This is a genomic window from Cryobacterium breve (genome assembly GCF_027594785.1).
In the GTDB taxonomy this organism is placed as follows: Bacteria; Actinomycetota; Actinomycetes; order Actinomycetales; family Microbacteriaceae; genus Cryobacterium; species Cryobacterium breve_A.
Genome location: NZ_CP075584.1, coordinates 1,496,665 through 1,551,261, shown reverse-complemented (window position 1 = coordinate 1,551,261; position 54,597 = coordinate 1,496,665). Strand labels below are relative to the sequence as shown.

Below are 54,597 nucleotides of genomic sequence, written 5' to 3'. Positions count from 1 at the left end.
GGGAATTCCAGGTCGTAGCAAATGAGGACTCCGAGTCGCCCGAGTGGGGTGTCTACGACAGGTGGGACGGCCGAGCCGGGCGTGAAGATGAGCTTCTCCCGATCCCACAGGTGAGTCTTGCGATAGCTTGCCAGGACGCCTGCGCCGTCGACGACCGCGAGGCTGTTGTAGACGAGACCGTCGGCGCCAAGTTCGACGAAGCCGCCGACGACGACGCCATCTATGTCGGCCACTGCGAGTGCCCACTGAGCGAAGAGGGGATCATCCGTCGTGACGGCGACGGAGCGGGCCTCCTCCGGCGTGGAGAACATGTAGCCGGTGGTGACCAGCTCTGGCAGCACGACGAGCCGGGCGCCGGCCGCCACCGATTCACGCACCGCGGCAACGGACCGTTCGATGTTGCCGGTCAGGTCGGGGATGATCGGGGCCAGCTGTCGGCACGCGATGCGGATCATGTTTGCTCCTTGGCTGGTTGCCGACGTGCGTTGTGTCGCCTGTCGGCGCTGCGGTGATCATAGGCAAGAAGTCCGGGCCGGTGACCAGGGCGGTCACGGGCCCGGACCGCTTACCCGATCAGGCCTTAGTCGACGAGGGCGCCCGGGAGGTCTTCCTGCTCCTGGGAGGCGAGCTCGAGGGCGTCGGCCTGCTCCTCGGCTAGGAGCTGTTCGGCCGCGACGTCCAGGTTCCTTGTGAAGAGCCAGTAGAGAAGCGCACCGATCGGCAGCCCTACGAAGAGCGCGACGTCTACGCCGCCCATCGACTGCGAAGCGAATCCGACATAGAAGCCCGAGATGTCGAAGAACGGGGTCATGCACGCAAACGCGACGAGGTAGGCAGTGATGCCCGCCCAGCCCCAACGACCGTAGATACCGTTGGGCTTGAAGATCTCCGTGATCGCATAGTGGCCCTTGCGCACGATGAAGTAGTCGGTGAGGTTGATCGCCGTCCACGGGATGAAGAAATACAAGACGAGCAGGAGGAAGTCAGCGAAGAAGACCGCGAAGTTGCTCGATGCGTAGAGAGACAGGACGCCGGAGATGCTTGCGGTGATCGCGACGGTGACGATCCGCACGGTGACGGTCGGTCGTACCTTGCGGATGCTGTCGATCGAGGAGATGAGGGTGAGAGACCCCCGTACATGTTCAGCACGATGACCGCGATCAGGCCGAAAGCGATCACGAGCAGCGCGATCGTACCGAAGCCGGGGAAGAGGCTGTCGGCCACACCCTGGATCGCGGTGATCGGATCGCCGGCATCGAAGTCGGCGACGGCTGCGGCGAGGTACGCACCGAGGAAGATCAGCCAGGCACCGCCGATAGCGCTGCCCCAGAAGGTCCAGCGGAAGGTGCTGCGGTTGGGCGTTTCGGCGGGCAGGTAGCGCGAGTAGTCGGAGACGTAGATGGCCCAGGAGATCTGGTACCCGGCGACGACGCCCAGCTGAGAGAAGAACGCGACTGGATTAAAATCGCCGAGATTAAAGGCCCCGTCGGGCAGGTGCAGGTTGACGAGCGCCGAAAACGTCAGCAGCGCGAGCACGACCACCGTGACGTAGGTGAGGTAGCGCTCCATCTTGTGGATGAGGTCATAGCCGAAGAGGGCGACGGCAGCGCCGACGAGGGTGACTGCCCAGAACCAGAACGGAGAAACCACCGGGTCGGAATGCAACGCCCCGCTGATCGCGTTGCCTGCGAGGACCGTGTTGAAGACGTTGAAACCTGCGTACTGGAGGAAGGCGAAGAGCCACACGAGGAGGGCGCCCACGTAGCCGAACTGCGGCCGCGACTGGATCATTTGCGGCAGACCGAGCTTCGGGCCCTGCGATGAATGGGCCGCCATGAACACGGTGCCGATGACCAGCCCGATGGTGATCGCGATGAGCGACCAGACCAAGTTTCCGCCGGCCGCGAAACTCACGACGCCGATCGCGAGGGTCGCGATCTGAGCGTTGCACATGAACCAGAGCGGCCCGATGTGCCAGACCTTGCCGTGACGCTCGTTTTTGGGCACGTAGTCGATGGAACGGACTTCCAGACCACGGGTCTTGGTTGGGCTTTCTTCGGTCACAAATCTCTCCTTTGAAATTTCGGGACGCTTGGTGCCGTCAGGTGAGAAAATTACAGGCTACCTTGGTCAATCGGTGATGCCTCAACGGCAGAGGTGATGCCTTAATGGCAGATTGGGGATTCCTTGTGCCAGTTCGGCAGCCGTTTGACCGCCTCGCGGGATCATTTTCGTCGTGTTTTCATCGGGTTCCGTTCACGGTCGCAGGATTGGGGTTCGTGAACATCGAAGCCGATCAGTGACATGTACGTCCCCGACGCCCACCGGTTTCTGTCTTCGATGCGATGAACCTCATTTCCTTTGGCTCCCAACTCGGCCTCAGCAATTGAGCGACAGCAAATTGGCCCTGATCGAGTTCGCAACCAAAGAGCCAGAATGTGTCGACCCGCGAGCAGCCGCACGCATGGACTTTAGTCGTTGGCCAAGCCGCAGTTGAATCGCGGCGTCGACAAGCGGCGCGACCAGCCACGATCTGTCGTCACCAAGCAGAAACGTCGGGGTAGCCAAGATCCGGCCCGGCCGCGCTCAGGCTTCCCGTGCGGTCGTCGCCTGCGACGCTGGGGCCACATGCACAAGGTACCCCTCCCTGTGCCGGCGAGGAAGCAGGGCGTGCTCGGGCATCGCCTCGAGGTAGGAGTCTTCTTCCCCGGTGACGATGAGACCGCAGGAGCCTGTTGGCTGATTCGCTCAGGCAGTGCAGCCACTTCTCGTTGATGCTTGGTGCATGGCCACCACTGAAACGGAAGTAGAGCGGGATCGCGGGGCTCAGCCACGTCGAGCCGTGGCCGCCGGGTTCCCCGCAATTGGGCCAGGAGAGCACGAAACTTTCACCCCGGCGAAGCTTCTGCACGATCACAATCTGCAGGTGCGCAAGAATCCGATCGTCGAAATCGATGATGATTCCCGTGTACATCAGGTATCCCATGGTGAGCCGCTCTTACTGGGTCTGAGGTACCGCGCATCCGTGTCGCCTCGAAGCATATTGCACAGTTATACGCGTGAAGATTACTCACTACAAGCAATTCAGTGAGCATCTAAGGAACCTACGGATCAAGGTGCTCCCGGATCCGGGATGCGCGCGGGGCACCGCGAGACGCGACCATCTGACCACCCAGCCACACGGCGCAACCGGACCCAGGAACACCACCGGAAGCAAGGCAGGCAGTACGTCCACGCCCACCACAAGAAAGCTCAGATCACCTCCGAGCGGCCACGCTCACCCAAGCCGACCGGTGGATAAGGGCTCCGTGGCCGTCTGATGCTCCTCGAGGCGCTGTGAGCGCGTTCGGTTCCAACTCGTCGATGATCACTCCTGTTTTGATGTGGCTTAGGTCGTGGACGCCGCGTAGATCCGCTCGATGGAGGTGGCCAGCATGGTGTTGAAGTCTGCGTCCGATTGCTGAACAGTAAGGCCCTCGAGCAGAGCCCGGCTGAAGCTTGCGCTCAAACCGTGGTTCTCGGCCAGCAATCGGCAGGCCTCACTCTGGCTGTAGCCACCGGAAAGCGCCAACACCCGCAATATCAGCGGATGCTCGATCAGGTCGGCGTAGAAGTCGGGTACCGTCGGGATCGACAGCTTGACGATCACGGGCTGGTCGGTGGGCAGCCCGTCGAGGGCTGCCAGAACGTCGGCTTTGAGGAGGTTTTCGGCCTCGGCCTTGTCGAGGGCATGTATGTCGACTTCGGGTTCCAAGATCGGCACCAGGCCATGGGAAAGAATCTGCGCGGCGACGGCAAACTGTTGGTCGACGATCGCCTGGATGCCGGCGGGGCTCGCTGCCTTGATCACGGAACGCATCTTCGTGCCGAACATCGTGCGTTCAACGGCACGTATGAGGAGGGGTTCCAGCTTAGTGAGGGGCCTCATCAACTGGACGCCGTCCTCCTCTGCTGCCAGGCCCTGGTCGACCTTGACGATCGGCACGATACCTCGGGTAGTGAGGTAATCACCCGTCAACTGGCCCTCAATGGTGCGGTCCATGGTCTGATCGAAGAGGATCGCCGCGAGGATTCGGTCGGGCGTGAAGCTTTCAGCCGTCATTACACGGGCACGCATCTGATGCATCAGGTCGAACATCTGCTCATCGGTGCCGTACGAGGCCGGATCGATGCCGTAGAGCTTCAGGGCGCCACCCGTGCTACCGCCGCTTTGGTCGAGGGCTGCGACGAAGCCGACTCCGGTGCTCATCCTTGCTGCTTGTTCGGTATTCAAAGTCCCTCCCAAGGTCGTGGACTCTATTTCAGTCTAGTGAGCAGTGATCGTCACCTGGGCGTCGGCGCAGGGGCTGGCCGGTAGTCGACTCAGACTCCCAGGGCAGTGCGAGGGTGTCGAGTACGCCCGAGTTGGATCTCACGATCTTCCCCGATTGGGGAACGTTAGGCGGTCCGCCGTCACGCTCACAGTTCGCTGAAGTGCCGGTGGCGTCTTGGGAGTTGATGCAGCGTTTTCGGTTACGTGGACGGTCGACATCCGCCGTTTCTCTTCAAGTCCCTTTCAAGAACCCCCTGACGTTATGCCAGAGCGGCGGCCCCGGCCGTTGCACCAGCCGTTTCAGTCCCGGCGGACCGGGGCAGCCGCAGACGAACGATGACGGCCTTCGAGACTGGCGTGTTGCTGCCATCCGCGACGTGATCGAGCGGCACGAGGACGTTTGCCTCCGGATAGTAGGCAGCGGCGCAACCGCGCGGTGTGGGGTAGGAGACCACGCGGTAATCGCGTAGTACCCGCTCCTTACCGTCCTTGTTCACCCCATAGACGTCCACCAGTTGACCGTCGGCCATACCTAGTTCGGTGATGTCCTCGGCGTTGACCATGATGACGTGACGGCCTTTCTTGATTCCCCGGTATCGATCGTTGAAACCGTAGATGGTCGTATTGAACTGGTCATGCGAGCGCAGGGTCTGCAGGATCAGTGTCCCGGTAGGGCGTTCCACCGCCTCGAGGTCGTTCGCCGTCAGCACTGCCTTGCCGGTCGGCGTGTGGAAGGTGCGTGAGTCCCGCGGGCCGTTCTCCAGAATGAAGCCGCCGTCCTGCCGGATCCGCTCGTTGTAGTTCTCACACCCTGCCACCACCCGGGAAATATGGTCGCGGATCAAGTCGTAGTTCTTTTCAAAGCCGTCCCAGTCGGCGTTGATCTTGTTCCCGAGAGTCGCCTTGGCCAGCCGCGAGATAATCGACACTTCGGACAGCAGCGTGTGGGCTACCGGTTCGACCCGGCCCCAGGATGCGTGCACTGCGCACACAGTGTCCTCGACGGAGACAAACTGCCTCCCGGTCTCCTGGATGTCGATCTCAGTTCGACCCATGGTGGGCAGGATGAGAGCTTCCTTCCCGGTGGAGATGTGGGACCGGTTGAGCTTGATGGAGATCTGGACAGTGAAGTCGGTCTGTTCCATCGCCGCTTCCGCTGCGTCTGTGTCGGAGATCGCCGCCACGAGGTTTCCCCCGAGGGCCAGGAAGAACTTGGTCTTTCCTTCCTGCATCCGGCGGATCGTTTCGACGGCGTCGGCACCATGCTCCCGCGGAGGTTCAAAGTCGAACTCCTTTCCCAGGGCGTTCATGAATGCCGGCGGCATCTGCTCCCAGATGCCCATGGTGCGGTCACCTTGCACGTTGCTGTGGCCGCGGATGGGGGAGGCGCCGGCTCCGGGCTTGCCGATGTTGCCCCGCAGTAGCAGGAGGTTGATGATCTCCTTGATGGTGTCGACCCCCTTCTTCTGCTGCGTGACGCCCATGGCCCACGTGATGATGACCTTGTCCGCTTTCAGGTACCGCTCGGCGAGCTCGTCGATCTCCTCGATCCGCAAACCGGTCGCTTCGAGCACCTCCTGCTCGTCGAGCCTGAGCCAGGTGCTCCTTCAGGCTCCTCAAGGCCTTCGCAGTGCTCCGCCAGGAACTTGTGGTCAAGAACAGTGCCGGGGTTCCTGGCCTCGGCGTCGAGCACGCGTTTGGAAACCGCCTGCAGCAACGCCATGTCCCCGCCCAGCCGGATCTGCAGAAACTGGTCGGCCAGCTCGGTGCCCTTTCCTGCCACGCCGCGAACCTTTTGCGGGTTCTTGTACCGCTTGAGCCCCGCCTCGGGCAGTGGGTTGACAGCGACCAAGGAGCCGCCGTTGCGCTTGCACGCCTCCAGCTCGTTGAGCATACGAGGATGATTCGTGCCGGGGTTCTGCCCCATCAAGATGATCAGGTCCGCCGCCGCGAAATCGTCGAAGGTGACCGTTGCCTTGCCGACGCCGATAGTCTGGCCCATGGCCCGGCCCGAGGACTCGTGGCACATATTCGAACAGTCCGGCAGGTTATTGGTGCCATAGCCGCGCACGAACAACTGGTACAGGAACGCCGCCTCATTGGATGTACGGCCGCTGGTGTAGAAGGTCGCTTGATCCGGAGAGCCCAAGGCGTTGAGCCTCGTGGCGACCAGTTCGATGGCCTCTTCCCAGGTGATGGGGTGGTAGTAATCCTCGTCGGAGGGCTTGTAGACGGGCTCGGTGAGCCGGCCCTGCATGCCCAGCCAGTACTCGCTGCGTGTCCGCAGGTCGCTCACGGAATGCTCAGCCCAGAAGTCAGAGCCGATGACGATGGGAGTCGCCTCCCAGGTGACGGCCTTGGCGCCCTCCTCGCAAAATTCAAACGCTTTGCGGTGGTGCGGGTCAGGCCAGGCGCAACTGGGGCAGTCGAAGCCGTCTTTCTGGTTCATGGCGAGCACCGTCTCGCGGGTCCGGTTGACACCCATGTGCTCGATCGCCGGCACCATGGAATGCGTTACGCCCGGGATTCCCGCGGCCCAGTCCTTGGGCTTGCTGACCTCGAGTTCGCTCTCATCGGCTTCCTCGACCTTCGGATTCTTGCTCGCCATGGCCATGCCCCTCAGATCCAGTATCGCCGCGGGCACCCCAGATGGGGGCCGCACCCTTGGACCAACAGTAAACGCCTCACGAGGGTTACCGGAAGAAAAACGCGGTCTCGGGCCGGGCAGCCTTGCCGTGGAAGTCGTAAAGCACGTCGGCGGTCGGTGCCATGCGCGACCTCGCCGGTGGCCTTGTCTTTTGAATGCTGATGGCCATGATGGGAATGCTGACCACGATTGCATCGATGGTCGGCTCGACCTCCCCCTGGGTCGGCTGCGGAGAGGAGCTGTTCGCGGCCTCAACCGGAGACCGACGCCCCCTGGTCACCACTCGCACGAGAGGCCAACCCGTTGATATCGACACCCGCAGAACCGTTCCCCCGCATTGCCGTGCGCGACATCGGAGTTCACGCATGAGCGCACTCCCCATCGCCGACCACGCGCTCCTGTCGGACCGGCATTCCACCGCACTGGTGACCCGGAACGGTTCCGTCGTCTGGCTTTGCTTTCCCCGATTCGACAGCGAGTCCGTCTTCGCCGAAATCCTGGACGATGATGCCGGACACTGGTCGATCCACCCTGCCGAAACAGCAACGTCCACGCGGCAGTACGTGGACGAAACGATGGTCCTGCGCACCACCTTCCACACGGCGACCGGGGACCTTGAACTCCTCGACGCGATGGAAGTGGGAGACTCACCCGATCCACACCGCCTGGGCGAGCACGCCCCGCACACCCTGCTACGCGGCGTGCACTGCACCCATGGACGAGTCGTGGTCGAGATGACATATCGGCCTCGTCCGGAATACGGTCTTGTGGTGCCCATCTTCAGCGAGATCGTTTCCGGGTCCGTGGCCACGGGAGGGTCCGGGCGGCTCACCCTTTCGATGCCGGAGACGATCGCCGACGGCAACGGGGAGATCCGGGTCCAGTTCATTCTTGAGGCCGGGGAGGACCGATATTTCGCCCTACAGCGCACCCGACTGGGTGAACCCCTTCCCCGGCGTACACCCAAGGTGAGATCAAGGCCGCGCTGGAGGCGACGATCGCGAGCTGGCAGGGCTGGGCCGCACTCCATCAGAACTACGACGGTCCCTGGCGCGACCTGGTACGTCACTCGGGACGCGTATTGCAGTCGCTGAGCTATCAACCAACCGGCGCGATCATTGCCGCAGCCACCACATCCCTGCCCGAGGAAATCGGCGGTGATCGGAACTGGGACTACCGGTACTCCTGGGTCCGCGATGCCAGCTTCACGATGAAGGCACTGTGGGTGGCCGCCTGCCCCGACGAGGCCCAGGAATTCTTCGGCTTCATGACCGCGGCCGCTGCGCACTCTCGCCCCGACCGTCATCTGCAGATCATGTTCGGCATCGGCGGGGAACACGATTTGTCCGAACGCCTCCTGCCGCAGTTGTCCGGGTGGCGCCACAGTGGGCCGGTCCGGGTCGGTAACGGAGCCTGGGACCAACCGCAACTGGACGTGTACGGCGAGCTGCTCGATGCCGCCTTCCAGCTTCGAGAACAGCTTGGCGAGATTGAGCCCGCCACACGCCAGTTCCTGATTGCACTTGCCGATGCTGCCGCGCGCCAGTGGGAACAACCGGACAACGGCATTTGGGAAGTCCGCGGCGAGCCGCAGCACTTTCTCTATTCGAAGCTGATGTGCTGGGTCGCGCTCGACCGCGCGATCACCATGGCTGAGCAGTTGCACGCCGCCCACCGCGTTGACGAGTGGTCGTCGACGGCCGCCAAAATTCGCGCCGCCATCCTCACGCGAGGGTGGAACGACGAGGCTGGTGCGTTCACGCAGTCCTTCAATTCGCCCGATCTAGACGCCGCGGCGCTGATGATGTCTATCGTCGGCTTCCTGCCTGCCGCCGATCCGAGGATGGTGTCCACCGTGGACGCCATCATTCTCCGGCTCACCGACGCACGAGGACTCGTCTACCGCTACAAAACCGAATCCGGTGTCGATGGAATCACCGGCAACGAAGGCACCTTCCTGCTGTGCACCTTCTGGCTGGCCCATGTCCTGGCCGATGCGGGCCGTACCGTTGAAGCTCGAACGGTGTTCGAGAACGCCGTGCGCCACGTCAACGACGTTGGCCTGCTTGCCGAGGAAATCGATTCCGTCACCGGCGAACAACTCGGCAATTTTCCACAGGCCTTCAGCCACGTCGGACTCGTGAATGCAGCCTGGGCAATCCATCAAGCCGAACAACTCTGAGAATCTTCGTTGATTCAGGCTGGATGGTCAGTTTTCGCGGTTTGTGTGTACAGGGTCGTCTGCGAGGCGGGTTGCAAGCTCGCCCAGGGAGGTGATGGTGTAGTCCGGCGCCGCGAAATAGTCGGGGTAGATCTCCGTGGTGCGGTTCAGCCACGCGGTGCGGAGGCCCGCCTGGGCTGCTCCGTGGATGTCCCAGGGGTGCACGGCGACCAGGAGCATGTCGGCAGGTTGGACCCCACAGACATCAGCGGCATAGTCGTAGGCGGCCCGCACTGGCTTCCACGCGGGTGCGTCCTCAACCGTCAGCAGGTCTTCGAAGTCGCTCCGGAGTCCCGCCCCGGCCAGCAAATCCTCCGCCACCTGCGCGGACCCGTTGGACAAGGTAACGAGGCGCATTTCCATGCTCTTCAGAGCCCGGATACCCTCCGCGATGTCCGGGTGCACGCTCAATGTTCCGAAGCCGTCCATGATGTGATTCACGGCATCGTCGAGGCTGCGGGACAGGGCGGAGTCACGGAGGAATCCGCGCAGGATCGCGGAGCCGATGACGGCGAATTTCGCCGAGCCACCGGCGGCAGCGAGGGCGAACCCGTCCCTGAGTAGCGTGGCGAACCAGATCCGGGCCAGGTGCGCCGGGGCGCCGACCTCCACGAACCGGGCTTTCAGGGGGGACATGTCCGAGAGGGTTTCGTTGACGTCGAAAACGATCACCGACGGGGTGCTGTATGTCATGGTCGGGGCCCTTTGAGGTTGGCGCAGGCTGAGGAAAATCGGGGGCAGAGCCGTCGAGCGAATCAACGGATTCGCTACCGAGTCTCCCTTTAAGAACCGTCGGTCGAGCCTCGTATTCCCTCGATCGCTGCGGACGCAGCGGCCCGTTTGAGCAGGAAGACGAGGTCCGCGTCCCTGGCCAGGAGATGGTCGCCTCGCCCAATCCCTCCAGGGGCACACTATTTCCGGTCGACACGAACCTGGAAGCGCCGATGATGGCGACCGCGGCTCAGGTGATGCGCCAGCCGCGGTCGACGGCGATACTCGTGCCCGACATGCCGCGGTTGTGGAGCAGGAAGCGCGCAGCATCCACGATGTCCTGCATCGTGGCGAGCTTGCCGCCGGGGGTACGGGCCTCGTAGCCCTTGAGCACGCTCTCGGGTTTGCCGGCCCAGAACGGGCTGTCACCGATGATGCCGGGATGCAGTGCATTGACCCGGATCGGTGCGAGTTCGAGCGCCATCGCCACCATCAGTCCCTCGACCCCGCCGTTGATCGTTGAGACGGTCACCGAACCGGGGTAGGGCAGGTCCTTGGCTCGCCCGCCGAAGAGCACGATCCCGGTGTCGGGGGAGGGGTCGAGCCGATCGAGCAGGGTGTGGACGACCTCCGTGTAGCCGACGAGCTTGAGGGTGACGAGCCGCGTCGCTCTGGCGATGTCGTAGTCCCGGATGGTGTTGGCATCCCGCTCGATCGCGGCAAGCACGAGTCCGTTCACGGTTCCGATCCCCGCCAGCTGGGCCGCGATGCCCTCCGGTTCGGAGATATCGAGCGCGACGCCGGTCGCCGAGTCCCCGATCGACGCGGCGACCTCCCTGGCCCTGGTCGCGTCCCGCCCGGTGAGCACGACCCGATCACCGTGCGCGACGACGTCCTTCGCGATCTCCAAACCGATGCCGGAGGTTCCGCCGACGACGACGATGGTCTTCTCGCTCAACTCGTTCTCCCTTGCTTGATGTGTTCCAAACCCGACCGCTCAGCTGACGCCGCGACGCGTGACCTCAGCTATGGCGCCGTGGCCCGCGGCGCGGAGAGCGGTCACAGTGCCGCGCCGGGCCCGACGGGCAACTGCGCGGCGGCCCGCTCGGCGATCATGCGCCCGAGCAGTCGCTCGTAGACGGCGGCATGAGCCTCGGAGTCGAGGTACGCGGAGAGCCCGGCCTCGTCGTCGACGATCGCCGCGACGCCGAAGTCGGCGCCGCCCGGCCGCAGCCGGAGACTTTCGCCGCACTCGTATGAGCGCAACTCCTGAATGCCCGCCGCCATGTCGCGCAACAGGGTGGTGAGTTCGGCGACATCCTCCTCGGTCACGTCGTCCCGCCAGCGGAAGGTCGCGATGTGCAGGATCACTTGGTGTCGTCGTCCTGGTAGTGGTACGGGTTGTCGATCGGCTCGTTCGGGGCGAGCGCGGGGTGCATCCCCTCGAGCCACGCCTGCTCGCCGAGCTGGGAGCGCACGAACTCGACCGATTTGGCGACGGCATCCCGCGCCGGGGCGATGTCGAGGCCGATGCGCTTGCCCTCGTACTTGAGCACCCGACCGTTGACGACGACGGTGTGGATGTCGGCGGTGCCCGCCTGGTACACGACGTGGACGTTCGGGTTGAGAATGGGCGTCATCGCAGGTGACTGGTCGTTCTTGACGAGCAGGAGGTCCGCCTTCTTGCCGGGCGTGATCGAACCGATCTTGTCCTCCATGCCGAGGGACTTCGCGCCGCCCATCGTCGCCATCCAGACGACGTCCTCGGCGCGCAGGCGGTTCGCGTTGACGGTCTCACCCCTGGCTTGGGCCTCGAGGTGCTCGCGCGAGCGGTCGGCGCTGAGCGTCGCGCGCATGGCGGAGAAGTAGTCGGCGCTCCACCAGACGCTCGTGTCCATCGACAACGACGCCGAAATGCCGTACTTGCGGAGCCTGCCACGTCGAGGGGTAGCCCTGGCCGGCGCTCTGCTCGCTCTCGGTGGCGACCGAGACCGTTCCGCCCGTGGCGGCGATCTTCTGGTAGCTCTCGCGCGAGAGTGTTGTGCCGTGCACGTAGCAGACCTGGTCGGTCATGAATCCGCCGCTGTACATATGGTCGATGGCGTTGTCCGTCGTCGCGCCCCACACGCCGGCGTGGGTGGTCACGCGCAGGCCGTTCTCCCGGGCGAACTCGAATGCCGCCTTCTCGGGGAAGTTTTCCGAGTCGGGCACGTCAAAGGCGATCTGCAATCCGTGCATGTCGGTCGGGGAGTGCGATGCGACCCAGGAACGGAACTCGGGCGCCGCGGTCCACTCCCACGGCGCTCCGAGGTAATTGCCGTAGCCGAGTACGAATCGGCCGGGGATCTCTTCGAAGGCCTTCATCGCCGCGTCGGCGTACTCGGGGGTGCGGAGCGCGTGCGACCAGTCGAGTGTCGTCGTGACACCGGTGTCGACCGATTCGAGAGCGCTCAGGAGGTTGCCCGCGTAGATGTCCTCGGGCCGGAAGACTTCGCCGTGTTGCAGGTAGTAAAAGACGAAGTACTGGCTGAGCGCCCAGTCGCCGCCGTAGCCGCGCAGCGCCGTCTGCCACATGTGACGGTGGGTGTCGATCATGCCGGGCATGAGGATGCCGCCGCTCGCGTCGATCTCGAGCGTGCCCTCGGGCACCTGTAGTTTCGTCCCCACGGCCTCGATGGTCTCGCCGACAACCAGGACATCGGCGTTCTCGAGCACTCCGGGAGTGTCGACGGTGATGACGATCGCATTGCGGAATACGAATGGTCGGCCCGTGACGAAGTCCTCGGGATGGGGCGCGGCGGCATTGATGCTCATGGCTCTCCTCGTTGAGAATGTCCAGCGACGCTGCACACTCTCTCGCTCAATCGGTCAATTCGCAAGGCCGCGCGTTAACTCCTAGGAAACTAGGCAACATGTTCTTTCAGGCGGTAGCCTCCCTACACCTGAAGTGTGAGGAGAGCCGGTATGACCCCACGGATCGCAGTGCTGGGATCCGGCGCAAACGGATCGTCGATCGGGGCGGACCTCACGCTCGCCGGCGTCGACGTGACGCTCGTGGAACAATGGCCCGCGCACGTCGAGGCGATGCGGGCGACGGGCCTCACCATCCGGATGCCCGACGAGCAACTGCACGTGCGGCCGCGCACGCTGCATCTGTGCGAGGTCGCCACTCTGCGCGAGAAATTCGACATCGTGCTGCTGCTGATGAAGGCCTACGACTCGCGGTGGGCGACACAACTCATCGCGCCCCACCTCGCGGACGACGGGCTTGTCGTCGGCGTGCAGAACGGCATGACGACGAAGACGATCGCCGAGGTCGTCGGCGCGCACCGCACCATGGGCGCCGTCATCGAGATCTCCTCGACGATGAACGATCCCGGCCTCGTGCTGCGGCATTCTGGTCCCGCGCGCTCCTGGTTCGCGGTCGGGGCCCTCGAGGGCGGGCCGGTCGGGCGGGAGGAGGAGGTCGCCGCTCTGCTACGGCACTCCGGCGGCGTTGAGATCGTCCACGACATTCTCGCCACCAAATGGATGAAACTCGTCAGCAACTGCACGACGCTCGTGACGACCGCGAGCCTCGGGCTGCCGATGCTCGACGCCCTCGCCGTGCCGGGCATGCGGACGATCATGCTGCGTTCCGGTCAGGAGGCATTGGATGTCGGCGCCGCCCTTGATCATCCGATCCTGCCGATCTTCGGCCTCCAGCCCGCGGATCTCGAGCGCTCCGACGAGGTCGTGGAGACGCTCCTCGACACTCTCTACCGGGACTTCGTGCTTCCGGGCGCGACCACGACGGTGCTGCAGGACTGGAGCAAGTCACGTCACAGCGAGGTGGACGATATCAACGGCACGGTCGTTGCCGAGGCGGCGCGGCTCGGTCTCTCGGCGCCCGTCAATTCGGCGATCGTCGAGGTGGCCCATCGCATCGAGCGCGGAGAACTGCGACCCTCGCTGGAGGTCGTCGAGGTGCTGCGTCGCCACATCGGTGACTGAATCGACTTGATTCATAGTACTTAACGGTATGTACAGTAGGAACGTACAGAAGCGGAGGAACCCAATGGCGGGTAAGAGAATCGCATTCGTGGGCACCGGAGCGCAGGGGGCCGGCATCGCCGCAGACCTCACGCGAGCCGGGCTTGACGTCACCTGGATCGAGCAGTGGCCGGCCCACGTAGACGCCATGCGCGAGCGCGGCATCGAAATACGTCTGCCCCTCAAGACCGAGGTCACCAAGGTACGCGCCCTGCACTTATGCGAGGTGGCGACCCTGCGTGAGAGATTCGACATCGTCTTCGTCGTCGTCAAGGCCTACGACACGCGCTGGGCCGTCGAGCTCATCAAGCACGTGCTCGCACCCGACGCACTCGTCGTGGGACTTCAAAACGGGATGTCCCTCAACGACGTCGCCGACATCGTCGGCCCCGAGCGCACCATCGGCGCTGTCATCGAGATGGCCTCAAACATGTTCGAACCGGGCATCGTCACGCGGCAGAACGCCCCCGAGAACTCCTGGTTCACGGTGGGGGCCTTCGACGACTCTGCACGCGGCCGGGAGCCCGAGGTCCAGGAGGTGCTGCGCCACGCCGGCACGGTCGAGATATCCCCCGACATCCGCTCGTCGAAGTGGATGAAGCTCGTCGCCAACGCCGGCGAGCTCGTGCCGTCCGCGATCCTCGACGAAGCACTCGCCGACGCCGTGAAGATGCCGGGGGTGCACGAGTTCATGGTGGAGTGCGGCAAGGAGGCCGCCCGAGCCGCCGTCGCGGACGGCTGCAAGCTCGTGCCGATCTTCGGGCTTACCGAGGACCAGGTCAGCGAGCCTGACCAGTACGCGGAGGATCTGCTGGGCGAAGTGCTCGAGAAGTACTCCCTGCCTGACACGCGCACGACAGTGCTGCAGGACTGGATGAAGGGCCGTCGCGCCGAGGTCGACGAGGTCAACGGCCTCGTCGTCGAAGTGCTCGCCCGTGTCGGCCAGCCCGCACCGTACAATGCGCACACGGTCGAGATCGCTCGCCGCATTGAGGCCGGCGAGCTCGAGCGAGGTCCGCAGAACCTCCAGCTGCTCCTGACCCTCCCGGTCGCCTAGCACCGGGGTCACGTTTCATCCGACCCACTCAGCGGAGGAAGGGGACTTCGCGAGCTACCGTCGGGCTGTGCCGCCGTCCGAGGAACACGGACAAGATCCTTGCTCGCTTGGTCGAAGAGAGATAGCGACCTTTATGCCCGCGATATTTGCAGTCGTTTGGAGGGATGAGAAATCGGTTGGGCCGAACGGGCGAAGTGCAACCGTGCCATCATGGACGCGGCCGGGTCAGTGACCGTCGAGTCAAGAGCAGGACCACAGCCCTCTCGACAGTTTTCCTGCGGTAACGGCTTCAGGCTTACGGCGTGAGGAGAAGAGAGTGGATGCCCAGCAAGGCGCCCTTCGCGGGCGCGTGGCAGTCGTCACGGGTTCCACTCGCGGCCTTGGTTTCGCTATGGCCAGGCTGTTGGGCCAACAGGGTGCAACCGTTGTGCTGGCCTCCCGTTCGGAAGTCCACGTCGCAGCTGCCGTCGAGCGGCTGCGACTGGAGGGCATTTCGGTCTTGGGGTGTCGCTGCGATATCGGGGAATTGGCCGACGTCGAGGCTCTTCGTGACGAGGCCCTCCGTCACGGGATGCTCGACATCTGGGTCAATAATGCTGGGATATCTGGCGTCTACGGACCCACGGCATCCACGCCGATCGACGACTTCGAGCGCGTGGTGCGCACGAACATCATCGGCACGTTTCACGGGTCACGGGTCATACTGCCGGTGTTCCTCTCCCAAGGCCACGGCGACCTCGTCAACCTTTACGGCCAAGGCGACCAAGGCCCGGTCGCGATGCAGAACGCATACGCGTCAAGCAAGCGTTGGGTCCGCCAGTTCACGGAGACTCTACGGCTCGAAACCAAAGGAACCGGAGTCCGCGTTCACGGCATGAACCCCGGCTTGGTGACGACCGCCCTTCTCCGGCACATCACGTCCCAGCAAGGATACGAAGAGCGTCTGACTGCACTCCAGGTGGTTGTTGGTCTGTGGGGACAGACGCCGGAGGCGGCCGCGCGTCCCCTCGTGAAGCTTGTCACGTCGGACGCTGCCGAGTTTCGCAGTCTGACGAAGTTAGCCCTGGTGATCCGCGGTGTTCATAGCGCCCTGACCGGACGACTCCGCCGCCGCAATCGCATGCCCCTGGACATCCGCGTCCTGGATGCGAACGGCCAAGATCGAACGATCGGGCCCGATACAATCACGCGGTGAGTCTGCGGGCAGCCGCACCGCAGATAAGCCTGGATCCACCAGTCCGCCTTGGGGAGGGGGATCGGTTCGGCGCGGCCAAAACAGCGAGCGGACTTGCCTTCGAATCGGCCAGAACGGTGTCGCAGGGCGTGCGTCTCGAGCAGATCCGGATTCGTTTTGACGCGGGGTCCTCAAGAGAACACACTGAGCATGTGACACCACAGGACGAGGACCCTGCTGAGTGGGGCCTCATGATTGATCGACTCTCCAAGCATTTCCCTGACGCTAACCGGGACCACATCACAGAAACCGTCCGCGACGGTTACAGTTCTCTCGCCGGACGACGCATTCGAGCGTACGTGCCCAACCTCGTTGAACATGGAGTTCGAACCCGGCTTCGGCGTGAGGCGCGGATCGCTCGTTCCTCGCCCTGAGCCTGATCGTGGGGGCCGGCGGGCGGCCGCGCGAGGAGGAAGCTAGCCGACCGCGTGAGAAGGAACCGCTTCGCGCCTGACGTCGTTCATCATGTTCGATGACAGGTCGTGACTGCTCAGACGAGCCTTGACGCCGCGTTCGACGAGCACGGGCACAAAGTCTCGGACTGGTCTCCCCTCGAAAGCCCCGTGCTCAGCACGTACTGCGTGCTCAATACTCGTTCGCGGGAGATCCGGGAATCGCTCTGCAAGACGATCGACAACTTTTCCTATGGCGATCAACTCGTCTTCCATTTTCATGCGTTCATCCTTCCGCTGAGCCTCCCCACCGTCAATGCTGACTGCTACTGTCTGCAGGATGACGCGATCCTCCTCGAGCCCCCCGATCAGGAGCGGCGTGTGACTCTCGACGAGATCCGGCGGGCCATCAACTCGGATCCCGCGAATTCGGACTGGGCGAAGCGAGGCGTGGGGCCTCTCTTCGTTGCGGACCCTGCCGCTCGGATCGTGATCATCGGTCAGGCGCCCGGGCAGAGGGCGCAAGCCTCCGGCATCCCCTGGGACGACGCAAGTGGCGCGAAGCTCATGACGTGGCTGGGTGTGACGGAGGCTCAATTCCGAGACCCCGAGCTGTTCGCGATCCTGCCGATGGACTTCTACTACCCCGGCAAAGGCGCCAGCGGCGACTTGCCACCCCGAAAAGACTTCGCACCGAGATGGCATCCGCTCATCTTGGGCCAGCTGCCGCGGATTCGTTTGACATTGCTCGTCGGCAAGTACGCGCAAGACCAGTATCTGATCGGTCGTGCCAAGAGAAATCTCACCGAGAACGTCCGAGCGTTTCGAGAATACCTACCCGAGGTGTTTCCCGTGGTGCACCCGTCCCCGCTCAACTTCCGTTGGCAAGCGCGCAATCCATGGTTCGAGGCTGACTTAGTGCCCGCGCTCAGGGCTTCGGTCGCTGACGCGATCGTGTGAGCGTCCATATGGCAGGCAACGCTGGGCACCCCTGTCGATGCGAGGATGATTGAATGACCAAGGACTGTGCATCGCGTCGACCGGACGTTGTCACGGTCGAGCTTGTCGGCGGAGCCTGAGAAGCGCCAGCTCGAACTCGTTGCTTACGACGACAGCTGGCCGGCTATCTTCCTGGACCACAAGAGACGGCTGCGGGACGCGCTCGGGACGACGGGCGTCGCGGTTGAACACATCGGATCGACCTCGGTTCCCGGGCTGGCCGCCAAGCCGATTGTCGACATCCTGGTCACGGTCGGCGATATCACCGCGGAGGAGGACTATCTCGCTCCTCTTTTGTCGGTGGGATACGAGCTGCGCGTGCGTGAGCCGGGCCATCGCCTGGTGCGAACGTCAGCACGGGATGTGCACATCCACATCCTGCAAAGGGGCGACCAGGCTATCGACAGGTACGTGCTCTTCCGCAACCGTCTTCGCACGGATGCCGACGACCGGTCCTTATATGAAGCGACGAAGAGAGCGTTGCTTGAAGAGGGTTTCGACGACATGAATGCATACGCCGACGCCAAGACCGACGTCATTGCCGCGATCATCGCGCGGGCGCTCGCGTCCGGAACCTAGCCTCACCCGAACATCGCCAGAAGGCCGCGGTCGTTTGGGACGACGGCACGGCGTAGCTGGGAAACGGCGAGGTGGTCTCTACAGTGCGCGCATGCTGTTGTTGCGTGGCTCGTGGGTGAGTTCGGCGAGTCCGAGTGCTTCGAGCAACGGCGGAAGGTACATGCCGAATCGCCCGCGGTATCCGTTCCGGAGCCCGTACCAGCCGCCCAGCGGGTTGGACTCGGACCTGCCCCACGCCTCGACGCTGCCGTCGGCCGGGGCCTTCTTCTCGTCCGCGGCGCCCAGCGGCACCCAATCGCCCTGCTCCGTCAGCCAGGCGTGCAGGTCCTCGATGGCGCGGGCGTCGTAGCTGAGCCTGGTCGATCCGACCTGGCAGACCAGGCTCGGCGGTGTTGTCGACTCGTCGCGGTACATCGTGTACTGGCTCGTCCCCGGTGGGGTCGACAGAGTCCACGGTTCGTCTTTGCTTCCAGTGGTCATGTGTTCTTCCTCTCTGCCGCCGCACGATAGTGCGGAGAGTATGCCGTCCCAGCCGCCCCGATTGCGGTCTCGCCAGTTCTGCGCATCGGCGCCCAGACGTTCCCAACCGGTGTGCCGGATATCCACCCGGGTTGTCGTCGGGTCGATCTCAGTGAAGCGGATGCTGACGTCCGTTCCGTCGGAGCGATCACGTCTCAGGTGCCAGAGGTAACCGAAGTGTTCGGTGGGGTTCCACGCCGTGATTTCGCCCCACTCGTACTCGGCGCCGTCGATGGTGCGTTCGAAGATGCGGCCCCCCATCCGTGGTTCGATAGTCACCCGGGCACTCGGCTCGCCGCTCGCGGTGTGGTCGCGGGGCCACCAGGCGTCGATACGGGAAGTCCAGACGTGGAAGGCGTGGTCGCGTGAGCAGTGCGTTTCGAAGGTGATCACCAACGGTTCAATCACGGTCGGGAGTCCTTTCCGTGTTCTCCGCGAGAAGTCGAAAGCGTGCGGCTGCGTCGCCCCACACCTGCTCAAGGTACCGCTGCACCGCAAGCATGCCCTCATCCCTGAGCTCGTAGACGCGTCTGGTCCCGTTGCGGTGATCCACGACCAGGCCCGCTTCGCCGAGCACGCGAAGGTGACGTGAGACGGCCGGTCGGCTGATCGGAAGCTCGGATGCGATCTCCTGGACCGATCTCTTGCTCGCTCCGAGCAGCCGGAGTATTGCGCGCCGGTTGGGGTCGCCGAGCGCATCGAGGGGGTCGCGATTCGCGTCCGCCATCAGGACCCCTGCTCGACGCGTTCCTTCAGTCCGTTCGCGAACTGCTGGAACGAGGGTGCCAGGTCGGGAATCGACCTTCCGATCAGGCCGGCCAGAGGCCCGGTGTACTCCTCGCGCATGACGAACTCCGTCTCCGAGGGAGACAGCGGCCGCAGCGTATAGGTGCGGGTTCCCCTGAAGAGACCCAGGGGCATCCCGCTTCTGAAGACCAGCCGCGAAGGACGGGTGAGGGTGATGACCGTGACGGGGAACGTGCGCCCCGGAGCGATCTTCGACTGGATGCGCAGGGTCTCGCCCATCATGACCGTTCCGTCGACGCTTTCGACACCGGAGTCCCAGGACGGCCAGCCACCGGCGTCGGAGAGGACGCCCCAGACATGTTCGGGCGTTGCGGAGATCGTTGATCGTGCCTCGAAGAACTTCATGGTGTCCTCCCACAGGTCGGTAACTCTGGGATTACCGTAACCCTCGGGTTACGGAATGTCAATGCCCGATCAAACCTGCAATTCCGGATCAGGAGTCTGTGACGTGTCGACGCCAGCTCAGTCTTCGATCATCTGCCTAGGACGTGACAGCGAGTGCGTCTACCGCCTGTTGAATGGCGATCGCGGCGGCGCCGCGGGCCCACGAGGTGAACCCGTTTTCATCAATGCGAAGGTCGATTGCGGCCGCCTCTGCGTCCCGATCGTCGCGTATGGCAGCCCTCATCACGTCCCCGGCAACAGTGAGTATGCTCAGACCCTCGCCCGCCAGCACCACGTGCTCGACCATCGCCAGGTTTGCCACTGCCGCGATGAGGCGACCGAGGGCGGCTCCCGCAGCGTGGACGACCTGGCTTGCAACGGGGTTGCCTTCCCTGGCGAGCTCGATCACCTCGGCATAGCTGACGGGTACGGCGAGACCCACCTCAACCTGGGCCCTTATGCTGGGGATGGTCAGCATAGCCGTGGCGCACCCGCGGTGACCCAGGGAGCACAGCGGCCCGGTGGGGTCGAGCGGGAAGTGGAAGCCGCGACCGAGCCCGGTGTCGGACGTGCTCACCACCTGGTCGCACATCACGAGGCCGTATCCGACTCCGGCACCTATCGTGATCACCGCGAAGTTCGACAATCCGCGTCCGAGCCCGAACCAGTGCTCTGCGGCCGTCAGGGCGACGACATCGTTCTCGACGGTGACGGGTATGCCGAGCCTCTCCTCGACCTCGTCAGCAAGCCGCACGGAATTCCAGCCCAGAAACGAGGCCCGCTCGACGACCCGTCGGTTCGAGACGGCACCGCCGACGCTGATGCCGATCGCCGTGAAGTCCTGATCATCGGCCAGTTCGTGGACCAGCTCGGCGATGACGTCGACAACGGTGGCGACCTCGTGGTTCGGAAGCGCCCGCTCCGCGCGACGCCCCTCCGCTGCCTTCAGATTCGTTGTGACTCCGACCGCGGTGTCACTCGTGAGCTTGATGCCGATGAATTGGCGGGCGTCTGCGCGCACATCCAGTGGTTTCGCCGGTCTCCCCATTGCACCATCGAGTTGTTCGGTCATCTCGATCAGCAGGCCGCGGTCGACCAGCGGCCGAGTCAGGCGGGTCAGAGTCGCTGGTGAGAGTCCCAGCCGGCGAGACAGGTCGCTTCGAAGGATGGGCCCATGGATGAGCACTTCCCGCGCCAGGTCGCTTGCGGGCGTGCGGAACCGCGGTTCGACGGCCTCGAATATGACCATAGCTACAGGCTCCAATCAACTAACGATCACCGGCGATGACGCGAACGGTAGCCCCGCTCCGCACGCGCTCGTCCCGGACAATTCAGATGCGTTCGAATTCGATCAGGATAGCGCTCTCTGGTAGCAGGATCGGCGGTCGGAGCCCTACCAGTGCCAGGGCCAGCCCGCTTGTCTCGATGCCGGCCATCCATTGTGGGGCCCGCGCATGGATGGTGCCGGCCTCGCCGGCGGGCTCGGCGACCCGCACCCGATAGCGCGCGTCAGGGTCGAGCCCAGGTACGAGGAACCGAGGCGGGGTGCTGCTGCCGGCAGCGGCCAGCTGTATGTAGGCGAAGATCCCCTCAGAGCCGTCCTGCGCGACGACTCCGTGCACGAACGAGTCCTCCTGGGGCTGCAGCACGCGCACCATCCGACCGGAGTGGATCAGGGCCCGCTTGCGCTTGTAGTAGTCGGCCCAGGAAACCAGGGCCTGGCGCTCGGAATCGGTGGTCTCGGTGACATCCCATTCGATGCCGGCATGGCCGAACAGTGCCGTGATCGCCCGGAAGGCCAGGCTGTGGACGCGGCCGGTCGTGTGCGATCGGGTGGGTCCGATGTGGGATCCGAGCAGTTCGGGTGGAATGGCGAACTGCGTGTACCGCTGGATGTATTGCCGTTCGAGCGCGTCGTTGCAGTCAGACGTCCAGAACCGATCAGCATGCCCGGCCATTCCGAGGTCAACACGGCCCCCACCCGAGGAGCAGGATTCGATCTCCAAACCCGGGTGGCGTCGCTTCAGCTCGTCGAAGAGTCGATAGACGGCCTCGGTCTGCCGACGAACGCCGGCACCGCCGAGGTGGGCGGCCTCGGTGAGTACACGGTTGTGATCCCACTTGATGTAGCCGATGTCGTATTCGCTCAGGATGGCGTCGACCTGGCCGAGGACGTGCTCGTACGCCCCGGGATGACCCAGATCGAGCACTTGCTGGTGCCTGGCCTCTGGCGGGATGCGCCCGCCCGCCTGGAAGATCCACTCGGGATGTTCCCGATACAGGTCGGAGTCCGCGTTGACCATTTCGCCTTCGAACCAGAGCCCGAACTGCATGCCGGCGCCGGTGACCCGGTCGACGAGCGGACCGAGGCCGTTCGGCCATACGGCCGGGTCGACGGTCCAGTCGCCGAGACCCGCGAAGTCATTGCGGCGGCCGAGGAACCAGCCGTCATCGAGGACGAAGCGCTCGACCCCGATCTCTGCGGCGACCTCGACGAGCTCGCTCAGCTTGGCGAGATCGTGGTCGAAGTAGACGGCCTCCCAGACATTGAGGGTGAGCGGGCGCGCGGTCGACGGGTGCTCGGGCCGGGCGCGAAGCCAGCGGTAGAGTCGGTCGGTCATGCCGTCGATCCCGGTCGCGGAGAACGTGGCGGCAACAGTTGGTGCGGAGTAGGTGGCCCCGGGCGGAAGAATCGATTCCCCCGGTAGGAGCAGCTCGCCTGCTCCGATCGACGTGCTGCCGGAGGCCAGCCGTTCGACGAGGTGTCGGGTGTTGCCGCTCCAGAGCAGGCCCGTGCTCCAGACCGAGCCATTCTGAAAGTCGGCTCCTGCGGTCAGAGCCAGTTGGACGACCGTGTAGTCGTGGCTCGATCGGCCCTCGCGCACTTCGCGGGACCAGGTTCCGGTCTGGATGGGGCGGCGTTGCGGTTGACGTTCCTTGAGCCACCGGCCGGTGAAGTCCATGGTTTCGACGGCATGGTCCGGCAGCGGCAGCCATGTGGTCAGTTCATTGAGGTCGAAGGTGTCCGTACCGGTGTTGGTCACGGTCTGGGTGATGAGGAGGACACCGTCCGGCTGCATGCGAAACGCAACGGACACGAGCAAGCCGGCGGCCTCGTCTGCGGAATCGATGACGAGCGAGGTGCTGGTCGCTTCCGTATTGATGATCGTGAACATCTGTGACCAGTCCTGGCCGTCCCGGTGCCCGAGGAGTGCCGGACGGCCGAGGAATCCGCGGGCGTTTTCCCGCCACATCCCCGGGGCCTCCGGGTCGTCGACATTGGCCTGCGGCACCCCATCGTCCATCAGTACGGTGAGGTCCCCGGGGCGCGATCCCGAGCCGAGATCCTGGCCCCAGTAGCTGATAACCGGGGTTCCCGACGATACGTCGACCTGGAACGAGACGCCGTCCGCTGCGAGTTCGTGAACGGTGTCTTTCTGAAGGAGAGCATTGTGCAGGGTCACGGCTGGTTCCGATGTTCGTGGAGGTGATGCCGTCCGGCAGGATCTGACCGGTGGTGCAGGCCAGACCCCGCCGGACGGCGATTTCTGAGGAGTCTTTACTTGAAGAGGGCGTTGACCTGGTCGTTGACTGCGGACAGCGATGACGCCTTGGCCTTGCCCGACATGATGGCTTCCATCGCCGGTGTGAGCAGAGCGGAGACGGCAGAACGGTGATCGGTGATCGCGTACAGGAATGTCGTCTTGTCCTTGACCTGGGTCGTGAAGGCGCTCACGTCGATCCCCTTTGCCTTGAAAGCGGCAATGGCCTCATCCGTGGCCGCCGGGAGGGCGGGGAAGACGACGGCGGCCTTGGCCACGACAGACTGGCAGGCGGCCGATCCCAGGTACTTGACCCACTTCCAGGCCTGGTCCGGATTCTTCGTCCCTGCCCAGATGTTGTCGGCCAGGCCGTTGAACATGGACGCGCGCTTGCCGCTCGGGCCCGTGGGGGTCGGAGCGATCGCTGGCGTGAACGTTGCGCTCTTGGCAGCGAAGACGGCACCCGTCATCCAGGATCCGTTGCTCGCCATTGCCACCTTGCCTGCGGTCAGCTGGTCGGACCAGCCGATGCCGGTCTGGGCTTCGAAGGACGGCATGTAGCCCTTCTCGACGAGCGAGTACCACCAGTCGATCGTGGCCTGGAATTTCGGGTCGTTGAAGTTGTACTTGTCGCCCCAGGCCCCGTTGGTCTCGTCCCATCCGGTGGTGTGAGCCAGGAAGCTCCACTGGGTCTGGCCGTCGGCACCGCCGGAGTTTTCCATCCAGATGCCATACGTGGCGACGTTCTTCTTGTCGAAGCTGGCTTCATCGCCGCGAACACCGTTCTTGTCGACCGTCAGGTGCGCGATGGCCTTCTCGTACGTGCCGCCGTCGGTGGGGTTCCAGGTGAGGGAGCCGAGCTGGTCGGCGGTCAGGCCTGCCGTGTCGGTGAGCCTGCTTGTTGTAGAACATGGCGATGGTGTCGAAGTCCTTCGGCAGGCCGTACTGCTTGCCGTCCTTGCCCTTCCACAGGTCGGCCAGGCCGGGCTGGTACGCGTTGATGTCGACGCCATCGGCCTTGATGTAGTCGTCCAACGGAAGGATCTGGCTGTTCAGCGCGAATTCCGGGAAGTTCGCCAGGTGGCTCGTGAAGACGTCATAGTTTTCGCCCGAGACGAAGCCGGTGTTGATCTTCTTCCAGTAGTCGTCCCAACCGAGCTGTTCGACATTGACGGTGATGTCCGGGTTCGCGGCGTGGAAGTCGGTCGCGCACTGCGTGTAGGCAGGCAGCTGGTTCGCGTCCCACAAACCGTAGTTCAGCGTCGCCGCCGATCCGGTGGTGGATGACGCGTTTGCTGTGCAGCCGGTCAACATGAGTGGGATGGCGGCGAGCGCCAGAATCGCCACTTTGTTCATCTTCATAATCTGCTCTTTCTGTCGTGGTTGTTTCGGGTCTTAGTGCGGGGTCGTGCTCCACGTCATCGGACGGATGTCGTGGATCGTCTGCAGACGAGATCAGGGGGAGGGAGTTACTTCACGCCGGAGGACTGGATCGACCCGACGATCTTCCGGCCGAAGACGAGCATCAGGATGAAGATAGGCACTGCCGCCACCAGGGCGCCGGCCATGAGACCGGCCCAGTCGGGGTTTCCCTGAGGGGTCTGTGACTTGAAGATTCCCAGGCCGACGGTGAGCAGCTTGGACTGCTCGGTTTGCCCGACGAGGAAGGGCCAGAGGTAGTCGTTCCAGTATTGGATGAACTGCAGAATCGCGAGGGTGATGATCTGCGGCCAGGCCAGCGGGACCACGATGCCGCGGAAGATCCGCCATTGGTTGGCGCCGTCGATGACGGCGGCCTCGATGATGCTCCGGTTGATGCCGAGGAAGAACTGCCTGAGGAAGAAGATCGCGAAGGGTGTCATGAACATGGACGGCAAGGCGATCCCCACGATCGAGTTCAGGAGTCCCAGGTCCTTCACGAGGATGAAATTCGGCAGCAGGGTGAAGATCCCGGGGACCATGAGCGCGATGAGGAAGATGCTGAAGACCTTGTCCCGTCCCTTCCAGTTCAGGAGGGCGAAGGCGTACGCGGCCATGGCGCTGAACGTGACCTGGAGCACCGTGATCAGAGTGCAGGCGAGGATCGAGTTGAGCATGTACTGCGCAAAGTTGATGGATGCACCGGAACCGCCCTCCGCGAGGGCCTCCTGTGTCGTGGCGAGGCCGAGCACCCTCTTGAGCGGGCCCCACGTGAAGTCGACGGGCAGGAGGCTCAGCGGCTCGGAGAACATGGCCCGGTTGTTACTGAAGGCCGTGCGGAACATCCAGTAGATCGGGAACAGGGTGATCAGGATGACGATCACGAGCGCCAGGCGACCGAAGAACTTCGCGACTTTGGACTTGGCCAGCGCAGGGTCGTCCTCGTTGGACGCCCGGTTCGCGGCGCGGCGTTCCTTGATGGCGGTGATGGACATGGCGCTACCTCTCCAGGTCGGATTCGTTGGCGCGGAGGAGCTTGTTCTGCAAGAGGGCGACTCCGGCGAGGATGATCATGAGGATGACGGCCAGGGCGGAGGCATATCCGAAGTCCAGTCGCTCGAATGCGCGCTGGTAGATGTAGTAGTTGATCGCACGGGTGGCGTCCACCGGTCCACCTTTAGTGGTCACGGCGATCGTGTCGAAGATCTGGAACGAGCCGACGACCGTGACGACCAGGACGAAGGCGAGCACGGGACGCAGCAACGGCAGGGTGACGCTGCGGAAGACCCGCCATTCACCGGCGCCATCGACCTCGGCAGCCTCGTAGACATCCTTCGGGATGGCCTGAAGCCCCGCGAAGAGGAGGAGCGCCGTATAGCCGAGGTGGCGCCACACGTTGACCATGGCGATGGTGCCCATCGCGATGTCTGCGTTACCGAAGAAGCCGACTTTGCCGATGCCGAAGGAATCGAGTGCGGCGTTGATGATGCCGAGGTTGTAGTCGCACAACCAGAACCAGACCAGCGCGACGATGACGTTCGCGATGAGGTACGGCAGCATGATGACCCCGCGTACGATCATGGAACGGGTGAACCGCTGCATCAGGACCGCGAGGCCGAGAGCGGCGATGGTCTGGACTCCGACGTTCAGAACCACGTACTCGAGGGTGACTTTCAGCGAGTTCCAGAACACCGGATCGGTAGCGATGGCGACGTAGTTGTCGAAGCCGATGAAGGTCGGAGGCCGCAGCAGGTTGTACTTCGTGAAACTCAGGTAGAGTCCGCGCAGGGCCGGCGAGGCGAAGAAGACGATGAAGCCGATTGATGCGGGAATCAGGAAGAGGACAGCGGCCGTGAGCTGAGAATCCCGATTCCCCTTCTTTACAGGGGGTTTCGGGGGAGCACTCCTCGGCCGGGTCGCCCTGCGTTCTGTGATCGCCATGCGATCGACCTCCTTCAACATCGTTGTCTGGGTAGATACTTTCAGAATGAAAGCATCTACGTCAATACCTGAGCGAAACTTTTCTATTTCACTTGGTAACGACTGAATCACGCCGTTACTATCTTCAATATTGAAACTAAGAGGTGGCGCTGATCGGCGATTCGCGCGACCAGAAAAGCCAGGGAGCCTACGAGGAAGTGGTGCGGCGTGCTCGCGATAGACGGTTACTGGGTGTGGGATTCGTGGTACGTGGAGGACGCCGGCGTGCACCACGCCTTCTACCTGAAGGCGCCGACGTCGCTCGGGGACCCGGACCTGCGCCATGCGAATGCCCGGATCGGACACTCCGTCTCCACCGACCTGACCACGTGGACGACGATGCCCGATGCGCTCGGCGCCGGTGCGGACGGCGACTTCGATGATCTGGCCGTCTGGACCGGCAGCATCGTTCGCAGCGAGGACACCTGGCACCTCTTCTACACCGGGGTCGAGAAGCGCAGCCGCACCAGGATCCAGCGCATCGGCCACGCGACCTCCCCGGATCTGATCGTCTGGGACCGGGTCTTGACCGTCCCGATCGCGACGGCCGACGACCGCTGGTACTCGACTGCCGCAGAGGCGCCGGAGTTCGACGAGCCGTGGCGCGATCCCTGGGTGTTCCGAGGTGACGCGGACGGACTGTGGCACATGCTCATCACCGCGCGGGAGCCGCGCACGGATGACGCCGGGGCGCCGGGTTCTGTGGGCCATGCCGTTTCCAGTGACCTGCGGAACTGGGCGGTCACCGCGCCCCTCGGCAGCGCCTCCGGTTTTCGCCAGCTCGAAGTCCTCCAGGTGCTCGAGGTCGAGGGGCGGCACGTGCTGGTCTTTTGCGCGGCCGCTTCCGACGTGATGAACGAGGTGATCGAGGCCCGCACGGCCACCTACACGGCGCCGGCAGACGGCCCGCTCGGTCCCTTCCAGTTCGATCGCGCGGAACCGATCACGGCGCCGGGGATCTACGCGGGCCGAGTGTTGCGCAACAAGGCGGGCGACCCGGTTCTGCTGGGATTCGTCGAGGCGGATGCGGAGGGCGCCTTCGCCGGGGTGATCTGCGACCCCATCGTTCTCGGCCTCACCGAGCGAGGCACGCTCCAGCCCGGATCCGGGCGCCACCCGTATCAGGAAGGGGGCGAGTGACGTGACCACCACGGATGCCCTGTGCCTGGAGTTGCTCCCCGGCGAGAAGTGGTGGGGAGGCGCCGTGGCGGATGGCCAGCAGATGCCCTTCGGCTCCGAACCCCACCGGCGTGACCTGGCCACATCCGCCGGTTTCCTGGCCGACGATACCGGCGGTGCCAATCAGTCGGCCCCGGTGCTGCTGTCCAGCCGCGGTCGGGTCGTCTGGTCGGAGACCCCGTTCACGTTCTCCTTCGAGAACGGAAGCCTGTCGGCGAACGGTCGTGCCCTCCTCAGCAGCCGGGCGGGCGACACGCTCGCCGAGGCCTTCCGTCACGCGTCGGCCTCCTTCTTCCCGCCGACCGGTCGGGCACCGGCCCGTGAGATGTTCACCGGCCCGCAATACAGCACCTGGATCGAAATGCCCTACGAGCCAACGCAGGAGGGTGTCCTCGAGTACGTACGCGGCATCCTCGACGCCGGATTCCCCCTGGCGTTGTGATCATCGACGACAGCTGGTCTCCGGGGTACGGCACGTGGACGTTCGATCGGTCCAGGTTCCCGAACCCCGGGGAGATGACCCGGAAACTGGCGGAGTGGGGCTGCCCCGTGATGCTCTGGATCGTTCCGTTCGTCAGCCCGGACAGCGCCACGTTCCGCCACCTGCGTCAGCGCGACCTGCTGGTGCGCGGGTCCGATGGGCAGGTCGCGATCCGTCCCTGGTGGAATGGGCACAGTGCGCTGCTGGACGTCACCGATGCGGCGGCCGTCGATTGGCTGAACGAGCGGCTCGCGGCCCTGATCTCGGAACACGGAGTGGCCGGATTCAAGTTCGACGGCGGCGATTTCCGGGACTACCGGGTCGGTGACATCACGACAGAGCCGACGGATCCGGCGGGCCAGTGCGCCGCCTGGGCCCGGATCGGTGAGCGCTACACGTTCAACGAATTCCGTTCCGGGTGGAAGATGGGCGGCCGGGCGCTCAGTGAGCGCCTGCACGACAAACCGCCTGTCTGGGGCGTGGGCGGGCTCGGCTCGATCATTCCGGAGTCCATTGCCCAGGGCCTGATCGGGCATGCCTTCATCTGTCCCGACATGGTCGGGGGTGGCGACCTGGAGCGGTTCACGCCCGGTACCCCCTGGACCAGGAACTCTTCGTGCGCTACGCGCAGTGCGCGGCGCTCTTCCCGATGATCCAGTTCTCCCTCTCACCCTGGCGGGTGCTTGACGTTGCGCACCTGGACGCGGTCAGGGCGGCCGTCGCACTCCGCCAGTCCTTGATGCCGGAAATACTGCGCCTGGTCGACCACGCGGCGACGTCGGGCGAACCGATCCTCCGGCCCCTCGCCTACCACCATCCCGGCTACGAGGACACGAGGGACGAGTACCTCATCGGCGAGGACATTCTCGTCGCGCCGGTCCTCGATCAGCACGCACGATCGCGTACGGTCATCTTCCCGCCCGGGCGCTGGGTCGCCGGCGACGGCTCCATCCACCTCGGGCCGGGTGTCTTCGAGGTCCCGGTGGACCTTTCGACAATTCCGTGGTTTCGCCGCCAGAACGGACCGGTGTCCCTGACGGACATTCGATGATTCCAGCGATCATTCTCGTCCGCGGACTGCTGGGCGCACACGGAATGGATGCGCCCAGCCTTCCTGCGCTGACTGCCTTTAGTTGCCGTTGTACTCGTCATCGGTGATGTGCTCAAGCCAGGTGGTGGTCTTGGCCGGGTCGGCGCCCGACTGAACCATGGCGATGTGCTCCATGAAGACTCCGGGGGCTGCCGCGTGCCAGTGCTCTTCGCCCGGCGGGGTGTAGAGCGTCTGGCCGGGGTGGACCTCGATGATCGAGCCGTCGCGCCCTCCGAACCGTGCGACGCCCTGGGTGACGCGGACGTACTGGCCGAGCTCGTGGGAGTGCCAGGCGGTGCGGGCGCCGGGAGCGAAGCGGACTGTCACGACGACCATCCGCTGGTCTGGCTCGTGGGGCAGCGCGATCGGGTCGAGCCAGACTTCACCGGCGAACTGGGCGGCCGGGTTGAGCGTGGTCGGTACGGCAGGTTCGATGATCATGATGTTCCTTACTGGTTGTTGGAGAAATACTGCTTGGCGACGCCCATTGCGGCCATGCCCTGGGGCCAGCCGGCGTAGAGCGTGACATGGGTGATGGCTTCGATGAGTTCGACCTGGGTGACGCCGTTCTTGACAGCGTGATCGAGGTGGAAACTCAACTGGTCGGTGTTCCCTCCGGCCGTGAGTACGGCCACGGTGATGAGGCTGCGGTCGCGGGCGGAGAGTTCGGGGCGGTTCCAGACGTCGGCGAAGAGGACATCGTCGGTGAGTTCGGCGAGTTTCGGAGCGAAGTCGCCGAACAGGTTCCGGCCTCCTCCGACCTGCGTGCGTTGGTCAGTCATAGTGTTCCTTTCAGGTGGTGGTGAATGGTGCGGGGAGAGGGCAGGCCTGCTGCTCTGAAGGTGATCGTGACCTTGAAGGCTTCGCGGTCGTCCAATGGTGCGCTAGTCCTCCGGGACGACGTCGAGGGTGACGGTGCCGTCACTGCTCGCCGGCATCAGCCGTTCCAGGTGTGTTGCTGTCGATTGATCGAATGGTTCAGGAATTGTGAGACAGGGTTGCTAGAGGCGGGCGGGGAAAGCGGTGCGACGTCCGTAGAGGGTCAGCAGGAGCGCGGTTAGCCCGAACACGATCATCACGACGGTGAGGACGAGACCGTCGAAGACTGTCAGCAGGGCGGCTCCGAGAATGCCGGCGGTAAAGATGGCGAGGTTGAACGCCACCGGCAGGAACGAGTTGGCGATATCCGAGTCCTGGCCTCCCGTTGTGGTGAGAGCGGCTTGAACCTGGGCGGATACCCCGCCGAACGCGATTCCCCACAGAACGGTCGCGACGGCGATCGCCGCGGTCGAGGTGTGCCCGACGAGGAGCACAACACCGGCCATGATGAACAGCGCCGCGCTGCCGTGCAGCAGCGGTCTCGGATAGCGGTCCAGGAGCGCCCCGGTGATGACGATGCCGCCGATCGAGGCGACTCCGAAGATGAAGAGCCTGAACGTCGACGGCGAGGCTGCCGCTGGTGGACCTCAGATACGGGGAGAGATAGGTGTAGATCGTGTTGTGCGCCAACATCCAGGTGAAGATGACGGCCAGAATGATGGCGATGCCGGGGATCCGGAACACCCGGACCAAGGGCAGTCGTGAGCTTCCCGGCTGTCCGTGGGCGTCGGGGGCGATCGCAGCGATGAGCGCACCGGCGATGACGGCCACTGCGGTGAGGCCGGCAAATGCCCACCGCCAGTCGAATGTCGTTCCGAGCCAGGACCCGAGGGGTGTGCCGAGGGCGAATCCGACCGGTGCCCCGCCGGAGACGATCGCCAGGGACAGCCCTGCGCGGGACGGCGGGCTGATCTTTCGACCGTAGGCCGCGAGCATCCCCCAGATGATTCCCGAGAATGCCCCCGCAACGAACCGTGACAGCAGGGAAAGAGCCACGTCGCTGGAGAGTGCGGTGACGCTGTTCGCGACGATGAGACCGAGGATCGCTCCGAGGAGCAGGGGCTTTCGACGCATCCCCCGGGTCAGGGTGATGGCCGGGATCGTGACGATGACCGTGCCGAGGGCGTATGCGCTCACGAAAAGACCGACGGTGCCTTCGCTTGTCCCCATGCCCGCGGCAATGACCGGAAGCAGGCCGGCCGGCATGGTCTCCATCGCCACGAGAACGAAGCCGATGACCGCCAAGGCGATCAGGGTCGCCAGGGGCAGGCGCTTGACAGTCTCAAGAGTGGCCGGTGGTCGCACCGTGATGGTCGTATTCAAGATTCTCCTCACCGCCGACATATCCCTCAGTCAATGCGTTGTGCGCCCCGCGAGGGAGTCTCTGTCGAGGGGTGTACCAGCAGGGAACCCCGCGCCCAGCGCCGGGGACGTAGTCTCGTCGACATGGACAATCAATCCGAGGTGCGCGAATTCCTCATGTCCCGCCGCGCGAAAATCGCTCCGGAACAGGTGGGCCTTCCCTCCGGAGCAAACCGGCGCGTAGCCGGGCTTCGTCGCACCGAGGTGGCAACGCTCGCGGGCGTCAGTGTCGAGTACTACGCCAAACTCGAACGCGGCGCGATCGGAGGGGCGTCCGCCTCCGTGCTCGACGCCATCGCCCGCGCACTCAACCTCGACGACACGGAGCGGACCCACCTCTTCGACCTCGCCCGCGCAGCAGACGGCGTCCCGCTGTCCGGACGTCCACGCCGGCGCGCCACAAGGAACGCCGTGAGCCGGCCCAGTCTTCACTGGGTGCTCAGCACGATCACCGACGGCGTCGCATTCGTGCGAGACCAGCACCAGGATCTTCTTGCCACAAACGAACTCGGACGTGCCTTCTATTCGCCACTGATCGGCGACGGTGGGCGCACACCGAACCTGGCCCGGTTCCAATTCCTCGACCCCGCATCACGTGACTTCTACCCGGACTGGGATCTCTTCGCCGGAATGTGCGTCGCGATCATGCGTGCCGAAGCCGGCCGCGACCCCAACGACACAGGCCTCCAGGACCTCGTCGGCGAGCTCTCCACCCGCAGCGACACGTTCCGCCAACTCTGGGGAGCCCACGACGTTCGCGCCCACGGCTCCGGCACGAAACGCTTCAATCACCCCGTCGTCGGCGAGCTCACTCTTGCCTATGAAGAGCTCATCATCACAGCCGACCCAGGTTTCGTCCTCATGATCTACACCGCGGAACCCGGCTCACCCAGCGCAGAGAGACTCAGACTTCTGGCCAGCTGGGCGGCCACGCGAATCGAGGCGGTTGAACCTCTGTAAGGGCTTCGCTCACGCACGCACGAACGCGGAGTAGCTTGAGAGCATGACCGAACAACAGCCCTACGCGGTCGTGGGCGATTACGACGGTTTCGAGCTGCGCAGCTATCCAGAGCATCTCGTCGCCGAGGTCACCACGACCGGGCCATTCGAAGATGCCGGCAATCGTGCGTTCCGATACCTGTTCGCCTATATCAGTGGCGAGAATTCCGTTCGTCAGAAGGTCGCGATGACTGCGCCCGTCGTGCAGGCCGAGGCGTCGACGAAGATCGCGATGACCGCCCCTGTCGTTCAGGAGGCCCTCGGTGGGAAGCCGGGTGATCGAGACGGGAAGGGGATGTTCCGGGTTGCCTTCGTGCTCCCCGCGGGTCTCACGATCGACACGGCTCCGCAACCGACCAGCCAGGAGGTGCGGCTGAGAAGCGTTCCAGGGAGTTCGACCGCCGCGGTGAGGTATCGCGGCCGGTGGGACGAGGCCGGGTACGCGCGCCATTTGGAGACGCTTCGGGGGCGATCGCCGCCTCTGGATTCACGGCGCGGGGAGAGCCCCGTTTCGCCCGCTTCGATCCACCGTTCATGCCCTCGTTCCTGCGTCGAAACGAGGTCATGCTCGATGTCGTGCCCACCGAGGTGGAAACTCGACCGTGACCCTGTCGGCCACGTCGAGGGTATCCAGGATGACGTGCCCTTAGGCGCGGAAGGGATTCGAAGAGCCGCCTCCGGAACGCCGGCCCATCCCCGTCAGCCACTCGCGGGATCTCTGCCAACCCCTTAGCGACGACCGCATCCGGTGCTTTACTGACATGAGTATTTCTCAGAGGAGGCGCATGATGGAAGCTCCAACGTACCTGGGCACCGATATCGCAGGGCTGATGCACGCCGCGCGCGCGGAAGCGCGACGCATTGTGGAAGCCAACAAGGGCGACATGATCAGTGATCACAAAGCCATCTTGGATCGGCTCGAAGCCGCAGAGCCTGATCACCGATGACGAGGTGCAGACGCTCCTTGGGCTCTACAAGCTCGGGTTCGAGGCCGGAGAGGGTAAAGCAGACCCCCAAAGGGCCTTCTTCGAGTCGCGTGAGATCTACGGGAAGCTGGCGGCGGGCGGCAAGGCCAGCCCCGTTGCGCTGGTGGTGGCGTCGGCCGCCGTCGGGTCGTTCGAGATCTCAGCGAATCCCGAAGGAACGACGACGGTCTCGATCGCCCGGGTGAGCTACGGCTCGAGCCTCGCGGGGATTGGAGCCGGCATCGGATCACTCCTCGGGGGCCCTGCCGGAGGGGTGCTCGGTGGCGCGATCGGCGGCCTGCTGGGCGGAATCGTGGACGACAAGAAGGGTAAGAAATAGTCCGTGCCTCCGGGCGGGCCAGTGCATGATGCATGCACCGGCCCCACCAATGGCTAGTCGGTCACGAGAACGGCGTTCCGCTTGTCGGGCTGGGACTCGGAGCGCTCTTCGAGTGCGTGGCCGTCCATGTCGACGTTCGGGAGAATGCGATCGAGCCACTTTGGCAGCCACCACGCGGCCTTGCCGAGCAGGGACATCAGTGCGGGCATCAGGATGAGACGAACGATGAAGGCGTCGGCCATCACCCCGACCACCAGTCCGAAGGCGATGGATGCGGCGATCGGGAAGGTGCTCGTCGCAAAGCCCGCGAAGACGACCGTCATGATCGTCGCTGCGGCCACCAGGACCGGACCCGAGCGGGAGAAACCTTCGAAAAATCGCCTGCTTCGGCGACATTCCCGTGTTGTGCATCTCCTGGATCCGGGACACCAGGAACACCTGGTAGTCCATGGCGAGCCCGAAGAGCACGCCGACGAGCAGGATGGGCAGGATGCTCATCATCGGGTCGCCCTGAGGCGCCGGAATCAAGGGATCAAGCCAGCCCCACTGGAAGACCGCGACGCTCGCTCCAAAGGAGGCACCGACGGAGAGCAGGTAGCCGAGGGTGGCGATAAGAGGGATGAGCAGCGACCGGAACATGACGATCAAGAGCACCAGCGAAATGACGACGATGACAATGAGATACCGGATCAGCGCATCCTGCAGGGCCTGGTCCTGGTCGATGCCGATCGCCGTTTCTCCGGTGACCTCGAGGTGCACTCCCGACACCGAATCGGCGTCGGTGCGGATCTGCTGGACGAGGTCCTTCGTCTGCTGATCGATGGGGCCTTCTGCAGGGATCACGGTCAGCAGGGCTACGTTTCCATCGGCGCTGATCGGGCCGGGAACGACCATCTGGACCCCGGGGAGGCCGGCGAGTGCGTCCTGGACCGATGCGGCCCGGGCGGTCACATCGCCGTCGGCTTCGGCGAGCACGACCAGGGGACTTTGCACCCCGCCGAATTCGTCGATGATGAGGTTGTATGCGGTCCGCTGCGTCGAGGTCGGGTCGGCGCCGCCGGGAATGCTGAATGCGGTCTTCATGCTGAGAATGGGTGCAGCGACGATGACGAGAACGACCACGCCGGCTAGCAGCGACCGGAGCGGGTGGGCGACGACGAACGTTCCCCAGCGTCGGAGGAAGCCGTCCCGGGCCGTGAACTGCACATCCGTCAAACCATCGGGTGGCGTCCCGAAGGCGTTCGTGCGGCGGGTGCGTTCTTTCTTCGGCAGCACCCGGCGTCCGAGGGTGCGCATGAGGACCGGGAGGAGGGTCAGCGCCATCAGCACGGAGACGAGGATGGCGAAGGCGGCGGCGACGCCCATTTCCGTGATGAAGCTGATGTTCGCGACCAGGAGCCCGACCAGGGCGATGATGACGGTGAGGCCGGCGAACACCACGGAGCCTGCCGGCGGTTCCCGTCGCCCGGGCCACGGAGTCTTCGACGTTCTTGCCGCTGCGGAGTTCGGCGCGGAACCGGGTCAGGATGAACAGGCTGTAGTCGATCCCCACGGCCAGACCGAGCATCGGCGCGAGGATGACGGTCGTGTCGCCGATCGGTGTGAGCGCCCCGTAGGCGAGAACGCCCACGAGGCCGACGCCCACACCGAAGACGGCGATCAGGAGGTTCACTCCGGCCGCGAGAAGCGACCCGAAGGTGAGGATCAGGACCAGGAACGCGATGATCACACCGACGCCCTCGCCGATGCCCGCCGGCGGGGCGCCGAGCGGAACCAGGTTTCCGCCAACCTCGACCCGGAGGCCATCAGGGGCATCCGCTTGCACGGTGAGGGTGGCCTGGTATGAGGCGTTCTGCTGGTCGGCGGAGAGGTCGCCGAAGCTGAGCGTCGCAACGGCGGTGCTCCCATCCTGGGAGATGTAGGGCCTCTGCGCGTCGAACGGGTCGCTGACGGAGGTGATGTCCGGGATCGTCGCGGCGTCGGACAGCACGCCAGCGATCTGGGCGGTGACGGCGGCATCCGTGATTGCTGCCCCCGTGTCGGACTGGAAGACGAGCTGCAAGCTGGCGGGCGTGCTGCTGCCCAGGTCCGGGAATTCCTGGCTCATCCGTTCCAGTGCCTGGGAGGACTGCGTGCTCGGAATCGACGTGGACGCCGTTCCGGGGGAGCCCTGACCGCTGGCAATGACCAGGGTGCCGATGAGGCCGGTGAAGATCAGCAGCCAGGCGCCGACCACCACAAGTCTGTGCCGGGCGCTGAAACGCCCGATGAGGGAAAGAAACGTGGCCATGATGCTCCTAGGACTAGCGAAGAGAGGCGTCCGGGCATGCGCGTGCGGCGGTGGGGCCAGGCGAATGCTGCCGTGCGGCAGGGACAGTTCCTATCGTTCCCGCGGAGCGTCCCAGTCACCTCGTCCAGGCGCATCGGCCCGTCTACTGCATGCGCAGTAGACGAATGCGGGGATGAGCCGGCTACGCGGAGAGCCCGGCGCGGTAGGCGAAAGTCACGAGCTGGGCGCGGTCACGGGCGCCGAGCTTCATCATCGCCCGGTTGGCATGTGTCTTGACCGTGTATGGCGATACAAACATGTCGGATGCGATCTGGGCGTTGTCGCGCCCCGTCGCGATAGCGATGACGACGTCGCGTTCGCGGGGCGTGAGCACGGAGAAACGGTCGACCATGGCCGCATCGACAACCGGGCGGTGTTCCTCCGCGACGTGGTGAATGAGCGCCGCGGTCGCGGCGGCGGACAACGCGCCGCCACCGGAGGCGACGTCGACGATTCCGGCCACAAGTTCGGTCGGTCCGATGCCCTTGCTCAGGAAACCGTTGGCACCGGCCCGGAGCGCTGCGAAGACGTTCTCGTCGTTTTCGAACGTGGTCAGGATGATGATGCGCAGCTTTTCGGGCGGGAAGTCGAGGCGCAGCCGGCGGGTGGCTTCGACGCCGTCGATGCCGGGCATGCGGATGTCCATCAGGATTACGTCGACGGACAGCCCGACGATCTGCTGCAGCGCTTCGAAACCGTCGGCGGCATCCGCCACGACGTCGATGTCCGGCGCCGGAGCGAGGATGGCGCGAAGCCCGACCCGGATCATCTCCTGGTCGTCCACGATCATGACGCGGATCACTGGAGTCTGCCTCCGTCGACACGGAGGGTCGCGGTGACCTGGAAGAGGTCATCACGGTCCTCGACCACGAGTTTGCCTCCGGCCGATGCGGCGCGTTCGCGCATTCCGACGAGACCGTAGCCGCGGCGAGGGACCGGGGCCGCCCCCGGCCGCGCCTGTGCGGGGGAGGCGATCTTCGAGGTGCGCAGGGTCTTCGGATTGGAGACCGTGATCGTGAGGACGGCGCCGTCCACGGTCGTCGACAGCGTAACCGGTCCTGAACCGTGGCGCTGGGAATTCGTCAGGGCCTCCTGCACGATCCGGAATGCAGCGGTGCTCACCTCGGGATCGAGCGCGGCGGGGGCCGGGGCGAGGTCGGCCCGAACGTCGACGCCGGCGTTCCGGCAGGACTCGATGAGGTCGGGTATCCCGGAGAAGTCCGGCGCAGGCCGCAATCCGGCGCCGGAGTCGGGGCCCTCGCTGGTGTCGGAGCGCAGCACGTTTAGGATTCGCTGGGTCTCGAGCAGGACGGATTGGACACTCGTCCGCGCCGAATGCAGGGATTCGCGGGCGACGGAGGCGTCGCTCGGCAGGTTCACTTCGGCGACGCCCAGGTGAATGCCGAGGACGGCCACCTCGTGCCCGATTACGTCGTGCAGGTCGCGGGCGATGCGGAGGCGCTCTTCGGTGACGCGGCCGTTCGCCTCAGTGTCCCGTGCGGCGAGGGCGTCGAGGGTGCGCTGTTCGAGCTCGTTTCGATACTGGTCGTGGCTGCGCACCGCGCTACCGGCGGCGGCGGCCATGAAACCGAAGGCGAACGCGGTCAGCGCCGTCGGGCTGCCGAAACCGATTCCGTTGTACATCACGGCGGCGAAATACAGGGTCGGTCCCACAAGCAGGCCGACCCACACGCCCGGAAGTGCGCGGAGGGTGACGGAGAAGGCGGTGAACACCGCCATAGTCCAGGTGATCAGCGGATCCCAGCCGACCGCCGCCGCGAGCAGCGGCGTGAGGGTGACCATCACGATGCCGGTCCAGGGGTAGCGCCGGGAGACGAGCACACCGAGGAGAGAGATAGTGAGAGGCAGATAGCCGAAGAGGCTCGTGCCGTTGGCCAAGGGAACACTGAATTCGGTCGCCGCGGCGACGATCGTGACGGCGACAGCCGCCAGGTCGAGAGTGCGTGGATTGCGGTACCAGCGGGGTCGATAGGCGGCGAGTTCTCTGGGGGAGGCCGACAGTGTCACCCCCTTGATCCTCCCACCCGACGCCGCCCTCACGGCAGCCACGCATCTACTGCATCCGCAGTAGATGCGTGGCGCCGGGCCGGGTGGCGACGGACACACGAGCGAAACCTGGCCTCCTCAGAATCGCCTCATACCGCGAAACGGTCCTGCCTGACGGACGCTAATGGGAATAGGTGACCGGTGTGTACGCCGCCGTGCAGAATTCGCCGCAGGCTCGCAGGGAAGGAGAACTTGTAGCTCGTTCCGGCTTTGATCGGGATGCCGTTCGCGTCAAACGCTCGAATCTGGAAGGCGCTACCACCGGCAACAGTGGCGCCGATCGTGAACAACTGGCCGACCTGGCCGCTCATGGTCGCCGCGCGCCACACACCGTCTTTTAGGTACTGCACCGTGCTGATGCCGTCCTTGAGGTGAGTGATCACGATTGAGTTCCAGTACCGTTGTGCATCCTTCCGGAAACCGATCTTGATATCGCCGGTGTAGTTCGGGGCGGACGTGTAGCTCCAGGTGACCTGGCGGTTGTTCCAACTCGCACCGAGGCCGGTCAACACCTTGCCCGCCTTGACGAAATTGCCCAGGGAAGACTGCGCCAGATCAAGGTGGTATCGATCGTTCCAACACCAATTGTTGTAGTCGGGGCAACTATCGGCGATCTGATAGGTCTGGGTCGCGCCCGTGTAAGCGTCATTGACGACCGTGCCGCCGACGCAGAAGCCCTTGCCGACGTTGCCGCCGCTGTTGTCACCGTTGATGCATGTGCCGCCGATCGCGACCGTGATCATCCGGCCGCAGTTACTGCCGTTGTTGTAAGCACCGGTGCCGCCGGATGCGCTGTACGCGTTGAGCGCGGCGTAGCTCGCAGTGTCGAGCTGCGCAACCGGGACACCGCAGTTGCCGTACGGACCCCACTTCTGCGTGAAGGTAGTTGTCCATGATGCGTACAGGGCTTTGATAACCGAGGTCGCCGAGGCCGAGCCGACCAGCGCGCGCGGGGCGGCACCTGCTGGGGAGGCGCTCGCCGTGGACAAACCCGCCACCAGGACTGCGCACAGCAGCGTCAGGCAGGCGAACAGGGAGAGCAGGGTTCGGCGCATGAGTCCTATCTTGGCGTGACCAGGCGCCTGGTGACTACGGCAATCAGATGGACGACGATGCCCCACGCTCGGGGGCCGATGGCGATACTGCGCCCTCGGAGATTGTGCGCGATTCGGAACCGGCACCGGGCCCAAAGCCAAGAGCCAAGAGCCTGGCGGCACGTGCCCCGGCGTTGGAGGTGGGGCCGACGCTCGGGCCGACCCCCGACGCAGACCTCGTAGTCTGGAGAGCGACGAGGTGCCGAGCGAGAGGACGGGTATGCCCAGGATCACTGCCCCGACCGTTGCCGAACATCGCGTTCGCCAGCGTGCAGCTCTCCTCCACGCAGCAAGGGAACTCCTGATCGACGGGGGAGTCAGCGCCGTCACCCCCGCAGCCGTCGGCGCTGCGGCCGGACTATCCCGCCCCAGCGTCTACCAGTACTTCTTCTCCGGAGCGGACATCCTGGTCGGCGTGATCGAGGATGCTTTCCCCCGGGGTAATGCTGAACTCCAGTCGGCTCTGGGCTCGGTCACGACGCCGTCGGAACGGCTCGACGTCTACGTTCGCGTGACGTTGCGGCTGGCCGCGGAGGGCGTGCATCGTCCGGCTGCGGCGCTCGCCGCGGCCCAACTGCCTGCAGAATGCCTGGCGCGCCTTTCGGAGTTGCACCGGGAACAGGCGGAGCCCTTCATCCAGGCACTGCGCGACCTCGATGTGCCCGAGCTCAACATCACCGCCCGTCTACTCAGGGGAGTGCTCGAGGCAGCAATGGCAGCGATCGAATCGGGCGCCTCGTTGCCCGTGGTCACCGAGCGAACCCTCGTATTCGTCCGGTCCGCGGTGGCACCAGCTTTCTAGCCCTGCAGCAGGCTCCCGCTGAATCAGGGCTTCTGCGGGTAGATCGTCTCTCCGCGCTCGAGCATGGCGACGAACTTGGCGATGTTCGCGGCGCGGGTCGCGGGTCGCTTCACACCGCTGATGCGGAACAGGATGGCAAAGCGGTTTTGCGAGGAGAGCCTCGAAAACAGGTCCGCGGCCACCGGGCTCGCGTCGAGAGCGGCCTGAAGATCGTTCGGGACCGGACTGTCCTTCTGCCGATAGGCGGCTTCCCAGCGCCCGTCGGCCTGGGCGCGTTCGATCTCGGCGAACCCGGCCGGTCGCATCCGCCCGGCTTCGATGAGTCGTGCGACGAGGTCACGGTTGCGCTGGGACCACATGCTCCGGGGTCTGCGCGGTGTGAAGGCGCGTAGAAAATAATCACCGTCAAGGGTGCCGGCCTGCCCATCGATCCAGCCGAAACACAGCGCCACTTCGAGTGCTTCGTCGTAGCTGATGCCCGGTGCAGAGGAGTTCTTCTTCACGAGCTGCAGGCGGATGCCGTCGTGGTCGACGTTCTCTTCGAGCCAGGCTTCCCAGTCCGGCGCGGTGCCGAACAACAGGATGAGCTTGCCTGAGTTTTCGGCCATGGCTCCCATCGTAGAGAGCCGAGCCACAACGCTGAATAGGATCGAAGGGTGATCGGACACATTGATGAGGTCGTCATCGACTGCAGGGACCCCGAGGCGCTCGCCACGTTCTGGGCGAGCGTGCTCGGCGGCGAACCACACCGGCGGGACGCGGCCTGGTGGTACATCCTGCCTCCTGGCTGGACGCAACTGTCGTTCCAGAAGGTACCCGAGGCCAAGACCGTGAAGAACCGGCTGCACCTCGATGTGCGCGTGGGCGACATTGCGGCGGCCGCGGACCAGGCCGAACGACTCGGGGCGCGCCGGATCGGTGACGCGCATCACGACACCGCCGGATCGTTCCAGGTGTTGCAGGACCCTGAGGGCAATGAGTGGTGCGTGGTCAGCCCGGCCGCCGCACATGACTGAGTGGGAGATCGACGGGGACGGCCCACTGTGTCCGGTCTGTGGCATCGAGATGCTCGCCGACGGCGTCGACACGGCCGAGGGTCTCGAATCCTGCCATCGGTGCCCGCGGTGCAAGCTCGTCGTTGTCGTCTAGCCGGAGTGACGGGCCAGTGCCCTCGGCGGTGAGAACGAAAACGGTTCGCGGGTGACTGCTACGTTGACGACATGAAGGAATTTTCCGTCGGCGACGAGATCGCGGCATTCGTTGCCGAGCGCGACTGGGCGCAGTTCCATACGCCGGAAAACCTCGCGAAGAGCATCTCCATCGAGGCGGCCGAGCTGCTCGAGTGTTTTCAGTGGAATGCCGAGGCGAGCCCCGAGCGCGTTCGGGAAGAACTGGCCGACGTCCTCACCTATTGCCTTCTCCTTGCTGAGCGGATCGGCGCTGATCCGAACCAGATCGTTCTCGACAAACTTGCACTGACGCGAGACAAGTATCCGGTGGACAAGGCGCGGGGGCGAAGCACGAAGTATGACGCCCTGTGAGATTAGACGCCTAGTGCTCTAGAACGGGCTCGGGTTGTCGAGGTTGTCGAGGTTGTCGGTGTTGTCGGGTGTGGGGTCGAGGTTCCAGACGTCGACGACCGGGGTCGGCGGTTTGGGTGTGGGTGTGGGTTTTCGGGGTGGTCTCATGTCGGCGGAGGGTTCGACGATGTAGCTGTACCCGGCCGGGGACGTCCATTCGATGCGCCCATCGCCGAGGTGTCTCGGTGTCCACCTCGTGTAGCTCTTGACCGCGTGGTGGTAGGGGCAGAGGTGGGCGAGGTTCATCGCGTCGGTTTCGCCGCCGTGCTGCCATTCCACACTGTGATCCAGGTCCGACCGTTTCGCGGAGCGGCGGCACCCGGGGAAGGTGCAGGTTTCATCCCGCACCTCGAGCCATTTCTTGAGCGCGGCCGGGACCTTGTAGGTGTCGCGGCCCATCGAGAGCACCACCCCGGTCTCGGGGTGGGTGAGGAGCCGGGTGAAGCTCGGCGCCCCGGCCGCGAGCCGCCGCGCGGTCTCGGGGTCGATGGGTCCGTACCCGGCCAGGTACCCGGGTTCCGCGCTTTTGCCCAGCAGGGTCAGGACGGGAACGGTGACGTTGACCTGTGCGGCCACCCCGGCTCCGAGTCCGTCCGGGGTGACGCCGCCGGTCAGGACGTCGGTGAGCACGTCTACCGCGATCTGGGTCAGAGTGCGGGTTTCGTCCGGGCCTTGCAGGGTGAGGGCGGTGTCAAGGGTGCGGTGGTACGCGGCCTGCACTTTCTCGGCGTCCCCGGTCACATACAGGGAGGCCATGCCGTCGTTGAGGGCCTGGAAGACGACGTGCCGGTCCTCGACGCTTTTCTGGTGCCTCGCGGTGATGGTTTCCGGGTGGGTGCGTTCCCGCACCCGCCGGGCCCTGTCGGCGAGTTTTGCCACGGTCAGCACTTCCGCGACGGGCACAAGGACGTCCTCGAACACGGCGCGGGCCCGGGCGGCCGCCTCCGGATCGTCCCCCATGCGGATACCCCAGGCCTGGTCCATGATCACCTGTGCGTGCCGGTAGCTGATCGACCCGGAGGTCAGGGCTTCCCGGGTGGCGGGGAGGTCTTCGGCGAGGGTGCGGCTGGCTTCGATCAGGGTCTCGGCCGTGCGCCGCGGGAGCCGGAGCAGCGCCCCGACCTCGCAGGCGAACTCCTCCTTCGTGGCTTCTTCCGGCGACCACAGCGGGCCCCTCCCACCGGTGCGTTCTGCGGCCTCCGCCCGAGCGCGCCCCACATCGGCCAGCACCCGCTGGGCGGTATAGATCGCGTCGGCCCGGCGAGCGGTGGCCTGATTGATTTCCCGGTCCGCGTCCCGGATCGCGTCATAGACCTCGGCCAAGGACGGCTCCACGAGACCGAGGTGCGGTGGGTTCACATTCGGGTCGGGAGGGGTCCCGGGCGGGGGTTCCGCGGTGCTGTCGACCGGGCTGTCCACCGGGCTCTCCAGAGGGCTTTCCAGAGGGCTTTCCCGGTGGGGTTCTGAGGTATTTTCAGCTGTCATGTCGGTCACTCTACGGACCACCACCGACATTCCCGGAGCATCCACCACCCCACAAACCACCTGTGGATAACCCGGTCAGAACCACTTTGTTGAGGAGAGGGAGAAGCTGAGCGGAGGACCATCGCTTGTCGTCGGGTTCGGTGCCGGCCAGGCAGGTCCCACGCCCGTCCAGCGGATTCCAACGACATGAAAATGCAGGAGTCCGGCCTGTTCCCGTAGCGTGGGGCCATGGTGAACACTCGTCCTGACAAGCACGATCCGCTGTCCTTGAAAGACTCGACCCTGGCCGTGCATGCGGGCAACACGATCGACGCGGGGTCGGGGGCGATTCGCACACCGATCGTGATGGCGAACTCCTATGCGCTGCCGGAGGACCCGTCGTCAGTGAGCTGGTCGGGGACGGACGTGCCGCTCTACACCCGCAACTCCGGAGTGAACCAACTCGGCCTGCAGGCGAAGCTCGCTGCCCTGGACGGTGGCGAAGACGCCGTCGCCCTGGCGTCGGGCGTTGCGGCCCTTCATGCGGTGTTCTTCACGTATCTGCGTTCCGGGGACCACGTCGTGGTCGCCGATGTCAGCTACGAGGCAACGTGGCGCTTGTTCACCGAGCTGCTTCCCGACAAGTACGGAATCGAGGCCACGTTCGTCGATATCAGTGACCTCGCCGCGGTCGCTGCGGCGATTCGACCGAATACGCGGCTCGTGCACACCGAGGCGATCGCCAACCCGACGACCCGGGTCGCCGACATCGCGGCCCTGGCGACGATCGCCCATCGGGCGGGGGCGCTGCTCGTTGTGGACTCCACCTTCACTCCGCCCCCGTTCTACCGACCTCTCGCCGACGGCGCCGACCTGGTCGTCCATTCCCTGACGAAGTACATCAACGGTCACGGCGACGCGATGGGCGGCGCGGTGATCGGCTCCCGGGAGCTGATCCAGCGCATCAAGGCGGATGCAATGGTCGACGTCGGCGGGGTGATCTCGCCGTTCAACGCGTGGCTGATCACCCGCGGGTCGGTGACGCTGCCACTTCGCCTCCGGCAGCATTTCGAGTCGGCCCAGCTGGTCGCCGAGTTCCTCGACTCCGACCCGCGGATCGCATTCGTCGCGTTCCCCGGGCTCGAGAGTCATCCGCAGCACGAGCTCGCCGCGCGGCAGTTCGCCGACCGGGGCTATGGTGCGATGCTGGCGTTCGCCGTCGCCGGTGATCCCGAGACGCAGAACCGCTTCGTCTCCCAGGCTCCGGGTGATCACCTCGGCCGTATCGCTCGGCCACGACGAGTCCCTCATCGTTCATGTCGGCACGAGCGGACCGCGAGTGGCGGCGTACCCTGCGCCCTTCCGCGAGTTCGGGCACCTTCGATTCTCGGTCGGGCTCGAGGATCCCCTCGACCTGATCGCCGACCTCGCGGCAGCGCTCGACGCGACATTCGCGTAGGTAGCGGCAGCCGCAGCCGCAGCCCCAGCTGCGGCGGCAGCCGCAGTCGCCGCTGAAGTCGCTGCCTCGTCGACCGTCAGGCCCGGTTGCGCAACCGCGCGCGGCGGGACTGGCCGTCCTCCTGCAGCTCGGCGATGGAACGCTGCGCCTTCAGGAAATCGGTGAAGGACTTGAAGCCGATCTTCTTCTCATCGAATCCAGGGTCGAGGCGCTTCATCTGCTGCTTGAGAGCGGATGCTGCCATCCAGCCGTCGACGTCGTCATTCGCCCGTCCACGAAGTGCGCGCATGAGGAGCTTGCGAGCCTCCTTCGCAAGGTCTGGTGCGGGTGGCTCGACGGCCGCTGTCCGAGTGGAGTGCGGGATGTCCTCGACGACCTCGTCGGCGAGGTCCTCCCCGAGGTCTTCAACGAGGTCGTGGTAGTAGGAAAACTCGTCGCAGGCGTTCTTGAACGCCGCACTGGTCGAGCCCTGCACGCCGATCCCGATGACCGTACGGCCGAGGCGCCGGGCGCGCTGGGCGAGCGGGATGTAGTCGGAGTCGCCGGCGACGATCACGACATGCGAGATGTCCTGCAGCCGGAAGAGGTCCTCGACGACGTCGATGGCCAGACGGATATCCGCGCCGTTCTTGGTGCCCGAGGTGTTGAAGAGCCTGCACGAGATCGACCGCGCGATCGACGAGCTGCTTCTGGTACCGGGTGTTCGCGGGTGCGGCCCAGTCCGCATAGGCGCGGCTGATCGCGACGGCTCCGAACGACGAGGCGAAGTCGAGAACCGCACCGATGTTCACGGTGGCTTCCTGGAGTCGTTCCGCGGTCTTGCCGGTGGCGGTGCGGGCTTTCTCTTTGATGAAGGCACCACGACCATGCACGTTGTCGTATTGGGAAATGATGATGTTGTCGAAATCGATGTAGACGGCGACACGTGTCTCGGACAGTTCAGCCATGGTTCAACGCTACCGCGCGGCGTCTCCGCCGGTGGGAGCGCCGTCGTCGGTGAGGGCATCCCGGCAGGCGATGAGCCGGGCGACGAGTGCCGTATGTTCCGCGGTCGACAGGGGCGACAGCATCCGTTTTTCGACGCGAGCGACGGCCGCGCTCGCACCCGCCAGAGCCTCACTGCCCGCCGGAGTGAGGCGCGTCGGCCGTGCCCGGCCGTGTTCGGCGACGTCGGCGCGAGCGACCAGGCCACGATCCTGGAGGCCGCGAAGCACCTCGTTCATCGATTGGCGCGTCACGAACGCGCCGCGAGCGAGGTCGGCGTTCGATTGTTCCGGCTCGTGCCCGAGCAACTCGAGTACCGAGTACTGCGAGACAGTCAGGCCCTGCGGGCGCAGAACCGCGTCCATCGAGGCGTGCAGTGCCGTCGCCGTCTGCTTGAGCAGGTAACCCACCGAAACGGCCAGATCGCCGACCTTCTCCACTTGACTCATGTCAGCATCCTGACACACAATGGCTATGTAAGGATCCTGACACGCGGGATTCGACGAGGAGAAGAAAACATGACTGTCACCGGACCCGATTTTCTAGCGCTGCAGGTAAGCGACCTCGAGCGGTCTGCGAACTTCTACGAGACGCTGCTCGGGCTGCGGCGCGCGCCCGTGAGCCCGCCCCACGCCGTCGTCTTCACCACGCAGCCGATCGCCTTCGCCGTTCGGGAACCAATGCCGGGGTTCGACCTCGCTGCGGTGCGCCCGTGGGCCGGGGCCGGGGTGGCGCTCTGGCTGCACGCCGATGACGCTCAGGCCGTGCACGACGTCCTGGCCGAGGCGGGAGTTGCGATCGTCACTGCCCCGACCCCCGGTCCCTTCGGCCTTACCTTCTCATTCAGTGACCCGGATGGTTACGTCGTCACGATCCACGACCAGGTGTGACGAGACCGGCGGGACCGGCCCGACTCGGCCGGTCCGCTCGGTCCGACCGCCGCAACGGGAGACGTCAGGCGGCGAAGGCCCCCTTTGTGCCGAACGCGAGCCGGGCGAAGCGCTCGGCGATGCTGTGGTGCGTCGCGGCATCCGGGTGGAGGCGGTCGGGCAACGGATGTTCGGCGAAGTCAGCGGCGCCGTAGAGCTCGAGGCCGTCGAGGTAGTGCAGGTTCGGATCCGTGGCCGCCCGCTGCCGAGCGATACGCGCCAACTCGGTCCTGATGACGGTGAGCGTGAGCTTCCCGGTGGATGTCTCGGCCGGGTCCCCGGTGGCCACGAACTGCATTCGCCCGGCGGCGAGGGCTGCACGATCGAACGCGCCGGGTCCGGGAGTGTCCTCGTGGATGGGGCAGAGGATGGGGGAGATCAGCAGTAGCGGTGTGGTGGGGTGACCGTCGCGGATGGTGTCGAGGAAGCCGTTCACGGCAGGGGCGAAGGCGCGCAGGCGCATCAGGTCAAGATTGACGAGATTGATGCCGATTTTGGCGCTGATCAGGTCGGCGGGAGCGTCCCGCATGGTGCGCGCGATGAAGGGGTCGAGCAGTGCGCTGCCGCCGAAGCCGAGGTTCACCAGATCCACCTGGCCGCTCGAGGCGGCGAGCGCAGGCCAGGTCTCGGTGGGATTCACGGCGTTGGAGCCGTGGCTGATCGAGCTGCCGTGGTGCAGCCAGACCCGGTTCCCCGTCGCCGGTGCGGGCTCGATCGTGCCGTTGGAGCGGAGGGAGACGAGTTCGGTTCTTTCGTTGTGCGGGAGCCAGATCTCGATGGTCTTGAGGTGATCCGGCAGGCCCGTGAAGCGGAGGGTGCTGACCGGCCCGAGGTGGTTCGTGGTGGCGCCGGTGGCCATATCGACGGTGACGGTGATGCCGGTCGTCGCGACGGCCTGGCCGGCCAGTCGCCCATCCACAAGGAGTTCGTACACGCCGACCGGGCGTGGCGGGGCGCCCAGGTAGACCAGCTTGGTGGGGAGTACGTCGAGTTCGAGGTCGGTCGCTCGGGTGCTGAAGGCCAGTCGGACCCCGGAGGGCTGGGCTTCCATGGTGGCCAGCTGCGGGTCGGCGTAGCCGCGAGCCCAGGCGGGCAGGCGGTGCGGGAGCAGACCGTGGACGGTCTGTTCCGAATCAAGGGCGCCGCGGAGGAGGTCGGCGATGATGGGCGTGGTGATCCAGTCGTGGTGGGAGGACATCTGTGGGCCTTCTAGTGGGGGAACTCGGAGATGGTGGGAAGTTCTGCGGGGCCGTGCGGGAGTCAGTCGGGCGCCGGCCAGGCCCGAAGCAGGGCGTCGAGGGCATCCAGGGTGCGAGTCCAGGATTCCTGGGAGTCGGGGGAACTGTTGCCGAATCCGCCCTCCAGCTCGAGGGTCGCGAAGCCGTGGAAGACGCTGCCGAGCAGCCGGACGGCATGCGTCTGGTCCGGTTCCGCGAGGTCGTAGCCGCGCAGGATCGCGCGGGTCATCGCGGAGTGGCGGACGCCGGCGCTCGCGATCGCGGTCTCCCGGTCGAGCCGGAAGTGCATGGCGGCATAACGCCCGGGATGTTCGCGGGCATAGTCGCGGTAGACGTTGCCGAGCGCGACCAGGGCGTCTTTGCCGGCGCGGCCGGCCACGGCATCCGCTGCCCGGTCGGCGAGCTCCTGCAAGGCGAGCAGGGCGATCCTGGTCTTGAGGTCGTGCGAGTTGGTGACGTGGGAGTACAGGCTCGCGACCTTGACGTCGAAGAGCCTGGCGAGCGCCGAGAGCGTGACGTTGTCGAATCCGACTTCGTCGGCGAGTTCAGCGCCCGCCTGGGTGAGGCGGTCCGCGGTCAATCCTGCGCGTGCCATGAATGCTCCCTTTTGCCTAATGGTACCTCAGTTTTACCTAATGTATTTAGGTAGCTTCGTGACCAGTGCCGCTGGGATAATTTCCCCATGAGCGAGGCAGGCAAGATCCAGTCGGCGACCGAGGCCGCGACCACCCGGGGCGACAGGGTCTTCCTCTGGATCACCCGCATCGTGTCCACGCTCGGCGTGATCGTCACGGTCTGGGCGGCGGCATGGACGGGATCGATGCTCGTCCACGGTCATCCGGCATACCTGATCCTGCTTGTGCTCACCTTCATCGTCAGCCTTGTGATCGCCGTGCGCTCCTGGCTCGCCCGGGCGGTGCGCCACCGCGGATGGAAGGTGATCCGGGGCGTGCTCGGCGTTCTCTCGCTCGGGGTGATCGCACTGGCCTGGTGGCTCGTGCCGTCGACGGCGGTCGAGCCGGCCCTGTCGGCGATGAATTCAGACGCACGGGTGACCGTGAGCGAGACGGCCGACCAGATCGTTCTGCAACCGACGGGAGCCGTGAGCGAGGTCGGAGTATTCTTCCAGCCGGGCGCTCGTGTCGACGCTCGCGCCTACGCTGCGGTTCTCCGCCCGCTCGCCGAGGCCGGCCACGTCGTGGTCATCCCCAAGCAGCCGTTCGGGATTGCGTTCCTGTCGACGGGAGCATTCGGGTCGGCGCGCGCCGCACATGCGCCGGTAACCCGCTGGGTCGTCGGCGGCCACTCGCTCGGCGGGACGGTCGCGGCGTTGGATGCCCAGTCCTTCGCCGGTGCGTCGACAGAGTCGGTCGTCGGGTTGTTGTTCTTCGCCTCATACCCCGCGAACGACCTGAGCGGGCTGAACGCCAATGTGCTGTCGATCTCCGGTGCGAACGACGGCCTGGCAACCCCGGACAAGATCAGTGCGTCGAAAGCGTCGCTGCCGGCGGATGCGGGCTATCTGGTGATCGAGGGCGGCGTGCACGCGTTCTTCGGCGACTACGGCCAGCAGTCCGGGGACGGTGAACCGTCGGTCTCCCAGGATGCCGCGCGCGCCGAAATCTCGGCGGCGAGTGTTGGCTTCGTGAACGCCTTCGACCAGTAGGGCGAGAGTGCGGTCAGTCGCCAGCGCTGAGGATGTGGCCACCGGTTTGGAGCGATGGAAACGAGTTTTGAACGCTTGTTGCACTCCTGACCATAGAGTGCAATACTGCACTCTATGATTGATAGTGCAACAACGTCTGGGCGCTCGGAGCGGATGGCGGCGACGGCCCTGCGACTCACCGCCGTCTCCCGCCGACTCACCGCAGAGCGCGGCCTCAACGGTTTCACGATCGAGGAGGCTCTGCGCAGAGGTCGGGATCTCGCGGCGCACCTTCTTCAACTACTTCCCGTCCAAGGACAAGGCCGTCATCGGCATGGACGAGACCGATGAGGCCCGTCGGCTCGTGGAACACTTCACCGCCCGGGGCTCCCGAGGGTGGCCGGCGGTGCTTGACGACCTCGTTGAGTTCGCCATCGAGCAGATGGCCGTGACAGGGCTCAGAGTGGCCGAGCACACCGATTTCTTCGCCGCGATCGAGCGCGAGCCGCGACTGCTCTCGCGGGTTATCGGCCTCAGCCGTGAGCGCGAGCAGGCCCTGGCGCTCCTGGTTGCACACCGGGAGGGAGTCGACGACGACGACCCGAGGGCCCGAGCCGTAGTTGCTCTCTTTTCCACGCTGTTGCGCACCGCTATCGAACGCATTCTCCGCCCGGGAACGACCGAGGAATTCGGCCCGGCGCTCCACAACTCCCTCGTCGCTGTCCGAGAAGTGGCCGCGACGCCACCCCTTCGAAAGGACAACCCGTGACCGCTATCGTCGAGGCCCCGTTCCTCCTCACTAAGCGACGAATCTGGATCATCTTCGCCGCGCTCATCTCCGGCATGCTCCTTTCGAGCCTGGACCAGACGATCGTGTCGACCGCGATGCCGACAATCGTCGGCCAGCTCGGCGGCGTCGAGAACCAGGTCTGGGTGACCACCGCCTACCTGCTGGCCACAACCATCGTGATGCCGATCTACGGCAAGTTCGGCGACGTCCTCGGCCGGCGCAGGCTCTTCCTCGTCGCGATCGCCCTCTTCACGATCGCGTCGCTCGGCTGCGCCTTCGCAGGGGGACTTCTGGCAGCTCGTGGTCTTCCGGGCGATCCAGGGCCTCGGCGGCGGCGGGCTGATGATCCTCTCGCAGGCGATCATCGCCGATATCGTGCCCGCCTCCGAGCGCGGCAAGTACCTCGGACCGCTCGGCGCGATCTTCGGACTGTCCGCCGTCGGCGGCCCGCTGCTCGGCGGGCTCTTCGTCGACCACCTGACCTGGCAGTGGGCGTTCTACATCAACATCCCCGTCGGCGTGATCGCCTTCGTGATCGCCTGGTTCACCCTCAAGCTGCCGAACAAGAAGGCCACGGCACCCATCGACATCCTCGGCGTCCTGACCCTCTCCGCGGCCACGACCTGCCTGATCTTCTTCACCGATTTCGGCGGCAACAAGGCCCACGGCTGGGGCGCGACCGAGACCTGGCTTTTCGGCGCCGGCCTCGTGATCGCGGTGCTGCTCTTCATCCTGGTCGAGTCGCGTGCGCAGGACCCGATCATCCCGTTGTCGCTGTTCCGCAACCCCATCTTCGTCAACGCGACCGCGATCGGCCTCACGCTCGGCCTCGGAATGTTCGCGGCGATCGGCTTCATCCCCACCTTCCTGCAGATGTCCTCCGGCACATCCGCCGCCGTCTCCGGCCTGCTGATGGTACCCATGATGGTCGGCCTGATCGGGACCTCGATCGGGTCCGGCATCGCGATCACCCGCACCGGCCGGTACAAGATGTTCCCGATCCTCGGCACCATCATCACCGGGGCGGCGATGGTCGCGATGACCACCCTCAGCGCGTCCACACCGATCTGGTTGATCTGCGTGTTCCTCTTCGTCTTCGGCGCCGGCCTCGGCCTGATCATGCAGGTGGTCGTGCTCGTCGTGCAGAACTCCGTGGACGCGTCGATGATCGGCACGGCGACGAGTACGAACAACTACTTCCGGGAGGTCGGCGCGTCGCTCGGCGTCGCGGTGTTCGGCACGATCTTCACCACCCGGCTCACCGACAACCTCACCCACGTCTTCGCCTCGGCCGGTGCCACCGCAGCGGATGCCTCGAACGCCACGGCGACGCTGGACCCGCAGACGCTCAACCAGCTTCCGCAAGCGTTGCGGGATGGGATCGTCGCGGCATACGCGGATGCCCTGGCTCCGGTGTTCTGGTACCTGCTGCCGTTCATCGCGCTCGCCTTCCTCCTGTCCCTCTTCCTCAAGCAGATTCCGCTCTCGGACGTCGCGGGCCTGATCGCCCGCGGGGAGGCCATCGGCGGCGACGAAGCGGAAGCCCTCGAAGCCGTCCAGCGCGGTGGGGAAGTGCCGGCGGCGCACAGTGGCACGGGCGCTCTCGCGGTCAAGTCGCGTGATTGAGTGACCTGATCACGACGAAGGCCCGTTCGCACGCTTCTCGATGGTCAAGAAGCGTGCGAACGGGCCGGTGTGCAGCTGGCGGCGACTATGCCGGCTAACCCACTGTGCCTGCTAGCCCAGGGTATCTGCGGGCTCGTGGGTCTTCCTCGGCGCGCTGTCCTCGTTCTGGAGCAGGGCCGGCGGCAGTGCCTCCCCACGTCGTTCGTCGCTGTAGACCATGAGCGTCGACCCGACGAGCGCAAGCACGATCGCGATCGTTCCGAATATGGTCGGCAGCGTCTGGTAGACGACGAGCGACACCACGATCGTAAGGACGGGGGCGAGGGCGTTCGTCGTGGGCGCCACGATGGATGCCTTGCCTCGGCTCAGTGCCATGACGAGGAATAACGCGCCGACAGCGTTGAGAAGCTGGGTAGCGGCGGTCAGTACGGGCGCCTGCCAGGGAACGTCGAGCGGGAGGCCACCCATCGCGATGATCGCAAACGGAGTGAGGATCAGGCCGCTGATGGCCATCCAGGCGAAGGTCGTCGCGTCGTTCACTCCGATGGTCGCCGCCTTCCGCATGAAGAAGGCCTGCACGCCCCACGCGATACAGACGAAGATGGCGATAACCAGCCAAGGACCGGATGTGGCGTCCCCTGAACCGCCGGCGACGCTGAAGAGCACGATGGCGGCCAGTGCCGCGACCAAGCCGATGACGGCGACCTTGGGCAGGCGCTCCCGGAGGAACGCAACGGCCATGAGTACGGTGATGGCCGGCGAAATGGAGATGATCGGGAAGATCAGGTATGCGGGACCGGACGAGAGGGCGTTGAACAGCAGCAGCTGGCCGCCGGCCCCGGTCAGGCCGATGAGGAGACCGTACATGGCGGCTTTCGGGCGGCGGTCGAACTTCTGGCCGCGCAGCGCGAAGACGGCCGGGATGATCATGACGACGGCCCAAATGACGTAGACCATTTCATCCGGGTACCCGTAGAGGGTGATGGGGAGGGACGAGAATGCGCCCCAGACTCCCCAGAACAGCACCAGTAGTGCTGCGTAAAATATCCAACTCTGCGTTTTCTTCACAATGATCTCCTCGTTGACATCTGTTACTTGCTTGGACTTACTCAGGGGGACGTGCGTGGTGGTGCGTAATGCGTAATGCGTAATGCGTAATGCGTAATGCGTAATGCGTAATGCGTAATGCGTAATGCGTAATGCGTAGTGCGGGTGCGGTCAGTGGGACCGGAGCTGCGCCAGCGCGGCTTCGGACAGCGGTGTGCCCGCCTTTTTTGCGGCGTAGAGCGCTGCGCCGACAGCGGGGCCGAACAGCGGGGTGCGTAACTCGTATTTCGGCGGCAGTGCCGAGAGCGCCTCTTCGAACCCGCTTCGGACGGCGGCGGCGGTGAACATGCCTCCCGAGTAGGACACGGGGACAGTGTCGTCGTCGCCGAAACCGAGCTCCGTGCGCGTCGTGTCGACGATCCTGGCCAGCTCGGCGCAGGCATCCGTGAGGATCTGGGCGGCGATGAGGTCGCCCTGGGCGGCGGCTTCGACGACGGTCTTGGAGAGGTCGGCGATCGCCCCTCGCTGTCCCTTCCACTTGTTCACGACGACGTCGATCAGGTCGAGGTCGCTGTTCACGTCGGCACGGGCCTTGACGACGTCGTAGAGGGGGCCGCGGGGAAGCCGGCCGTCGCTCATTCGGGTGAACGCGTTGAGGCCGCGGATCGCGATCCAGTACGCGGAGCCTTCGTCGCCGAAGAGTTCGCTCCAGCCGCCGACCCGGTGGCCGTGACCTGCACGTTCTCCGTAGGTCATGGACCCGGTTCCGCTGATCACGTTGATCCCGTCGACGGCACCGAGGGATCCGGCCCAGCCGCACACCATGTCGTTGTCGCAGGTGTAGCGGTCGTGCCCGAGCACCGCGCGGGGCACGGCGTTCAGCCGTTCGATATCGGAGCCTGACCTCGCCGTATCCCGGGAGTCCGAAGAAGGCCTGGTCGATGTCCTTCGTCTCGATTCCGGCCTGGGTGGCGATCGTGCCGATGCCCTGGGTGAGGATTCGCCCGACAAGTTCGATGCCCTCGCTGAAGTAGTAGCAACTCGGTGTCTGTGTTTCCGCGACGATGTGTCCGGAGTCGTTGAGGAGGACGAAGGCGGTTTTTGAGCCGCCACCGTCGACCCCGAGAAAGAGTGACATGGCTCTCAGCTCGCGTTCGTGAGGGTGCCCGCGGACGCGGACAGCGGGTGGATGTGCACGCCCTTGACGACGCGGTTGACGGTTCCGCCGGGGAACGGGTTGTCGGGGGTGGCGCCGAGCGTGAGCGAGAACGAGAGCCCCAGAAGCTGCGCGATGACGATGTAGCCGACGGCCAGGAACGCGTCGTCGAGGCCCTCGAGGTCGGAGAGGATCCACGAATGGCCATCGGCTGCCGGCAGCGGCAGGGAGGAGATCGCGACGACCCGTTCGGGAGT

The 54,597-nt window shown here is 65.0% G+C and carries 59 protein-coding genes and 6 pseudogenes (2 of these 65 cut by a window edge); 25 read left to right on the top strand and 40 right to left on the bottom strand.

The window, feature by feature from the left end; genetic code table 11:
* From KIV56_RS07570 to KIV56_RS07545, 7 genes and pseudogenes are all read right to left on the bottom strand, one after another.
* Positions 1-455, bottom strand: the 5' portion of a protein-coding gene (locus tag KIV56_RS07570; protein WP_281535769.1) for a nitrilase-related carbon-nitrogen hydrolase. 367 nt of this gene lie to the left of the window's left edge; 455 of the gene's 822 nt are visible here — the first part of the coding sequence; the start codon lies at positions 453-455; the stop codon falls past the left edge of the window.
* A gap of 125 nt (positions 456-580) precedes the next feature.
* Positions 581-1,072: a cytosine permease gene (locus KIV56_RS07565; RefSeq protein WP_281535768.1), complete on the bottom strand. Its 492-nt coding sequence runs from the start codon at positions 1,070-1,072 to the stop codon at positions 581-583.
* A 77-nt stretch (positions 1,073-1,149) separates the two neighbouring features.
* Positions 1,150-2,007: pseudogene (locus tag KIV56_RS07560) on the bottom strand (purine-cytosine permease family protein); the annotation flags it as partial.
* Between the two features lie 1,381 nt (positions 2,008-3,388).
* Positions 3,389-4,273, bottom strand: a complete 885-nt coding sequence (locus KIV56_RS07555; RefSeq protein WP_281535767.1) for a fructose bisphosphate aldolase — start codon at positions 4,271-4,273, stop codon at positions 3,389-3,391.
* A 299-nt stretch (positions 4,274-4,572) separates the two neighbouring features.
* Positions 4,573-5,886, bottom strand: a complete 1,314-nt coding sequence (locus KIV56_RS20320; RefSeq protein WP_432432619.1) for a molybdopterin-dependent oxidoreductase — start codon at positions 5,884-5,886, stop codon at positions 4,573-4,575.
* Positions 5,826-6,920, bottom strand: coding sequence for a molybdopterin-dependent oxidoreductase (locus KIV56_RS20315; RefSeq protein WP_432432618.1), 1,095 nt, complete (start codon positions 6,918-6,920; stop codon positions 5,826-5,828). Before KIV56_RS20315 ends, KIV56_RS20320 begins: the two co-directional genes overlap by 61 nt.
* Before the next feature lie 85 nt (positions 6,921-7,005).
* Complete coding sequence (locus tag KIV56_RS07545; protein WP_281535766.1) at positions 7,006-7,146, bottom strand: hypothetical protein; 141 nt, start codon at positions 7,144-7,146, stop codon at positions 7,006-7,008.
* Positions 7,147-7,324: 178 nt separating this feature from the next.
* Here KIV56_RS07545 and KIV56_RS07540 point away from each other — a divergent pair, with 178 nt between their 5' ends.
* Together KIV56_RS07540 and KIV56_RS07535 are read left to right on the top strand one after the other, a co-directional pair.
* On the top strand, positions 7,325-8,053 hold the full coding sequence (locus KIV56_RS07540) for a trehalase-like domain-containing protein (protein ID WP_281535765.1): 729 nt from the start codon (positions 7,325-7,327) through the stop codon (positions 8,051-8,053).
* Positions 8,041-9,141, top strand: a complete 1,101-nt coding sequence (locus tag KIV56_RS07535; RefSeq protein ID WP_281535764.1) for a glycoside hydrolase family 15 protein — start codon at positions 8,041-8,043, stop codon at positions 9,139-9,141. Before KIV56_RS07540 ends, KIV56_RS07535 begins: the two co-directional genes overlap by 13 nt.
* Positions 9,142-9,168: 27 nt before the next feature.
* Here the strand turns inward: KIV56_RS07535 and KIV56_RS07530 are convergent, their stop codons facing one another.
* From KIV56_RS07530 to KIV56_RS07515, 4 genes and pseudogenes are all read right to left on the bottom strand, one after another.
* Positions 9,169-9,873: a haloacid dehalogenase type II gene (locus tag KIV56_RS07530; protein WP_281535763.1), complete on the bottom strand. Its 705-nt coding sequence runs from the start codon at positions 9,871-9,873 to the stop codon at positions 9,169-9,171.
* Positions 9,874-10,141: 268 nt separating this feature from the next.
* Complete coding sequence (locus KIV56_RS07525; protein ID WP_281535762.1) at positions 10,142-10,849, bottom strand: SDR family NAD(P)-dependent oxidoreductase; 708 nt, start codon at positions 10,847-10,849, stop codon at positions 10,142-10,144.
* 101 nt (positions 10,850-10,950) lie between these two features.
* The gene (locus tag KIV56_RS07520) at positions 10,951-11,262 is read right to left on the bottom strand and encodes a Dabb family protein (RefSeq protein WP_281535761.1); all 312 of its coding nucleotides are present in this window, start codon (positions 11,260-11,262) and stop codon (positions 10,951-10,953) included.
* Positions 11,259-12,465: pseudogene (locus tag KIV56_RS07515) on the bottom strand (amidohydrolase family protein). Before KIV56_RS07515 ends, KIV56_RS07520 begins: the two are co-directional and overlap by 4 nt.
* Positions 12,466-12,855: 390 nt before the next feature.
* Here KIV56_RS07515 and KIV56_RS07510 point away from each other — a divergent pair.
* The 4 genes from KIV56_RS07510 to KIV56_RS20310 all read left to right on the top strand — a co-directional run bounded on the left by KIV56_RS07510 (position 12,856) and on the right by KIV56_RS20310 (position 16,588).
* On the top strand, positions 12,856-13,884 hold the full coding sequence (locus KIV56_RS07510) for a ketopantoate reductase family protein (RefSeq protein ID WP_281535760.1): 1,029 nt from the start codon (positions 12,856-12,858) through the stop codon (positions 13,882-13,884).
* Between the two features lie 64 nt (positions 13,885-13,948).
* Positions 13,949-14,980, top strand: coding sequence for a ketopantoate reductase family protein (locus KIV56_RS07505; RefSeq protein ID WP_281535759.1), 1,032 nt, complete (start codon positions 13,949-13,951; stop codon positions 14,978-14,980).
* A gap of 316 nt (positions 14,981-15,296) precedes the next feature.
* Positions 15,297-16,175, top strand: a complete 879-nt coding sequence (locus KIV56_RS07500) for an SDR family oxidoreductase (RefSeq protein WP_281535758.1) — start codon at positions 15,297-15,299, stop codon at positions 16,173-16,175.
* 230 nt (positions 16,176-16,405) lie between these two features.
* The gene (locus tag KIV56_RS20310; protein ID WP_432432634.1) at positions 16,406-16,588 is read left to right on the top strand and encodes a three-helix bundle dimerization domain-containing protein; all 183 of its coding nucleotides are present in this window, start codon (positions 16,406-16,408) and stop codon (positions 16,586-16,588) included.
* A gap of 42 nt (positions 16,589-16,630) precedes the next feature.
* On the opposite strand, the gene KIV56_RS20305 is transcribed toward KIV56_RS20310, so the two are convergent.
* Positions 16,631-16,882: a three-helix bundle dimerization domain-containing protein gene (locus tag KIV56_RS20305; RefSeq protein ID WP_432432617.1), complete on the bottom strand. Its 252-nt coding sequence runs from the start codon at positions 16,880-16,882 to the stop codon at positions 16,631-16,633.
* Between KIV56_RS20305 and KIV56_RS07495 the strand changes: the two genes are divergently transcribed.
* Positions 16,778-17,566: a uracil-DNA glycosylase family protein gene (locus KIV56_RS07495; RefSeq protein ID WP_432432616.1), complete on the top strand. Its 789-nt coding sequence runs from the start codon at positions 16,778-16,780 to the stop codon at positions 17,564-17,566. The two genes, KIV56_RS20305 and KIV56_RS07495, sit on opposite strands and share 105 nt — an antisense overlap.
* A gap of 66 nt (positions 17,567-17,632) precedes the next feature.
* The gene (locus KIV56_RS07490; RefSeq protein WP_348648504.1) at positions 17,633-18,184 is read left to right on the top strand and encodes a GrpB family protein; all 552 of its coding nucleotides are present in this window, start codon (positions 17,633-17,635) and stop codon (positions 18,182-18,184) included.
* 78 nt (positions 18,185-18,262) lie between these two features.
* Here the strand turns inward: KIV56_RS07490 and KIV56_RS19600 are convergent, their stop codons facing one another.
* The 9 genes from KIV56_RS19600 to KIV56_RS07445 all read right to left on the bottom strand — a co-directional run bounded on the left by KIV56_RS19600 (position 18,263) and on the right by KIV56_RS07445 (position 26,796).
* Positions 18,263-19,111 carry a DUF6855 family protein gene (locus KIV56_RS19600; protein WP_348648503.1) on the bottom strand — a complete coding sequence of 283 codons (849 nt, stop codon included), beginning with the start codon at positions 19,109-19,111 and terminating at the stop codon, positions 18,263-18,265.
* A complete protein-coding gene (locus tag KIV56_RS07475; protein WP_281535756.1) occupies positions 19,104-19,430 on the bottom strand; it encodes an ArsR/SmtB family transcription factor in 327 nt (108 codons plus the stop codon). Before KIV56_RS07475 ends, KIV56_RS19600 begins: the two co-directional genes overlap by 8 nt.
* On the bottom strand, positions 19,430-19,855 hold the full coding sequence (locus KIV56_RS07470) for an SRPBCC domain-containing protein (protein ID WP_281535755.1): 426 nt from the start codon (positions 19,853-19,855) through the stop codon (positions 19,430-19,432). Before KIV56_RS07470 ends, KIV56_RS07475 begins: the two co-directional genes overlap by 1 nt.
* 136 nt (positions 19,856-19,991) lie before the next feature.
* Positions 19,992-21,143: an ROK family transcriptional regulator gene (locus KIV56_RS07465; protein ID WP_281535754.1), complete on the bottom strand. Its 1,152-nt coding sequence runs from the start codon at positions 21,141-21,143 to the stop codon at positions 19,992-19,994.
* A gap of 82 nt (positions 21,144-21,225) precedes the next feature.
* Positions 21,226-23,358, bottom strand: a complete 2,133-nt coding sequence (locus KIV56_RS07460) for an alpha-galactosidase (protein ID WP_281535753.1) — start codon at positions 23,356-23,358, stop codon at positions 21,226-21,228.
* A 95-nt stretch (positions 23,359-23,453) separates the two neighbouring features.
* The gene (locus tag KIV56_RS19595) at positions 23,454-24,158 is read right to left on the bottom strand and encodes an extracellular solute-binding protein (protein WP_348648502.1); all 705 of its coding nucleotides are present in this window, start codon (positions 24,156-24,158) and stop codon (positions 23,454-23,456) included.
* 43 nt (positions 24,159-24,201) lie between these two features.
* Positions 24,202-24,792 (bottom strand): ABC transporter substrate-binding protein, encoded by a 591-nt coding sequence (locus tag KIV56_RS19590; protein WP_348648501.1) that lies wholly within the window; start codon positions 24,790-24,792, stop codon positions 24,202-24,204.
* 113 nt (positions 24,793-24,905) lie between these two features.
* Positions 24,906-25,850 (bottom strand): carbohydrate ABC transporter permease, encoded by a 945-nt coding sequence (locus KIV56_RS07450; RefSeq protein WP_281535752.1) that lies wholly within the window; start codon positions 25,848-25,850, stop codon positions 24,906-24,908.
* A gap of 4 nt (positions 25,851-25,854) precedes the next feature.
* Positions 25,855-26,796 carry a carbohydrate ABC transporter permease gene (locus tag KIV56_RS07445; RefSeq protein ID WP_281535751.1) on the bottom strand — a complete coding sequence of 314 codons (942 nt, stop codon included), beginning with the start codon at positions 26,794-26,796 and terminating at the stop codon, positions 25,855-25,857.
* A gap of 231 nt (positions 26,797-27,027) precedes the next feature.
* On the opposite strand from KIV56_RS07445, the gene KIV56_RS07440 reads away from it, so the two are divergent.
* From KIV56_RS07440 to KIV56_RS07425, 4 genes are read left to right on the top strand one after another with little or no spacing between them, the layout of a single operon-like run.
* On the top strand, positions 27,028-27,975 hold the full coding sequence (locus KIV56_RS07440) for a glycosyl hydrolase family 32 (RefSeq protein ID WP_281535750.1): 948 nt from the start codon (positions 27,028-27,030) through the stop codon (positions 27,973-27,975).
* A 1-nt stretch (position 27,976) separates the two neighbouring features.
* Positions 27,977-28,456, top strand: a complete 480-nt coding sequence (locus KIV56_RS07435; RefSeq protein WP_281535749.1) for a hypothetical protein — start codon at positions 27,977-27,979, stop codon at positions 28,454-28,456.
* On the top strand, positions 28,453-29,148 hold the full coding sequence (locus KIV56_RS07430) for a TIM-barrel domain-containing protein (protein WP_281535748.1): 696 nt from the start codon (positions 28,453-28,455) through the stop codon (positions 29,146-29,148). The genes KIV56_RS07435 and KIV56_RS07430 overlap by 4 nt, the downstream gene beginning before the upstream one ends.
* Positions 29,112-29,546: a TIM-barrel domain-containing protein gene (locus KIV56_RS07425; RefSeq protein WP_281535747.1), complete on the top strand. Its 435-nt coding sequence runs from the start codon at positions 29,112-29,114 to the stop codon at positions 29,544-29,546. Before KIV56_RS07430 ends, KIV56_RS07425 begins: the two co-directional genes overlap by 37 nt.
* Positions 29,547-29,624: 78 nt before the next feature.
* On the opposite strand, the gene KIV56_RS07420 is transcribed toward KIV56_RS07425, so the two are convergent.
* The 3 genes from KIV56_RS07420 to KIV56_RS07410 all read right to left on the bottom strand — a co-directional run bounded on the left by KIV56_RS07420 (position 29,625) and on the right by KIV56_RS07410 (position 31,787).
* Positions 29,625-30,026: a cupin domain-containing protein gene (locus tag KIV56_RS07420; RefSeq protein ID WP_281535746.1), complete on the bottom strand. Its 402-nt coding sequence runs from the start codon at positions 30,024-30,026 to the stop codon at positions 29,625-29,627.
* An 8-nt stretch (positions 30,027-30,034) separates the two neighbouring features.
* A complete protein-coding gene (locus tag KIV56_RS07415) occupies positions 30,035-30,367 on the bottom strand; it encodes a carboxymuconolactone decarboxylase family protein (RefSeq protein WP_281535745.1) in 333 nt (110 codons plus the stop codon).
* 196 nt (positions 30,368-30,563) lie between these two features.
* On the bottom strand, positions 30,564-31,787 hold the full coding sequence (locus KIV56_RS07410) for an MFS transporter (RefSeq protein ID WP_281535744.1): 1,224 nt from the start codon (positions 31,785-31,787) through the stop codon (positions 30,564-30,566).
* Between the two features lie 123 nt (positions 31,788-31,910).
* On the opposite strand from KIV56_RS07410, the gene KIV56_RS07405 reads away from it, so the two are divergent.
* The 3 genes from KIV56_RS07405 to KIV56_RS07395 all read left to right on the top strand — a co-directional run bounded on the left by KIV56_RS07405 (position 31,911) and on the right by KIV56_RS07395 (position 34,130).
* On the top strand, positions 31,911-32,786 hold the full coding sequence (locus tag KIV56_RS07405) for a helix-turn-helix transcriptional regulator (RefSeq protein WP_281535743.1): 876 nt from the start codon (positions 31,911-31,913) through the stop codon (positions 32,784-32,786).
* 43 nt (positions 32,787-32,829) lie between these two features.
* Positions 32,830-33,558, top strand: a complete 729-nt coding sequence (locus KIV56_RS07400; protein ID WP_348648500.1) for an SOUL family heme-binding protein — start codon at positions 32,830-32,832, stop codon at positions 33,556-33,558.
* Between the two features lie 158 nt (positions 33,559-33,716).
* A complete protein-coding gene (locus tag KIV56_RS07395) occupies positions 33,717-34,130 on the top strand; it encodes a hypothetical protein (protein ID WP_281535742.1) in 414 nt (137 codons plus the stop codon).
* On the opposite strand, the gene KIV56_RS07385 is transcribed toward KIV56_RS07395, so the two are convergent.
* From KIV56_RS07385 to KIV56_RS07365, 5 genes and pseudogenes are all read right to left on the bottom strand, one after another.
* Complete coding sequence (locus tag KIV56_RS07385) at positions 34,038-35,570, bottom strand: MMPL family transporter (RefSeq protein ID WP_432432615.1); 1,533 nt, start codon at positions 35,568-35,570, stop codon at positions 34,038-34,040. The genes KIV56_RS07395 and KIV56_RS07385 overlap by 93 nt on opposite strands.
* A gap of 67 nt (positions 35,571-35,637) precedes the next feature.
* Positions 35,638-36,237: pseudogene (locus tag KIV56_RS07380) on the bottom strand (MMPL family transporter); the annotation flags it as partial.
* Positions 36,238-36,601: 364 nt separating this feature from the next.
* Positions 36,602-37,261 carry a response regulator transcription factor gene (locus tag KIV56_RS07375; RefSeq protein ID WP_281535741.1) on the bottom strand — a complete coding sequence of 220 codons (660 nt, stop codon included), beginning with the start codon at positions 37,259-37,261 and terminating at the stop codon, positions 36,602-36,604.
* A complete protein-coding gene (locus KIV56_RS07370; protein ID WP_281535740.1) occupies positions 37,258-38,487 on the bottom strand; it encodes a sensor histidine kinase in 1,230 nt (409 codons plus the stop codon). The genes KIV56_RS07375 and KIV56_RS07370 overlap by 4 nt, the downstream gene beginning before the upstream one ends.
* Before the next feature lie 128 nt (positions 38,488-38,615).
* Positions 38,616-39,581 (bottom strand): hypothetical protein, encoded by a 966-nt coding sequence (locus KIV56_RS07365; RefSeq protein WP_281535739.1) that lies wholly within the window; start codon positions 39,579-39,581, stop codon positions 38,616-38,618.
* A gap of 259 nt (positions 39,582-39,840) precedes the next feature.
* Here KIV56_RS07365 and KIV56_RS07360 point away from each other — a divergent pair, with 259 nt between their 5' ends.
* Entirely contained in the window at positions 39,841-40,422 is a 582-nt protein-coding gene (locus tag KIV56_RS07360) for a TetR/AcrR family transcriptional regulator (RefSeq protein ID WP_281535738.1), read from the top strand.
* A gap of 23 nt (positions 40,423-40,445) precedes the next feature.
* Here KIV56_RS07360 and KIV56_RS07355 read toward each other — a convergent pair whose 3' ends face one another.
* Positions 40,446-41,030, bottom strand: coding sequence for a YdeI/OmpD-associated family protein (locus KIV56_RS07355; protein WP_281535737.1), 585 nt, complete (start codon positions 41,028-41,030; stop codon positions 40,446-40,448).
* Between the two features lie 48 nt (positions 41,031-41,078).
* Here KIV56_RS07355 and KIV56_RS07350 point away from each other — a divergent pair, with 48 nt between their 5' ends.
* The 3 genes from KIV56_RS07350 (at position 41,079) to KIV56_RS07340 (ending at position 41,963) form a co-directional block, all read left to right on the top strand.
* Positions 41,079-41,438 carry a VOC family protein gene (locus KIV56_RS07350; RefSeq protein ID WP_281535736.1) on the top strand — a complete coding sequence of 120 codons (360 nt, stop codon included), beginning with the start codon at positions 41,079-41,081 and terminating at the stop codon, positions 41,436-41,438.
* Positions 41,431-41,571 (top strand): hypothetical protein, encoded by a 141-nt coding sequence (locus tag KIV56_RS07345; protein ID WP_281535735.1) that lies wholly within the window; start codon positions 41,431-41,433, stop codon positions 41,569-41,571. The genes KIV56_RS07350 and KIV56_RS07345 overlap by 8 nt, the downstream gene beginning before the upstream one ends.
* A 71-nt stretch (positions 41,572-41,642) precedes the next feature.
* Positions 41,643-41,963, top strand: coding sequence for a nucleotide pyrophosphohydrolase (locus tag KIV56_RS07340; RefSeq protein ID WP_281535734.1), 321 nt, complete (start codon positions 41,643-41,645; stop codon positions 41,961-41,963).
* A gap of 18 nt (positions 41,964-41,981) precedes the next feature.
* On the opposite strand, the gene KIV56_RS07335 is transcribed toward KIV56_RS07340, so the two are convergent.
* Positions 41,982-43,325, bottom strand: coding sequence for an HNH endonuclease signature motif containing protein (locus tag KIV56_RS07335; RefSeq protein WP_281535733.1), 1,344 nt, complete (start codon positions 43,323-43,325; stop codon positions 41,982-41,984).
* A gap of 390 nt (positions 43,326-43,715) precedes the next feature.
* Here KIV56_RS07335 and KIV56_RS07330 point away from each other — a divergent pair, with 390 nt between their 5' ends.
* Positions 43,716-44,981 (top strand): trans-sulfuration enzyme family protein, encoded by a 1,266-nt coding sequence (locus tag KIV56_RS07330; RefSeq protein ID WP_348648499.1) that lies wholly within the window; start codon positions 43,716-43,718, stop codon positions 44,979-44,981.
* A gap of 20 nt (positions 44,982-45,001) precedes the next feature.
* Here KIV56_RS07330 and KIV56_RS07320 read toward each other — a convergent pair whose 3' ends face one another.
* From KIV56_RS07320 to KIV56_RS07315, 3 genes and pseudogenes are all read right to left on the bottom strand, one after another.
* Complete coding sequence (locus tag KIV56_RS07320) at positions 45,002-45,652, bottom strand: NYN domain-containing protein (RefSeq protein WP_348648498.1); 651 nt, start codon at positions 45,650-45,652, stop codon at positions 45,002-45,004.
* Positions 45,639-45,872: pseudogene (locus KIV56_RS19585) on the bottom strand (NYN domain-containing protein); the annotation flags it as partial. The pseudogene KIV56_RS19585 and the gene KIV56_RS07320, both read right to left, overlap by 14 nt.
* A gap of 9 nt (positions 45,873-45,881) precedes the next feature.
* The gene (locus KIV56_RS07315) at positions 45,882-46,358 is read right to left on the bottom strand and encodes a MarR family winged helix-turn-helix transcriptional regulator (protein ID WP_281535732.1); all 477 of its coding nucleotides are present in this window, start codon (positions 46,356-46,358) and stop codon (positions 45,882-45,884) included.
* Between the two features lie 69 nt (positions 46,359-46,427).
* Between KIV56_RS07315 and KIV56_RS07310 the strand changes: the two genes are divergently transcribed.
* The gene (locus KIV56_RS07310) at positions 46,428-46,799 is read left to right on the top strand and encodes a VOC family protein (protein WP_281535731.1); all 372 of its coding nucleotides are present in this window, start codon (positions 46,428-46,430) and stop codon (positions 46,797-46,799) included.
* Positions 46,800-46,863: 64 nt separating this feature from the next.
* Here the strand turns inward: KIV56_RS07310 and KIV56_RS07305 are convergent, their stop codons facing one another.
* Positions 46,864-48,036 carry a GDSL-type esterase/lipase family protein gene (locus KIV56_RS07305; RefSeq protein ID WP_281535730.1) on the bottom strand — a complete coding sequence of 391 codons (1,173 nt, stop codon included), beginning with the start codon at positions 48,034-48,036 and terminating at the stop codon, positions 46,864-46,866.
* 62 nt (positions 48,037-48,098) lie between these two features.
* Positions 48,099-48,671: a TetR/AcrR family transcriptional regulator gene (locus tag KIV56_RS07300; RefSeq protein WP_281535729.1), complete on the bottom strand. Its 573-nt coding sequence runs from the start codon at positions 48,669-48,671 to the stop codon at positions 48,099-48,101.
* A gap of 87 nt (positions 48,672-48,758) precedes the next feature.
* On the opposite strand from KIV56_RS07300, the gene KIV56_RS07295 reads away from it, so the two are divergent.
* The 4 genes and pseudogenes from KIV56_RS07295 to KIV56_RS07280 all read left to right on the top strand — a co-directional run bounded on the left by KIV56_RS07295 (position 48,759) and on the right by KIV56_RS07280 (position 52,137).
* Positions 48,759-49,742, top strand: a complete 984-nt coding sequence (locus KIV56_RS07295; protein WP_281535728.1) for an alpha/beta hydrolase — start codon at positions 48,759-48,761, stop codon at positions 49,740-49,742.
* A gap of 114 nt (positions 49,743-49,856) precedes the next feature.
* Positions 49,857-50,072 carry a hypothetical protein gene (locus tag KIV56_RS07290; protein ID WP_281535727.1) on the top strand — a complete coding sequence of 72 codons (216 nt, stop codon included), beginning with the start codon at positions 49,857-49,859 and terminating at the stop codon, positions 50,070-50,072.
* Positions 50,056-50,490, top strand: a complete 435-nt coding sequence (locus KIV56_RS07285; protein ID WP_281535726.1) for a hypothetical protein — start codon at positions 50,056-50,058, stop codon at positions 50,488-50,490. The genes KIV56_RS07290 and KIV56_RS07285 overlap by 17 nt, the downstream gene beginning before the upstream one ends.
* Positions 50,487-52,137 (top strand): annotated as a pseudogene (locus KIV56_RS07280) (MDR family MFS transporter). Before KIV56_RS07285 ends, KIV56_RS07280 begins: the two are co-directional and overlap by 4 nt.
* A gap of 111 nt (positions 52,138-52,248) precedes the next feature.
* On the opposite strand, the gene KIV56_RS07275 reads toward KIV56_RS07280, so the two are convergent.
* The 4 genes and pseudogenes from KIV56_RS07275 to KIV56_RS07265 all read right to left on the bottom strand — a co-directional run.
* Positions 52,249-53,205 (bottom strand): DMT family transporter, encoded by a 957-nt coding sequence (locus KIV56_RS07275; RefSeq protein ID WP_281535725.1) that lies wholly within the window; start codon positions 53,203-53,205, stop codon positions 52,249-52,251.
* A gap of 150 nt (positions 53,206-53,355) precedes the next feature.
* Positions 53,356-54,057: a BadF/BadG/BcrA/BcrD ATPase family protein gene (locus tag KIV56_RS07270; RefSeq protein ID WP_281535724.1), complete on the bottom strand. Its 702-nt coding sequence runs from the start codon at positions 54,055-54,057 to the stop codon at positions 53,356-53,358.
* A 31-nt stretch (positions 54,058-54,088) separates the two neighbouring features.
* Positions 54,089-54,322 (bottom strand): annotated as a pseudogene (locus KIV56_RS20300) (BadF/BadG/BcrA/BcrD ATPase family protein); the annotation flags it as partial.
* Positions 54,323-54,327: 5 nt separating this feature from the next.
* A protein-coding gene (locus KIV56_RS07265) for an SIS domain-containing protein (RefSeq protein WP_281535723.1) crosses the window boundary here: on the bottom strand, positions 54,328-54,597 show its 3' portion. It continues 933 nt past the right edge of the window; 270 of the gene's 1,203 nt are visible here — the last part of the coding sequence; the start codon falls outside the window, past its right edge; it ends in the stop codon at positions 54,328-54,330.

What these genes read in the sequence shown, in the direction of transcription:
- KIV56_RS20315 (WP_432432618.1), bottom strand. Translation starts at nt 6,920, where the DNA reads ATGGCGAGCAAGAATCCGAAGGTCGAGGAAGCCGATGAGAGCGAACTC.
- KIV56_RS07540 (WP_281535765.1), top strand. Translation starts at nt 7,325, where the DNA reads ATGAGCGCACTCCCCATCGCCGACCACGCGCTCCTGTCGGACCGGCAT.
- KIV56_RS07530 (WP_281535763.1), bottom strand. Translation starts at nt 9,873, where the DNA reads ATGACATACAGCACCCCGTCGGTGATCGTTTTCGACGTCAACGAAACC.
- KIV56_RS07510 (WP_281535760.1), top strand. Translation starts at nt 12,856, where the DNA reads ATGACCCCACGGATCGCAGTGCTGGGATCCGGCGCAAACGGATCGTCG.
- KIV56_RS07505 (WP_281535759.1), top strand. Translation starts at nt 13,949, where the DNA reads ATGGCGGGTAAGAGAATCGCATTCGTGGGCACCGGAGCGCAGGGGGCC.
- KIV56_RS20310 (WP_432432634.1), top strand. Translation starts at nt 16,406, where the DNA reads ATGATTGATCGACTCTCCAAGCATTTCCCTGACGCTAACCGGGACCAC.
- KIV56_RS20305 (WP_432432617.1), bottom strand. Translation starts at nt 16,882, where the DNA reads ATGGAAGACGAGTTGATCGCCATAGGAAAAGTTGTCGATCGTCTTGCA.
- KIV56_RS07475 (WP_281535756.1), bottom strand. Translation starts at nt 19,430, where the DNA reads ATGGCGGACGCGAATCGCGACCCCCTCGATGCGCTCGGCGACCCCAAC.
- KIV56_RS07470 (WP_281535755.1), bottom strand. Translation starts at nt 19,855, where the DNA reads ATGAAGTTCTTCGAGGCACGATCAACGATCTCCGCAACGCCCGAACAT.
- KIV56_RS07465 (WP_281535754.1), bottom strand. Translation starts at nt 21,143, where the DNA reads ATGGTCATATTCGAGGCCGTCGAACCGCGGTTCCGCACGCCCGCAAGC.
- KIV56_RS19595 (WP_348648502.1), bottom strand. Translation starts at nt 24,158, where the DNA reads ATGGAAAACTCCGGCGGTGCCGACGGCCAGACCCAGTGGAGCTTCCTG.
- KIV56_RS19590 (WP_348648501.1), bottom strand. Translation starts at nt 24,792, where the DNA reads ATGAACAAAGTGGCGATTCTGGCGCTCGCCGCCATCCCACTCATGTTG.
- KIV56_RS07450 (WP_281535752.1), bottom strand. Translation starts at nt 25,850, where the DNA reads ATGTCCATCACCGCCATCAAGGAACGCCGCGCCGCGAACCGGGCGTCC.
- KIV56_RS07445 (WP_281535751.1), bottom strand. Translation starts at nt 26,796, where the DNA reads ATGGCGATCACAGAACGCAGGGCGACCCGGCCGAGGAGTGCTCCCCCG.
- KIV56_RS07420 (WP_281535746.1), bottom strand. Translation starts at nt 30,026, where the DNA reads ATGATCATCGAACCTGCCGTACCGACCACGCTCAACCCGGCCGCCCAG.
- KIV56_RS07415 (WP_281535745.1), bottom strand. Translation starts at nt 30,367, where the DNA reads ATGACTGACCAACGCACGCAGGTCGGAGGAGGCCGGAACCTGTTCGGC.
- KIV56_RS07405 (WP_281535743.1), top strand. Translation starts at nt 31,911, where the DNA reads ATGGACAATCAATCCGAGGTGCGCGAATTCCTCATGTCCCGCCGCGCG.
- KIV56_RS07400 (WP_348648500.1), top strand. Translation starts at nt 32,830, where the DNA reads ATGACCGAACAACAGCCCTACGCGGTCGTGGGCGATTACGACGGTTTC.
- KIV56_RS07365 (WP_281535739.1), bottom strand. Translation starts at nt 39,581, where the DNA reads ATGCGCCGAACCCTGCTCTCCCTGTTCGCCTGCCTGACGCTGCTGTGC.
- KIV56_RS07360 (WP_281535738.1), top strand. Translation starts at nt 39,841, where the DNA reads ATGCCCAGGATCACTGCCCCGACCGTTGCCGAACATCGCGTTCGCCAG.
- KIV56_RS07355 (WP_281535737.1), bottom strand. Translation starts at nt 41,030, where the DNA reads ATGGCCGAAAACTCAGGCAAGCTCATCCTGTTGTTCGGCACCGCGCCG.
- KIV56_RS07345 (WP_281535735.1), top strand. Translation starts at nt 41,431, where the DNA reads ATGACTGAGTGGGAGATCGACGGGGACGGCCCACTGTGTCCGGTCTGT.
- KIV56_RS07340 (WP_281535734.1), top strand. Translation starts at nt 41,643, where the DNA reads ATGAAGGAATTTTCCGTCGGCGACGAGATCGCGGCATTCGTTGCCGAG.
- KIV56_RS07330 (WP_348648499.1), top strand. Translation starts at nt 43,716, where the DNA reads ATGGTGAACACTCGTCCTGACAAGCACGATCCGCTGTCCTTGAAAGAC.
- KIV56_RS07320 (WP_348648498.1), bottom strand. Translation starts at nt 45,652, where the DNA reads ATGCGGACTGGGCCGCACCCGCGAACACCCGGTACCAGAAGCAGCTCG.
- KIV56_RS07315 (WP_281535732.1), bottom strand. Translation starts at nt 46,358, where the DNA reads ATGAGTCAAGTGGAGAAGGTCGGCGATCTGGCCGTTTCGGTGGGTTAC.
- KIV56_RS07310 (WP_281535731.1), top strand. Translation starts at nt 46,428, where the DNA reads ATGACTGTCACCGGACCCGATTTTCTAGCGCTGCAGGTAAGCGACCTC.
- KIV56_RS07305 (WP_281535730.1), bottom strand. Translation starts at nt 48,036, where the DNA reads ATGTCCTCCCACCACGACTGGATCACCACGCCCATCATCGCCGACCTC.
- KIV56_RS07300 (WP_281535729.1), bottom strand. Translation starts at nt 48,671, where the DNA reads ATGGCACGCGCAGGATTGACCGCGGACCGCCTCACCCAGGCGGGCGCT.
- KIV56_RS07295 (WP_281535728.1), top strand. Translation starts at nt 48,759, where the DNA reads ATGAGCGAGGCAGGCAAGATCCAGTCGGCGACCGAGGCCGCGACCACC.
- KIV56_RS07290 (WP_281535727.1), top strand. Translation starts at nt 49,857, where the DNA reads ATGATTGATAGTGCAACAACGTCTGGGCGCTCGGAGCGGATGGCGGCG.
- KIV56_RS07285 (WP_281535726.1), top strand. Translation starts at nt 50,056, where the DNA reads ATGGACGAGACCGATGAGGCCCGTCGGCTCGTGGAACACTTCACCGCC.